The 55362-nt window shown below is 72.1% G+C and carries 53 protein-coding genes and 6 pseudogenes (1 of these 59 cut by a window edge); 33 read left to right on the plus strand and 26 right to left on the minus strand.

All coding sequences use genetic code 11. The features are described from left to right. The first annotated feature begins 280 nt into the window (after positions 1-280). Positions 281-1795, plus strand: a complete 1515-nt coding sequence (locus WBG99_RS30755) for a glutamate--cysteine ligase (RefSeq protein ID WP_338899445.1) — start codon at positions 281-283, stop codon at positions 1793-1795. A 109-nt stretch (positions 1796-1904) separates the two neighbouring features. Next, positions 1905-2705 (plus strand): type II CAAX endopeptidase family protein, encoded by an 801-nt coding sequence (locus tag WBG99_RS30760; RefSeq protein ID WP_338899446.1) that lies wholly within the window; start codon positions 1905-1907, stop codon positions 2703-2705. On the opposite strand, the gene WBG99_RS30765 is transcribed toward WBG99_RS30760, so the two are convergent. Beyond that, a complete protein-coding gene (locus WBG99_RS30765) occupies positions 2695-3507 on the minus strand; it encodes a PhzF family phenazine biosynthesis protein (protein WP_338899447.1) in 813 nt (270 codons plus the stop codon). The two genes, WBG99_RS30760 and WBG99_RS30765, sit on opposite strands and share 11 nt — an antisense overlap. Positions 3508-3604: 97 nt before the next feature. Further along, a complete protein-coding gene (locus WBG99_RS30770) occupies positions 3605-4384 on the minus strand; it encodes an SDR family oxidoreductase (RefSeq protein WP_338899448.1) in 780 nt (259 codons plus the stop codon). Between the two features lie 413 nt (positions 4385-4797). Between WBG99_RS30770 and WBG99_RS30775 the strand changes: the two genes are divergently transcribed. After that, a complete protein-coding gene (locus tag WBG99_RS30775; protein ID WP_338899449.1) occupies positions 4798-5358 on the plus strand; it encodes a Clp protease N-terminal domain-containing protein in 561 nt (186 codons plus the stop codon). A gap of 75 nt (positions 5359-5433) precedes the next feature. After that, a complete protein-coding gene (locus tag WBG99_RS30780) occupies positions 5434-6441 on the plus strand; it encodes an EamA family transporter (protein WP_338899450.1) in 1008 nt (335 codons plus the stop codon). 103 nt (positions 6442-6544) lie between these two features. On the opposite strand, the gene WBG99_RS30785 is transcribed toward WBG99_RS30780, so the two are convergent. Beyond that, the gene (locus tag WBG99_RS30785) at positions 6545-7231 is read right to left on the minus strand and encodes a pyridoxamine 5'-phosphate oxidase family protein (protein ID WP_338899452.1); all 687 of its coding nucleotides are present in this window, start codon (positions 7229-7231) and stop codon (positions 6545-6547) included. 36 nt (positions 7232-7267) lie between these two features. Between WBG99_RS30785 and WBG99_RS30790 the strand changes: the two genes are divergently transcribed. Then, the gene (locus WBG99_RS30790; RefSeq protein ID WP_338899453.1) at positions 7268-8599 is read left to right on the plus strand and encodes an aminotransferase class I/II-fold pyridoxal phosphate-dependent enzyme; all 1332 of its coding nucleotides are present in this window, start codon (positions 7268-7270) and stop codon (positions 8597-8599) included. Positions 8600-8671: 72 nt separating this feature from the next. On the opposite strand, the gene WBG99_RS30795 is transcribed toward WBG99_RS30790, so the two are convergent. Continuing rightward, a complete protein-coding gene (locus WBG99_RS30795; RefSeq protein ID WP_338899454.1) occupies positions 8672-9601 on the minus strand; it encodes a DMT family transporter in 930 nt (309 codons plus the stop codon). A 75-nt stretch (positions 9602-9676) separates the two neighbouring features. Here WBG99_RS30795 and WBG99_RS30800 point away from each other — a divergent pair, with 75 nt between their 5' ends. Then, a complete protein-coding gene (locus WBG99_RS30800) occupies positions 9677-10588 on the plus strand; it encodes a LysR family transcriptional regulator (RefSeq protein WP_338899455.1) in 912 nt (303 codons plus the stop codon). Positions 10589-10590: 2 nt separating this feature from the next. Here the strand turns inward: WBG99_RS30800 and WBG99_RS30805 are convergent, their stop codons facing one another. Then, positions 10591-11055: a pyridoxamine 5'-phosphate oxidase family protein gene (locus WBG99_RS30805; RefSeq protein WP_338899456.1), complete on the minus strand. Its 465-nt coding sequence runs from the start codon at positions 11053-11055 to the stop codon at positions 10591-10593. 108 nt (positions 11056-11163) lie between these two features. On the opposite strand from WBG99_RS30805, the gene WBG99_RS30810 reads away from it, so the two are divergent. Next, the gene (locus WBG99_RS30810; RefSeq protein ID WP_338899457.1) at positions 11164-11817 is read left to right on the plus strand and encodes a cysteine hydrolase; all 654 of its coding nucleotides are present in this window, start codon (positions 11164-11166) and stop codon (positions 11815-11817) included. A gap of 74 nt (positions 11818-11891) precedes the next feature. Here WBG99_RS30810 and WBG99_RS30815 read toward each other — a convergent pair whose 3' ends face one another. Then, positions 11892-12371 (minus strand): Rieske (2Fe-2S) protein, encoded by a 480-nt coding sequence (locus WBG99_RS30815; RefSeq protein WP_338899458.1) that lies wholly within the window; start codon positions 12369-12371, stop codon positions 11892-11894. 157 nt (positions 12372-12528) lie between these two features. Here WBG99_RS30815 and WBG99_RS30820 point away from each other — a divergent pair, with 157 nt between their 5' ends. From WBG99_RS30820 to WBG99_RS30850, 7 genes are all read left to right on the plus strand, one after another. After that, complete coding sequence (locus WBG99_RS30820; RefSeq protein WP_338899459.1) at positions 12529-13284, plus strand: HipA family kinase; 756 nt, start codon at positions 12529-12531, stop codon at positions 13282-13284. After that, on the plus strand, positions 13281-13691 hold the full coding sequence (locus WBG99_RS30825; protein WP_338899460.1) for a DUF3037 domain-containing protein: 411 nt from the start codon (positions 13281-13283) through the stop codon (positions 13689-13691). The genes WBG99_RS30820 and WBG99_RS30825 overlap by 4 nt, the downstream gene beginning before the upstream one ends. Positions 13692-13881: 190 nt before the next feature. After that, complete coding sequence (gene fabG, locus WBG99_RS30830) at positions 13882-14643, plus strand: 3-oxoacyl-ACP reductase FabG (RefSeq protein WP_338899462.1); 762 nt, start codon at positions 13882-13884, stop codon at positions 14641-14643. A gap of 10 nt (positions 14644-14653) precedes the next feature. After that, the gene (locus WBG99_RS30835) at positions 14654-15421 is read left to right on the plus strand and encodes an SDR family oxidoreductase (protein ID WP_338899463.1); all 768 of its coding nucleotides are present in this window, start codon (positions 14654-14656) and stop codon (positions 15419-15421) included. A 187-nt stretch (positions 15422-15608) separates the two neighbouring features. Beyond that, the gene (locus WBG99_RS30840) at positions 15609-17189 is read left to right on the plus strand and encodes an ABC transporter substrate-binding protein (RefSeq protein ID WP_338899464.1); all 1581 of its coding nucleotides are present in this window, start codon (positions 15609-15611) and stop codon (positions 17187-17189) included. Positions 17190-17321: 132 nt separating this feature from the next. After that, positions 17322-18005, plus strand: coding sequence for a uracil-DNA glycosylase (locus tag WBG99_RS30845; RefSeq protein ID WP_338899465.1), 684 nt, complete (start codon positions 17322-17324; stop codon positions 18003-18005). 176 nt (positions 18006-18181) lie between these two features. Beyond that, positions 18182-18703: a hypothetical protein gene (locus WBG99_RS30850; protein ID WP_338899466.1), complete on the plus strand. Its 522-nt coding sequence runs from the start codon at positions 18182-18184 to the stop codon at positions 18701-18703. Between the two features lie 201 nt (positions 18704-18904). Here WBG99_RS30850 and WBG99_RS30855 read toward each other — a convergent pair whose 3' ends face one another. Together WBG99_RS30855 and WBG99_RS30860 are read right to left on the minus strand one after the other, a co-directional pair. Beyond that, positions 18905-19396, minus strand: coding sequence for a hypothetical protein (locus WBG99_RS30855; protein ID WP_338899467.1), 492 nt, complete (start codon positions 19394-19396; stop codon positions 18905-18907). Between the two features lie 150 nt (positions 19397-19546). Next, a complete protein-coding gene (locus WBG99_RS30860) occupies positions 19547-20047 on the minus strand; it encodes a DinB family protein (protein WP_338899468.1) in 501 nt (166 codons plus the stop codon). Between the two features lie 73 nt (positions 20048-20120). Between WBG99_RS30860 and WBG99_RS30865 the strand changes: the two genes are divergently transcribed. Beyond that, positions 20121-21026: a Gfo/Idh/MocA family oxidoreductase gene (locus WBG99_RS30865; protein WP_338899469.1), complete on the plus strand. Its 906-nt coding sequence runs from the start codon at positions 20121-20123 to the stop codon at positions 21024-21026. Here the strand turns inward: WBG99_RS30865 and lnt are convergent. Continuing rightward, positions 20950-22512, minus strand: a complete 1563-nt coding sequence (lnt, locus tag WBG99_RS30870; protein WP_338899470.1) for an apolipoprotein N-acyltransferase — start codon at positions 22510-22512, stop codon at positions 20950-20952. The genes WBG99_RS30865 and lnt overlap by 77 nt on opposite strands. Positions 22513-22658: 146 nt before the next feature. Further along, the gene (locus WBG99_RS30875) at positions 22659-23153 is read right to left on the minus strand and encodes a nuclear transport factor 2 family protein (RefSeq protein WP_338899471.1); all 495 of its coding nucleotides are present in this window, start codon (positions 23151-23153) and stop codon (positions 22659-22661) included. 182 nt (positions 23154-23335) lie between these two features. On the opposite strand from WBG99_RS30875, the gene WBG99_RS30880 reads away from it, so the two are divergent. Continuing rightward, a complete protein-coding gene (locus WBG99_RS30880; RefSeq protein WP_338900536.1) occupies positions 23336-23917 on the plus strand; it encodes a DUF4291 domain-containing protein in 582 nt (193 codons plus the stop codon). Between the two features lie 193 nt (positions 23918-24110). Here WBG99_RS30880 and WBG99_RS30885 read toward each other — a convergent pair whose 3' ends face one another. From WBG99_RS30885 to WBG99_RS30900, 4 genes and pseudogenes are all read right to left on the minus strand, one after another. Then, positions 24111-25073 (minus strand): expansin EXLX1 family cellulose-binding protein, encoded by a 963-nt coding sequence (locus tag WBG99_RS30885; protein WP_338899473.1) that lies wholly within the window; start codon positions 25071-25073, stop codon positions 24111-24113. Positions 25074-25282: 209 nt separating this feature from the next. Continuing rightward, a pseudogene (locus WBG99_RS30890) lies at positions 25283-25617 on the minus strand (AAA family ATPase); the annotation flags it as partial. Next, a complete protein-coding gene (locus WBG99_RS30895; protein WP_338899474.1) occupies positions 25614-25793 on the minus strand; it encodes a hypothetical protein in 180 nt (59 codons plus the stop codon). The gene WBG99_RS30895 and the pseudogene WBG99_RS30890, both read right to left, overlap by 4 nt. 143 nt (positions 25794-25936) lie before the next feature. Further along, positions 25937-26812, minus strand: coding sequence for an undecaprenyl-diphosphate phosphatase (locus WBG99_RS30900; protein ID WP_338899475.1), 876 nt, complete (start codon positions 26810-26812; stop codon positions 25937-25939). A gap of 349 nt (positions 26813-27161) precedes the next feature. Here WBG99_RS30900 and WBG99_RS30905 point away from each other — a divergent pair, with 349 nt between their 5' ends. The 3 genes and pseudogenes from WBG99_RS30905 to WBG99_RS30915 form a co-directional block, all read left to right on the plus strand. Continuing rightward, positions 27162-28379 carry a Gfo/Idh/MocA family oxidoreductase gene (locus WBG99_RS30905; RefSeq protein ID WP_338899476.1) on the plus strand — a complete coding sequence of 406 codons (1218 nt, stop codon included), beginning with the start codon at positions 27162-27164 and terminating at the stop codon, positions 28377-28379. Beyond that, a pseudogene (locus tag WBG99_RS30910) lies at positions 28376-29310 on the plus strand (PmoA family protein). Before WBG99_RS30905 ends, WBG99_RS30910 begins: the two are co-directional and overlap by 4 nt. Next, positions 29304-29524 (plus strand): annotated as a pseudogene (locus WBG99_RS30915) (cupin); the annotation flags it as partial. The pseudogenes WBG99_RS30910 and WBG99_RS30915, both read left to right, overlap by 7 nt. Here WBG99_RS30915 and WBG99_RS30920 read toward each other — a convergent pair. Continuing rightward, the gene (locus WBG99_RS30920) at positions 29517-30017 is read right to left on the minus strand and encodes a helix-turn-helix domain-containing protein (RefSeq protein WP_338899477.1); all 501 of its coding nucleotides are present in this window, start codon (positions 30015-30017) and stop codon (positions 29517-29519) included. The pseudogene WBG99_RS30915 and the gene WBG99_RS30920 overlap by 8 nt on opposite strands. Positions 30018-30109: 92 nt before the next feature. Here WBG99_RS30920 and WBG99_RS30925 point away from each other — a divergent pair, with 92 nt between their 5' ends. Then, positions 30110-31279 (plus strand): thiolase family protein, encoded by a 1170-nt coding sequence (locus WBG99_RS30925; RefSeq protein WP_338899478.1) that lies wholly within the window; start codon positions 30110-30112, stop codon positions 31277-31279. 106 nt (positions 31280-31385) lie between these two features. Here WBG99_RS30925 and WBG99_RS30930 read toward each other — a convergent pair whose 3' ends face one another. Next, positions 31386-32168, minus strand: coding sequence for a VTT domain-containing protein (locus WBG99_RS30930; protein WP_338899479.1), 783 nt, complete (start codon positions 32166-32168; stop codon positions 31386-31388). Positions 32169-32679: 511 nt separating this feature from the next. Here WBG99_RS30930 and tuf point away from each other — a divergent pair. Both tuf and WBG99_RS30940 read left to right on the plus strand, forming a co-directional pair. Beyond that, on the plus strand, positions 32680-33849 hold the full coding sequence (tuf, locus tag WBG99_RS30935; protein WP_338899481.1) for an elongation factor Tu: 1170 nt from the start codon (positions 32680-32682) through the stop codon (positions 33847-33849). A gap of 120 nt (positions 33850-33969) precedes the next feature. Continuing rightward, positions 33970-34815 carry a fused MFS/spermidine synthase gene (locus tag WBG99_RS30940; RefSeq protein WP_338899482.1) on the plus strand — a complete coding sequence of 282 codons (846 nt, stop codon included), beginning with the start codon at positions 33970-33972 and terminating at the stop codon, positions 34813-34815. A gap of 184 nt (positions 34816-34999) precedes the next feature. On the opposite strand, the pseudogene WBG99_RS30945 reads toward WBG99_RS30940, so the two are convergent. Both WBG99_RS30945 and WBG99_RS30950 read right to left on the minus strand, forming a co-directional pair. Beyond that, positions 35000-35254, minus strand: a pseudogene (locus WBG99_RS30945) (MFS transporter); the annotation flags it as partial. A gap of 154 nt (positions 35255-35408) precedes the next feature. Continuing rightward, entirely contained in the window at positions 35409-36458 is a 1050-nt protein-coding gene (locus WBG99_RS30950; protein WP_338899483.1) for a hypothetical protein, read from the minus strand. Between the two features lie 450 nt (positions 36459-36908). On the opposite strand from WBG99_RS30950, the gene WBG99_RS30955 reads away from it, so the two are divergent. Further along, positions 36909-37346, plus strand: a complete 438-nt coding sequence (locus WBG99_RS30955) for a DUF4442 domain-containing protein (protein ID WP_338900537.1) — start codon at positions 36909-36911, stop codon at positions 37344-37346. A 116-nt stretch (positions 37347-37462) separates the two neighbouring features. On the opposite strand, the gene WBG99_RS30960 is transcribed toward WBG99_RS30955, so the two are convergent. Then, positions 37463-38005 carry a gamma carbonic anhydrase family protein gene (locus WBG99_RS30960; RefSeq protein WP_338899484.1) on the minus strand — a complete coding sequence of 181 codons (543 nt, stop codon included), beginning with the start codon at positions 38003-38005 and terminating at the stop codon, positions 37463-37465. 100 nt (positions 38006-38105) lie between these two features. Between WBG99_RS30960 and WBG99_RS30965 the strand changes: the two genes are divergently transcribed. Together WBG99_RS30965 and WBG99_RS30970 are read left to right on the plus strand one after the other, a co-directional pair. Next, positions 38106-38885: an acyltransferase gene (locus WBG99_RS30965; RefSeq protein WP_338899486.1), complete on the plus strand. Its 780-nt coding sequence runs from the start codon at positions 38106-38108 to the stop codon at positions 38883-38885. A gap of 130 nt (positions 38886-39015) precedes the next feature. Further along, positions 39016-39588 carry an XRE family transcriptional regulator gene (locus WBG99_RS30970; RefSeq protein ID WP_338899487.1) on the plus strand — a complete coding sequence of 191 codons (573 nt, stop codon included), beginning with the start codon at positions 39016-39018 and terminating at the stop codon, positions 39586-39588. A 232-nt stretch (positions 39589-39820) separates the two neighbouring features. Here WBG99_RS30970 and WBG99_RS30975 read toward each other — a convergent pair whose 3' ends face one another. Then, the gene (locus WBG99_RS30975) at positions 39821-40228 is read right to left on the minus strand and encodes a CoA-binding protein (protein ID WP_338899489.1); all 408 of its coding nucleotides are present in this window, start codon (positions 40226-40228) and stop codon (positions 39821-39823) included. A 181-nt stretch (positions 40229-40409) separates the two neighbouring features. Between WBG99_RS30975 and WBG99_RS30980 the strand changes: the two genes are divergently transcribed. The 5 genes from WBG99_RS30980 to WBG99_RS31000 all read left to right on the plus strand — a co-directional run bounded on the left by WBG99_RS30980 (position 40410) and on the right by WBG99_RS31000 (position 46747). After that, positions 40410-41108: a hypothetical protein gene (locus WBG99_RS30980; protein WP_338899491.1), complete on the plus strand. Its 699-nt coding sequence runs from the start codon at positions 40410-40412 to the stop codon at positions 41106-41108. Further along, complete coding sequence (locus WBG99_RS30985) at positions 41105-41650, plus strand: histidine phosphatase family protein (protein WP_338899493.1); 546 nt, start codon at positions 41105-41107, stop codon at positions 41648-41650. Before WBG99_RS30980 ends, WBG99_RS30985 begins: the two co-directional genes overlap by 4 nt. 58 nt (positions 41651-41708) lie before the next feature. Next, the gene (locus tag WBG99_RS30990; RefSeq protein ID WP_338899495.1) at positions 41709-42335 is read left to right on the plus strand and encodes a YigZ family protein; all 627 of its coding nucleotides are present in this window, start codon (positions 41709-41711) and stop codon (positions 42333-42335) included. A 214-nt stretch (positions 42336-42549) separates the two neighbouring features. Further along, on the plus strand, positions 42550-43713 hold the full coding sequence (locus tag WBG99_RS30995) for an exonuclease SbcCD subunit D (RefSeq protein ID WP_338899496.1): 1164 nt from the start codon (positions 42550-42552) through the stop codon (positions 43711-43713). Between the two features lie 43 nt (positions 43714-43756). Continuing rightward, positions 43757-46747: an SMC family ATPase gene (locus WBG99_RS31000; RefSeq protein WP_338899497.1), complete on the plus strand. Its 2991-nt coding sequence runs from the start codon at positions 43757-43759 to the stop codon at positions 46745-46747. Here the strand turns inward: WBG99_RS31000 and WBG99_RS31005 are convergent. Then, positions 46741-46848 (minus strand): annotated as a pseudogene (locus WBG99_RS31005) (Lrp/AsnC family transcriptional regulator); the annotation flags it as partial. The gene WBG99_RS31000 and the pseudogene WBG99_RS31005 sit on opposite strands and share 7 nt — an antisense overlap. A 126-nt stretch (positions 46849-46974) precedes the next feature. Between WBG99_RS31005 and WBG99_RS31010 the strand changes: the two are divergent. Beyond that, positions 46975-47499: an Imm21 family immunity protein gene (locus WBG99_RS31010; RefSeq protein ID WP_338899499.1), complete on the plus strand. Its 525-nt coding sequence runs from the start codon at positions 46975-46977 to the stop codon at positions 47497-47499. A gap of 57 nt (positions 47500-47556) precedes the next feature. On the opposite strand, the gene WBG99_RS31015 is transcribed toward WBG99_RS31010, so the two are convergent. Then, positions 47557-49254, minus strand: coding sequence for a DUF885 domain-containing protein (locus tag WBG99_RS31015; RefSeq protein WP_338899501.1), 1698 nt, complete (start codon positions 49252-49254; stop codon positions 47557-47559). Positions 49255-49370: 116 nt separating this feature from the next. Then, positions 49371-49871, minus strand: coding sequence for an Lrp/AsnC family transcriptional regulator (locus WBG99_RS31020; RefSeq protein WP_338899503.1), 501 nt, complete (start codon positions 49869-49871; stop codon positions 49371-49373). A gap of 60 nt (positions 49872-49931) precedes the next feature. Here WBG99_RS31020 and WBG99_RS31025 point away from each other — a divergent pair, with 60 nt between their 5' ends. Then, entirely contained in the window at positions 49932-51134 is a 1203-nt protein-coding gene (locus WBG99_RS31025; protein WP_338899505.1) for a PLP-dependent transferase, read from the plus strand. 88 nt (positions 51135-51222) lie between these two features. Here WBG99_RS31025 and WBG99_RS31030 read toward each other — a convergent pair whose 3' ends face one another. Next, positions 51223-52518, minus strand: a complete 1296-nt coding sequence (locus WBG99_RS31030; RefSeq protein WP_338899506.1) for a GNAT family N-acetyltransferase — start codon at positions 52516-52518, stop codon at positions 51223-51225. A gap of 371 nt (positions 52519-52889) precedes the next feature. Further along, positions 52890-54329 (minus strand): PLP-dependent aminotransferase family protein, encoded by a 1440-nt coding sequence (locus WBG99_RS31035; RefSeq protein WP_338899507.1) that lies wholly within the window; start codon positions 54327-54329, stop codon positions 52890-52892. A gap of 47 nt (positions 54330-54376) precedes the next feature. On the opposite strand from WBG99_RS31035, the pseudogene WBG99_RS31040 reads away from it, so the two are divergent. Continuing rightward, positions 54377-55225 (plus strand): annotated as a pseudogene (locus WBG99_RS31040) (EamA family transporter); the annotation flags it as partial. A gap of 33 nt (positions 55226-55258) precedes the next feature. On the opposite strand, the gene WBG99_RS31045 reads toward WBG99_RS31040, so the two are convergent. After that, on the minus strand, positions 55259-55362 hold the 3' end of the coding sequence (locus WBG99_RS31045; RefSeq protein WP_338899509.1) for an alpha/beta fold hydrolase. It continues 730 nt past the right edge of the window; the window shows 104 of its 834 coding nt (coding positions 731-834); the start codon falls outside the window, past its right edge; its stop codon occupies positions 55259-55261.

Below are 55362 nucleotides of genomic sequence, written 5' to 3' on the forward strand. Positions count from 1 at the left end.
GGTGCGCCGGTGACCTCGGATTACCGTGCCGTAGCGGACGGCCGGTTCTCGTCGGCGCTTTTCACGAAAGCTTCGGGACGGAAAGCGCGTGCTCATTCTTGCCTGCTGAATGTGCCAGAAGCACGCGGAGTGCATATGGTCGGAGGTGACCGCGCTCAGCCTAGCGTGCGCAGGTCGCGCGCGGGACGTTATCGGCGGCGCTGCCTGGGCATCATCATCCGTGGACCCGAGACAGCAGTGGCCGGTTCGTCGGCCTGCCCATCCGAGGAGGGACACTTCGATGGGGGAGAAGGTCGTGGCGGGACCGTTCGGCCTGTCAGATCGTCAGCACTACCGCGACAAGTTGCGGCAGTGCCTGACGGGACTGGCGCGGCTACTGGAGGAGAAGCGGTTCGACCGCCCCAAGAACCTGATGGGTGTGGAGATCGAGCTGAACCTCGTCGGGGCCGACGGTCTGCCGAGAATGATGAATGCGCAAGTACTGGAGCGGATTGCGAGCCGAGATTTCCAAACAGAACTCGCCATGTTCAATCTGGAAGTCAACATAGCTCCACACCGGCTGGGCGGCAGGGTATTCGACCAGCTTTCCGAGGAGCTGCGCACCTCGCTCGCGTACGCCGACCGGAAAGCGGGCGAGCTGGATGCGGGAATCGTGATGATCGGCATTCTGCCCACGCTCGACCGTGATGATCTGGTCTCCTCGAACCTCTCCGCCGACGATCGCTACGCCATGCTCAACGATCAGATCGTCGCCGCCCGCGGTGAGGATTTCACCCTCGACATCGACGGGGTGGAGCGGCTCGTCTGCACCTCCAAGTCGATCGCGCCCGAAGCCGCCTGCACCTCCGTGCAGTTGCACCTCCAGGTCACCCCGGGCCGCTTCGCCGATGTGTGGAACGCGGCCCAGGCGGTCGCCGCGGCACAGGTCGCCATCGGCGCCAACTCGCCGTTCCTGTTCGGGCACGAACTGTGGCGGGAGTCCCGGCCGCCGCTGTTCCAGCAGTCCACGGACACCCGGCCGCCCGAACTCCAGGCCCAGGGCGTACGGCCGCGTACCTGGTTCGGGGAGCGGTGGGTCTCCTCGGCGTACGACCTCTTCGAGGAGAACCTGCGCTTCTTCCCCGCGCTGCTGCCCATCTGCGACGACGAGGATCCGATCGGTGTCCTCGACGCGGGCGGCGTCCCCCAGCTCGCCGAACTCACCCTGCACAACGGCACGGTGTACCGCTGGAACCGGCCCGTCTACGGCATCGCCGACGGGGTCCCGCACCTGCGCGTCGAGAACCGCGTGCTGCCCGCCGGGCCGACCGTCACGGACGTGATCGCCAACGCGGCCTTCTACTACGGGGTCGTACGCGCCCTCGCCGAGGAGTCGCGGCCCGTCTGGACGCGGCTGCCGTTCGAGGCCGCCGCCGCCAACTTCGACGAGGCGTGCCGGCACGGCATCGAAGCGCGGTTGCAGTGGCCGCGCGGGCGCTACGGCGCAGTGGGGCCGGTGGACGCGGTGACCCTCGTGCGGGACGAGCTCCTGCCACTCGCGGAGGCGGGCCTCGACGCGTGGGGTGTCGAGCCGGTCGACCGGGACTTCTACCTCGGGGTGATCGAGGAGCGCTGTCGGCGCCGGGTCAACGGGGCGTCCTGGCAGGTCGAAACGTTTCACCGGGCGTTGGCCAAGGGCCTCGGCCGGGACGCGGCGCTGGCCGCCACAACACGACGGTACTGCGAGCTGATGCACTCCGGGGACCCGGTGCACAGCTGGCCGGTCGGACTGCCGGAGCCGGTCCCGATGGGCTGAGGGGCCGCCCCCTCGGGACCGAGGAAGAGATTCTGGAAGCCGCCGGAAGGCTCCGGACCGCCGCGGGTGATGATGGACCCTCGGCGGGGCCGGACTACGGGAGGCGCGGGTGCAGGGGCAGGCGGAGTCGGTGGAGGACGCGTTGCCGCGCGAGCGGCCGAGCCGACGGATTCTGAGGGACGAGGCACTGCTGGTGCTCGCGCTCTCGCTCGGCGCGAGCGGCGTGTCCGCGCTGATCAGCTTCATCGGATCGGTCACCAAGCCGGGCGGGCTGAAGGACCAGGCGGCCACCATGAACGCCTCGGCCGCGCCGGGCCGGCCCTGGCTCGACCTCGCGTGGCAGCTCTTCGGGATCACCACCTCGCTGGTGCCCGTGGTGCTGGTCGCGCACTTCCTGCTGCGCGAGGGCGCGGGGCTTCGTACGCTCGGCTTCGACCGTACGAAGCCGTGGCCCGACCTCGGCCGGGGTGCGGTCGTCGCCGCGGTGATCGGCAGCACCGGCATCGCCTTCTACCTGGCGGCCCGGGGCCTCGGCTTCAACCTCACGGTGGTGCCGGAGGCGCTGCCCTCGGTGTGGTGGAAGTACCCCGTGCTGATTCTCTCCGCGATCCAGAACTCGGTCCTCGAAGAGGTCATCGTGGTCGGGTATCTGCTGCGCCGGCTTCAGCAGTTGGGCTGGTCACCGGGCAGCGCGCTGGCCGCCAGCTCGCTGCTGCGCGGCTCGTACCACCTCTACCAGGGCATCGGCGGGTTCATCGGGAACATGGTGATGGGCGTGGTCTTCGTCTACCTGTACCGGCGGTGGGGGCGCGTCGGCCCGCTGGTCGTGGCGCACTCGCTGCTCGACATCGGGGCGTTCGTCGGGTACGCGCTGCTGGCGGGGAAGGTGGGGTGGCTGCCTACGGCGTGAGCAGTTCGCCGTCGATGACCGTGACCGCGCGGCCGGTCAGCAGGGTGCGGTCGCCGCGGAGTTCGGTGCGGACGAGGCCTGAGCGGGGGGAGGCCTGGAGGCCGGTGAGGGTGGGGCTGCCGAGGCGTTCGGACCAGAAGGGGGCGAGAGCGGTGTGGGCGCTGCCCGTGACCGGGTCCTCGTCGATGCCGATGTTCGGGAAGAAGCAGCGCGAGACGAAGTCGTGGCCGGCGGCGGGGTCCGAGGCGCGCGCGGTGGTGATGATGCCGCGCAAGGAGTAGCGGCCGAGGGCTCGCAGGTCTGGGGCGAGGCCGAGGACCGTCTTCTCGTCGGCGAGCTCGATCAGCAGGTCGCCCACGCCGGGGCCGGTGTCGAAGGCGCCGAGCGGCTCGGCGCCCAGGGCCCCGGCGGTGCCGTCCGGGACGGGGACCGGGGTGAGGGGTGCGGTCGGGAAGTCCAGGGTGAGGGAGCCGTCCGGTCGGGGTGTGGCGATGAGGACACCGCTGCGGGTGGCGAACCGTACCGGGCCCTCGTGGGCGTTCGTGCTGGTCAGGACGTGCGCGGTGGCCAGTGTGGCGTGGCCGCACATGGCCACCTCGGCGACGGGCGTGAACCAGCGCAGTGCCCAGTCGGCCTTGCCGCCCTCGGGGAGGGGGTGGGCGAACGCGGTCTCGGCGTGGTTGACCTCCCGGGCCACGTTCTGCAGCCAGGCGTCGTCCGGGAAGGCGTCGAGGAGGAGGACTCCGGCCGGGTTCCCGGAGAAGGGGCGGTCGGTGAAGGCGTCGACGATACGAATGCGCATGGCATGACGCTAGGCGGTCGGCGGAGTGGCGGGCCAAGGCCAATCGTGGTGTGGTGGACCGGTTTTCGCAGGCCGACGCGGGCGCCGCCCGGTCAGGCTAGTGGACCGAGAATCCGCCGTCGACGAAGATCGCCTGGCCGGTGATGTAGCCGGCGGAGCGGCCGGCCAGGAACACCGCCGCTCCGGCGAAGTCGTCGACCAGGCCGTTGCGGCCGGTCAGGGTGCGTGCGGCGAGTGCCGCCACCTTCTCCGGGTCGGACGACAACCGTGTGTTGAGCGGGGTCGGGACGAAGCCGGGGACCAGGGTGTTGCAGGTGACGCCGTGGGGCGACCACTCTTCGGCCTGCGAGCGGGCCAGTGACTCCAGCGCCCCCTTGGAGACCCCGTACGCGCCGCTCCGGACGAACGCCCGGTGCGCCTGCTGGGAGGTGATGTGGATGATCCGTCCGTAGCCCCGCTCGGCCATGCCGGGCCCGAACCGCTGGCCCAGCAGGAAGGGGGCCTCCAGGTTCACGGCCATCGTGGCGTCCCACACCTCCTCACCCAGCTCGTTCATCGGCGGACGCAGATTGATCCCGGCGCTGTTGACGAGGATGTCGGGTTCGCCGAACACCTCGGCAGCCTGCTCCGCCGCCGCGCGCACGCCGGCGCGGGTGCCCAGGTCGGCACTCACCCAGGTGGCCCGGCAACCGTCCGCCGTCAGCTCGCCGACCGTGGCGGTCAGCTCCGCTTCCTTGCGCGCGACGATCACCACGCCCGCCCCCGCCCGTGCGAGCGCCCCGGCGACGGCCTTGCCGATGCCGGAGCTGCCGCCTGTCACGACGGCGACGCGGCCGTTCAGCGAGAACAGTTCGGAGAGGTAGCTGTCGGAGATCATTCCCGCACCCTAGACCTGGACTTCGCCGGTCTCCGAAAGGGGTTCTCCGCAGCGGCCTGACGGCGTCCGATCTCGACCGGGCCGGAGCAGGGCGGCTGTCGCCGCTGCGGTTCCGACCGGCGAGCGATCAGCTACGACCGCTTGATCTTCACGATCGGGTGACCTGCGAAGCACGGGCCCAGACCTGGACTCGGCCGTCAGCCAGCACCTGCCCTCCATGCGTGAGGGACGAGCGCCGGTGCGTTGCGGTTGCGTGCAGGGCGTACGGCGAGGCGGCGCGCGCCCCTTGGGTGCGCTGGGAGATCTCATCCGCAGGGAGGAGGCGGGCGTCGTCCATACGCAACCTGTGTGGGACGCGAAGATGGTTCCTGTCGTGGACGACGCGGGTCGGCGGAACTGATGGGGTGGAGGACGTGCGACCCCGTATCCCCCGGCAGCCGGCCGTAGACCATGGTCCCAACCACGTGGACATCGAGGGCAGACTCACCGATGAGCTGGCCTCGGTGGTCGCCGGCGCGCGCAGACGTGCGCTGCGTGACGGGGACCGGCAGATCGACACGGCCCATCTGCTGCACACGCTCCTGGAGTCCGACCCCCAGGTCCGTGCCGTCTTCGACGGCCCGCAGGTCGCCCGGCTGCTCGGCTATCTGGTGCAGCGCAGCATCGGCTACGGGCTGCGCTGGCGGATCGGTGTCGAGGACGCCGGTGCCGTACCGGGAGCGCCGGGCACGCCCGGCTGGTCGCCGGCGGCGGCCCGGTCGATGACCCAGGCGTACGACCGTGCCGTGCGGCGCGGCGAGCGGCTGGCCCACGGCGTCGATCTGCTCGCGGTGCTTGTCGGGGCCGCCGGATCGCGGGCCGTGGAGGTGCTGGGGAACGTGGGCGTCGACGCGGGGGTGGTTGCGCGACGGATCGCCAGGGCGGGCGAGGAGCGGACCGAGGCCTACGTGGTGGGCGGGGAAACGGGCGGTTGATCCGCGCCCGCCCGAGGTCCGACCGGTGAGACAGGTGTCATTCGACATGACGCTCCTGTCGTCTGCTGTCATCATGTGCCGGTGCATACGTCTCAGGGGAGTCAGGGGCAACGCGGGCGGGGTGTCGGTCTGGGGCTCGCTCTCGGGTCCGCGGTCGCCTTCGGCGGATCGGGCACCGCGGCCAAGCCGCTGATCGAGGCGGGGCTCGACCCGCTGCACGTCGTCTGGCTGCGGGTCGCCGGTGCCGCGCTGGTGATGCTGCCGCTGGCCGTGCGCCACCGGGATCTGGTGCGCCGCCGGCCCGCGCTGCTCGCCGGCTTCGGGCTGCTGGCCGTGGCCGGGGTGCAGGCCTTCTACTTCGCCTCGATCTCCCGGATCCCTGTCGGGGTCGCCCTCCTCGTCGAGTATCTGGGGCCGGCGCTCGTCCTCGGCTGGGTGCGGTTCGTACAGCGGCGGCCGGTGACGCGCGCCGCCGCCGTCGGGGTCGTCCTCGCTGTCGGCGGCCTCGCCTGCGTCGTGGAGGTCTGGGCGGGGCTCGGCTTCGACGTGGTGGGGTTGCTCCTGGCGCTCGGGGCGGCCTGTTGTCAGGTGGGGTATTTCGTGCTGTCCGACCCGGGGAGCGAGGCGGGTGGCGAGGCGCCGGACCCGCTCGGGGTCATCGCGTACGGGTTGCTCGTCGGTGCGGTGGTGCTCACGGTGGTGGCCCGCCCGTGGGGGATGGACTGGTCCGTGCTCAGGGGCACGGCACGGATGGACGGGACGCCGGTCCCCGCGTGGTTGCTGCTCGGGTGGGTGGTGCTGATCGCCACGGTGCTCGCCTACATCACCGGGGTGATGGCTGTGCGGCGGCTGTCCCCGCCGGTGGCGGGCGTTGTGGCGTGTCTTGAGGCGGTCGTCGCGACGGTGTTGGCGTGGGTGTTGTTGGGGGAGAGTCTGTCCGCGCCGCAGATGATGGGGGGACTGGCCGTGCTGGTGGGGGCGTTCGTCGCGCAGTGGTCCGCGCCGGCGAAGGGTTCGGCCGGGGCGGACGTGCCCGGTGGGGATGAGGCACAGCGGGAGTGGTCGGCGTCGAGCGGCCGGTGAAGAGCCGGCGGGGTTCTGTCCGCCGCGGGCCTGCGGGACTTGCGGGTTCGCGGGCCGTGCGTGGCTGATCGCGCGGTTCGCCGCGCCCCTTCGTGCGCTGAAGTCACAGGGTCTTGAGGTAGTCGGGGAGTTCGGTGCCGGGGGCCAGGAGCGGGTCGGGGATCGGGGCCTCGTAGCCCTTGCGGAGGGGGAGGACACCGGCCCAGTGAGGGAGGACGAGGTCCTCCGGTTCGTCGTTGACACCGCCGGTACGGGTCTTGGCGGAGACCTCGTTCAGGTCGAGGCGGATCACGGCGGTGGCGGCGGACTCCTTGTTGTCGGCCGGCCGGGAGTCCCGTGAACGGCCGGGGACGACCTGGTCCACGAGGGCGTCCAGGGCGATCCGGCGCTCTTCCGGGTCGGTGACCTGGTGGGCGGTGCCGTGCACCACCACCGAGCGGTAGTTGATCGAGTGGTGGAATCCGGACCGGGCCAGGATCAGGGCGTCCACGTGCGTGACCGTCAGGCAGACCGGGAGGCCGGCATCGGACTGGCCCGTCATCCGCAGCGGGCGCGAGCCCGTCGAACCGTGTACGTAGAGCGTTTCGCCGACCCGCCCGTACAGCGTGGGCAGTACCACCGGGGCGCCCTCGCGGACGAAGCCCAGATGGCAGACGTACCCCTCGTCGAGTATCGCGTGCACCGACTCCTTGTCGTACGAGGCCCGTTGCGGGGAACGGGTGGGGACGGTGCGGTCGGTGGGGGTGTAGGCGGCGGGCTGTGGTGTGGTCGACTGCGGAGTCCCCGCCATTTGCGCTCTCCATTGCACTAGTGCATAATCTTCTTTGTGCTAGGAGAATACATGATCACTGGGCGGCGTGCAGCGGAGATCGCGGCGAGCGTCGAGCGCGCGGTGGGGGCCGGGGAGCTTGAACCTGGGCAACTGCTGCCTCCCATGCGGGCGTTGGCGGTGCGACTCGACGTCAATCCGAACACCGTGGCAGCTGCCTACCGCACGCTGCGCGAGCGCGGGGTCATCGAAACCTCCGGGCGACGGGGGAGCCGGGTGCGGTCCCGGCCGGCGACCACCGGGCGCGAGTGCATCCGGGTGGATGTGCCGGAGGGGGTGCGTGACCTCGCCGAAGGCAACCCCGACACGACGTTGCTGCCGCGCCTCGGGGAGGTGTTCGCCGCCGCCGCCGAGCAGGGCGACCGCGAGCCCGTGCTGTACGGATCGAGGGCTGTGGAGCCCGAGTTGGCGCGGATCACGCGGGCCGAACTGGACGCCGACGGGGTGCCTGACGGGCCGGTCGCCGTCACTTCCGGGTCCCTCGACGCCATCGAGCGGGTGCTGGCCGTCCATCTCAAGCCAGGGGACGCCGTGGCCGTCGAGGACCCCGGGTGGGGCAGCATGCTCGACCTCGTCCCGGCGCTCGGACTGCGGGTCATCCCGGTCGGCGTGGACGACGAAGGGCCGCTCGCCGACGACGTGCGCGCGGCTCTGGAGGCCGGGGCGCGGGCCCTGATCGTCACCGACCGGGCGCAGAACCCGACCGGCGCGGCCGTGAGCGCCGCACGCGCGGACGCCCTGCGGTCCGTGCTGGGGGAACACCCGGAGACCCTGCTCGTCGAGGACGACCACGGCTACCGCATCGTCGAGCAGCCGCTCCATCCGCTGGCCGGGGTCACGCACAGTTGGGCGTTCGTCCGGTCGGTCGCCAAGGCGTACGGCCCCGACCTGCGGCTGGCCGTGCTCACCGGGGATGCCGCCACCGTCGACCGGGTACGGGGACGGCAGCGGCTGGGCCCGGGTTGGGTGAGCCGGCTGGTGCAGCGTGCCGTCGTACGGCTGTGGTCCGGCGGCGCGGTGGACGCGTCGGCCGTGGCGGCGGCGTACGGGCGGCGGCGGGACGCGCTGGTCGGCGCGCTCGCGGAGCGTGGTGTCGAGGCGCACGGCGTGAGCGGGATGAATGTATGGATCCGGGTCCCGGACGAGACCGGCGCGGTCTCCCGGCTGCTGCACGCCGGCTGGGCCGTGGCGCCCGGCGCCCGCTTCCGGATGAGCGCCCCGCCGGGCGTCCGGATCACCGTCTCCACCCTCACAAAGGAGGAGATCGGGCGGGTGGCGGACGCGGTGGCCTCGGCGATCGGGCCGGCGGCGGGCGGCGGGTACGTGTGACGTCGGCGGTGATGTGCGACGTCGGTGGTCATGTGCGACATCAGTGGTCGCATACGCCAACGGGACGTCGGCTCATGTGCGCGGCCTGACCTGCGTCAGGGCCGCGCCCGTCAGGACGATCGCCGCGCCGACCGGTGTCGACCAGGTGAGGGACTCGCCGAGGAGGGCGACACCCGCGGCGGTGGCGATGACCGGGATGAAGTAGGTGACCATCTGGGCGGTCGTCGGGCCGACCTCGGAGACGAGACCGTACTGGAGGAGCATGGCGACACCCGTGCCGAGGGCGCCCAGTGCGACGACCGCCAGCAGGGGCAGCACCGGGAAATGGGTCGGCGCAGTAGTGAACAGCGGGGTGACAAAGCCCAGTTGGGCGGTGGCCAGCAGAAGTTGGGCGCCGGTGAGGGAGAGGTGCGAGTGGGTGGTGCCGGCCAGCGTGCGGCGGACGTAGATCCAGCCGACCGGGTAGCTGAGGGAGGCCACCAGGGCCATCGCGGTGCCTTCGGCGTCCAGGCCGCTGAAGCCCTGCCAGGCGCCGAGCACGGTGAGGACGCCGAGGAAACCGAGGCCGAGACCCGCGACCCGCACCCGCGTCGGGCGGTCCTCCGAGAGCGCGACCAGGGAGAGGGCCATGCCCCACAGCGGTGAGGTCGCGTTGCAGATGCCGGCCAGCGTGGACGGGATCGTCAGCTCCGCGTAGGCGAAGAGCGAGAACGGCAGCGCGTTGAGGAGGAAGGCCGCCACCGTGAGATGGCCCCAGGTGCGGGCGCCGCGCGGCAGTCGCTGTCGCTTCACCGCCATCGCCGCCGCGAGGACCAGTGTGCCGAACAGCAGCCGACCGCAAGTGACGTGGAACGGCGCGTAGGCCTCCGTGCCCACCTTGATCAGAAGAAAACTGAAGCCCCAGACGAGGGAGAGGAAGGCGAAGCGCAGCCGCCAGTCGACGCCGGCGCGGCGGCCTTCGGGGACGCGGACAGGGGCCCGGGTGGAAGCGGCGGTGGTCATACGGGCAACGATGCAGCCGATCAATCTCTTAGTACAAATGAGATTTGGTGAGCCGAATTGCGTAGTATCACTTATATGTTGAACCTGGAGCGCCTGCGCACCCTCGACGCCCTCGCCCGGCACGGCTCGGTCAGCGGGGCCGCCGAAGGGCTGCACGTGACGACCTCGGCCGTCTCACAGCAGATGGCCAAGCTGGAGCGGGAGGTGGGGCAGCGGCTCCTCGCCAAGAACGGGCGCGGTGTGCGGCTCACCGACGCCGGGCGGCTGCTCGCCGACCATGCCGCGCGCATCCTGTCGCAGGTCGAGCTGGCGCAGTCGGACCTGGAGGCGCAACGGGGACAGGTCGTCGGCGAGCTGCGGCTGGCCGCGTTCCCCACCGCCGTCCGGGGGCTGTTTCCCACCGTCTTCCGCGCGCTGCGGGACGGCCATCCGGCGCTGCGCGTCCGCTCACGCGAGCTGGAACCCGAGCGCGCGATCAACGCGGTGGTCCGGGGCGATGTCGACCTCGCCGTCGTCCTCGACTGGTACAACAAGCCGCTGCCGGTGCCAGAAGGGCTCGCCAGGGCCGCGATCCTCGACGATCCGGTGGAGGTGGCGCTGCCCGAGGAGCACCCGCTCGCCGGCCGGGACGACATCGACCTGCGGGAGCTGGCCGACGAGCCGTGGGTCGTCTGGCCCGAGGGCGAGTTCTGCCACGAGTGGCTGCTCTACACGCTGCGCGCCCAGGGCATTGAGCCCCACATCGCCCACCGAGCCGGCGAGCACCACACCCAACTCGCCCTCGTCGCCGCCGGATTGGGCGTGTGCATCGCGCCCCGGCTCGGCCGCGACCCGATGCCGACCGGTGTGCGGACCGTGCCGGTGCGTCACCGGGTCCACCGCAGCGTCTACGCGGTGTGGCGCGCGGACGCCGACCGGCGGCCGTCGATCAGGGCCGCCGTGGAGGCGCTCAGGGCGGCGGGGGCCGCGTGCGGGACGTCGAGCTGACCCTACGACCCCAGCTTGCGGAAGTCCCAGGACGCGATCGCCTCCGGCGTCAGCCGCAGCCAGGCGTGCCTGCCGTCGTGCGGCATCTCGTCGATCCCGAAGTTCTTGCGGGCGAACAGCCGTTCCACCTCGACGAGTTCGGGGCGCGGCTCGCCCGTGCGCGGCGCCTCGCCGATGAACTCGACGCTCCCGGACAGCTCGACGCCGCGCAGTTCGCCGTACTCCCCGCCCGCGTCGACCACGACGGCGACGCGCGGATCGCGGCGCAGCGCGGACCAGCGTTTGCTGCGGGTGATCGAGTACAGCCAGAGCGAGGTGCCGTCCCAGAGGAACCAGAGCGGGCTGACGTGCGGCGCCCCGCCGGCCGAGACCGTCGCCACCCGGCAGGTCCGCTGAGCGCTCAGGAAGGCGTCCCGTTCGGCGGGCTCCATCATGATCTTCCGGCCCCGGCGCTGAGTGACGGTCATGGCGATCCCCTCCGCTGACGTGGCGTCAGAAGAGCATCGGGCGTCTTCCGTCCATGTGCAAGGGGCGATACGCTCGCGCGCCCCAGCGCCGACGCCGAGGGGGCCGTCATGCCGTCGTACGCGAGTGATTCGAAGAGGCACCGGGAGCTGGGCCGACTTCTCGATCCCGCCACCACCGTCCTGCTCACCGTCGAGTGCCAACGGGGCGTCGTCGGACCGGACGGCGCGTTGCCCGAACTCGCCCGGGAGGCCCGCTCCTCCGGGGCGCTGGCCCAAGTGGCCCGGCTGGTCGACGCGGCTCATGTGCATGGCGTACAGGTGCTGCACGCCATCGCCGAGCGGCGTCCCGACGGGCGGGGAGCCAACCGCAACGCCCGCCTGTTCCGCGCGGCGGAGCGGCTGCCCGTACGGCAGTTGACCGGCAGCGCGGCCGTATGTGTCGCGCCGCCCATCGAGGTCGCCGAGGAAGACCTGATCGTGCGGCGGCTGCACGGACTGTCCCCGCTGGCGGGCACCGACGTGGACGCGCTGCTGCGCAACCTGGGGTGCCGCACGCTGATCGTCACCGGCGTCTCGGCCAACGTGGCCGTCCCGAACGCCGTGTTCGACGCGGTGAACCTCGGCTACACGGTCGTCGTGCCCGGGGACGCCATCGCGGGGGTGCCTGCCGACTACACCCCCGCGATGACCCGCCACACCCTCGCGTTGGTCGCCACGGTCGTGACCACGGACGAGGTGCTGGCCTGTTTCGAACAGGGCTAGTGGTGGGAGGAGGGCGCCTGGCAAGCGTCGGGTCCGAACAAGCGTCGGTCCAACCCCATGCGCCCCGACCGACGTCAGGCCAGCATGATCGACTCTCCTGAGACGCTGACCTCCTTGGCGGGCAGCGCCTTCGTCGCCGGGCCGCTCTGCACGCTGCCGTCGGTGATCGAGAAGTTGCTGTTGTGGCAGGGGCAGTTGATCACGCCGTCGGCGATCGACTTCACCGCACACCCCTGGTGGGTGCACACCGAGGAGAAGGCCTTGTAGGTGCCCGCCTCCGGCTGGGTGACGACGACGCCCTCACTCTCGAAGATCTTGCCGCCTCCCTCGGGGATGTCCGAGGTCTTGGCGATCTCCTTGCCGGCCGCGTCGCCGCCGCTCGCGCTGCCGCTGCTCGCGTCGTCGCCCGCGTCGGAACCGGACGAGACCGAGCTCGACGAGTCGTCGTCCGACCCGCACGCGGTCAGCGCGACGGCGAGCCCCGCCACGCCGGCCGCGGTCATGACGGTGCGACGGGCCGGCTCGTGTGCGGGTTTGATCGTTTCGCTGGTCATGCTGACGATTCCTTCCGGTGATGCGTTCGCACTTTCGCCCATGAATACGAGGCGGCCGTGCTTGAACGTTCAGACAGGTTCCATATCTTGACGCGTCCCGGATCACAGCGGCGTCAAGAGGAGCTGTCGGTCTGCTGTCGGCCAGTAGCCTGGGGCAATGCTCAAGGAAGTCAGCGCGACCCGGTACATCGCGCCGTTGCGTGAGGGCGGCTCGTTGCCGGGGCTCGTCGAGGCCGACGACCGCGGGACGTACGTCCTGAAGTTCAGCGGCGCGGGTCAGGGCCGCAAGACGCTCGTCGCGGAGGTTGTCTGCGGTGAGCTGGCCCGGCGGCTCGGTCTGCGGGTGCCCGGTCTTGTGACCGTCGACCTCGACCCCGTCCTGGGTCTTGGCGAGCCGGACGAACGGGTGCAGGAGTTGATCAAGTCCAGTGGCGGCACCAACCTCGGGATGGACTTCCTGACCCGGGCGATCGGCTTCGACCCGCTCGCGTTCGAGGTGAGCCCCGAGGAGGCCGGGCGGATCCTCTGGTTCGACGCGCTGATCAACAACGTCGACCGCTCCTGGCGCAACCCCAACCTGTTGATGTGGCACGGTGAGCTGTGGCTCATCGACCACGGCGCCACCCTGATCTGGCACCACCACTGGCCCGGCGCCCGCACCTCCGCCGCCAAGCCCTACGACGCCTGCGACCACGCCCTCGCGCGCTTCGGCCCCGATGTCGCGGCGGCTGCCGCCGGGCTCGCGCCCCTGGTCACCGGGGAACTGCTCGCCGAGGTGACCGCCGAGATCCCGGACGTGTGGCTGAGGGACGAGCCCGGCTTCGAGACGCCGGACGCGCTGCGGCGGGCGTACGCGGAGCCCCTGCTCGCGCGGGCCGCCGGCATTCACGAACGTATCGAGGGGATCTGGTGAGCGACCGCTTCCTGGGCACCGGGGCGACCGGACAGGACGTCTACGAGTACGCGCTGCTGCGGGTCGTGCCCCGGATCGAGCGCGGCGAGTGCGTCAACGCGGGCGTCCTCGTGTACAGCCGCTCCCGGGCCCTCGTGGCCGCCCGCACCCACCTGGACGAGGCCAAGCTGCTCGCCCTGGACCCCGGGGCGGACGTGGTCGGCGTACGCGCCGCGCTGCGCGCCGTGGAGGGCGTGTGCGTCGGGGGAGAGGCGGCGGGTCAGGCCGCCCGCGACGACGCAGGGCGGCGGTTCCGGTGGCTCGTCGCACCCCGTTCGACGGTCGTCCAGGCGGGGCCCGTGCACACGGGGCTCACGGCGGATCCGGCGGCGGAGGCCGAGCGGCTGCTGGCTCTGCTGGTGAAGTGACGGACCGGTGAACACCCGACACGGACCTGTTCGAACGGTCGCCGGAGGGCCGGCGTCAGGGATCACACCTGGTGGAGCGTTGACACCGGGTGCCAGGACTTCTAGCGTCACGTGTGCTGAAGGTACTAAGCGGTCGCTCACCCAGTGGGGCGCCGCAGGAGCCGCATCCCAAGGGCGAGGAGAACCAGCAATGTCCACCACTGAGCAGCGTGTGGCCGTGGTCACCGGTGGCGCGCGCGGCATCGGCGCCGCGACCGCCGTACGACTGGCCGCCGAGGGGCGTGCCGTCGCGGTGATCGACCTCGACGAGGCCGCGTGCAAGGACGCCGTGGAGAAGATCACCGCCGCCGGCGGCAAGGCGCTCGCGGTCGGCTGCGACGTCTCCGACGAGGCCCAGGTCGAGGCCGCCGTCGCCCGGATCGCCGAGGAGCTGGGCGCCCCCACGATCCTGGTGAACAACGCCGGCGTGCTCCGCGACAACCTGTTGTTCAAGATGAGCGCGTCCGACTGGGACACGGTCATGAACGTGCATCTGCGCGGCGCCTTCCTGATGGCCAAGGCAGTCCAGAAGTACATGGTCGAGGCCAAGTTCGGCCGGATCGTGAACCTGTCCTCGTCGTCCGCGCTGGGCAACCGCGGTCAGGCCAACTACTCCGCCGCCAAGGCCGGTCTGCAGGGCTTCACCAAGACCCTCGCCATCGAGCTCGGCAAGTTCGGCGTCACCGTCAACGCCGTCGCGCCCGGTTTCATCGTCACCGACATGACCGCGGCCACCGCGGCCCGGGTCGGCATGGGCTTCGAGGACTTCCAGGCCGCGGCGGCCACGCAGATCCCCGTGCAGCGCGTCGGCAGGCCGGAGGACATCGCGGGTGCCATCGCGTACTTCACGGGCGAGGAGGCCGGATTCGTCTCCGGCCAGGTGCTGTACGTCGCCGGCGGACCGCTCAACTAGGGGATCGAACATGACTTCGGTGGAACTCCCCGAGCTTTCGGGCAAGGTCGCCCTCATCACCGGCGCCAGCCGCGGCATCGGTCACGGCATCGCCGAGGCCCTCGTCGCGCGCGGCGACCGGGTGTGCGTCACGGGCCGCAACGAGGACGCCCTCAAGGAGGCCGTCGAGAAGCTCGGCGCCGACCGCGTCATCGGCGTCGCCGGCAAGGCCCACGACGAGGCCCACCAGGCGCAGGCCGTCGAGCGCACCATGGAGGCATTCGGGCGCGTCGACTTCCTGGTCAACAACGCCGGTACGAACCCGGTGTTCGGCCCCATCGCCGACCTCGACCTGAACGTGGCGCGCAAGGTGTTCGAGACCAACGTCGTCTCCGCCCTCGGCTTCGCGCAGAAGACCTGGCACGCCTGGCAGAAGGACAACGGCGGCGCGATCGTCAACATCGCCTCCGTCGCCGGTGTCTCCGCGTCGCCGTTCATCGGCGCGTACGGCATCAGTAAGGCCGCCATGATCAACCTGACCCTGCAGCTGGCGCACGAGTACGCGCCGAGGGTGCGGGCCAACGCGATCGCGCCCGCCGTGGTGAAGACGAAGTTCGCGCAGGCCCTGTACGAGGGCCGGGAGGCGGAGGCCGCGGCGTCCTACCCGCTCGGCCGGCTGGGCGTGCCCTCCGACATCGGCGGCGCCGCCGCGTTCCTCACTTCCGAGCAGTCCGACTGGATCACCGGACAGACCCTCGTGGTCGACGGCGGCATCTTCCTCAACGCCGGGGTCGGCTGACCCGCTGCGGTGGGCGCCGGTGCATGGTTCACCACAGGCCTCCGGCGCCCGCCCGCGATCCTCACAGCGACTCGACACAGCCGTCACAGGCGGACCGGTCAGAGGCTCTGCCAGCCGGGCGGGAGTGGCGCGGGGGCCTGCGGTATCGTTCGGCCACTCTTGGTACGGCATTTCGAGGAGCATCCACGTGTTCAACCGGAACCGATACTTGCCGCCACTCGCGGTGATCGCGTCCATATCCATGGTGACCGGGTGTGGTGTGTTCTCCTCGGACGCCGCCGGAGACGCGGACCCCATCGTCGTGGGGACCACCAGTACGCCGAGCACCCTGGACCCGGCCGCCGCCTGGGACAGCTCCTGGGAACTGATGCGCAACGTGTTCCAGCCCCTGCTGAACTACAGCCCCGGCGGTGCCGAGCCCGAGCCGGACGCCGCCGAGAAGTGCGAGTTCACGGACAGCTCCAGCACGATGTACAGCTGCACGCTGCGCGAGGGACTGAAGTTCTCCAACGGGCACGCGCTGGACGCCAGGGCCGTCAAGCACTCGTTCGACCGGATCATGAAGATCAACGTCAACGGCGGACCCGCCGGTCTGCTGGGCACCCTCTCCCGGGTGCAGACGAAGGGCGACCGTGAGGTCGTCTTCCACCTCAGCCAGCCCGACGCGACCTTCCCCCTCGTGCTCACCACGCCCGCCATGTCGATCGTGGACCCCGCGGACTACCCGGCGGACAAGCTCCGCGAGGACGGGAAGATCACCGGGTCGGGGCCGTACAACCTCGCCTCCTACACCGAGGGCGAGAAGGCCGAGCTGGTGAGCAACGGGAACTACAAGGGCCTCGCGGAGCGCAAGAACTCCGGCGTCACGATCCGGTACTTCCCTCAGTCGGACGAGATGGTCAAGGCTCTCAAGAGCAAGGACATCTCGGTCGTCTATCGTGGTCTCGGTGCTGAGGACATCGTGGACATCCAGGCCAACCACGACGAGGAGGGGCTCCAGATCGTGGAGAACCCCACCACCGAGATCAGCTATTTGGTGTTCAACCCGAAGGACACCTGGGCCAAGAACCCCGCGGTCCGCAAGGCCGTCGCCCAGGTCCTCGACCGCCCGGCGCTCGCCCACAACGTCTACAAGGACACCGTCGAGCCGCTGTACTCCATGATCCCCCGGGGTCTGGTGGGTCACACGACGGGCTTCTTCGACGACTACGGCAACCCCAGCGCGACCAAGGCGAAGGCCATCCTCACCGAGGCGGGCATCACCGAAACGGTTCCTCTCACCCTCTGGTACACCTCCGACCGCTACGGTTCCCAGACCAAGCCGGCCTTCGAGGAACTAAAGCGGCAGCTGGAGGCGTCCGGTCTGTTCGAGGTCACGCTGAAGAGCCGCCCCTGGAAGACGTACTCGGAGGGCTACCAGAAGGGCGAGTACCCGGTCTTCGGGCGTGGCTGGAACCCGGACTTCAACGACGCCGACAACTTCATCGCGCCCTTCGTGGGCGAGCAGAACGCGCTCGGCACGCCGTACGACGCCCCCGAGATCACCGACGAACTGATCCCGGCGTCGCGCGCCGAGAGCGACCGCGGGGCCGTCGCCGAGGAGTTCGAGGAGGCCCAGCAGATCCTCGTGGACGACGCCCGGCTGATCCCGCTGTGGCAGGGCAAGGCGTACACGGCCGCGAACGAGGAGATCGCCGGTCTGGACCATGTCATCGACCCCGCGACGATGATGCTGATGTGGCAGCTGTCCTGGAAGACCAGCTGGTAGTTCCGGGGGAGGGGCCCGATTGTCAGTGGGCGCCGGTAGGTTCTGTGCTCTGACGACGGCCGCGTCCTACGCGGCCCTCCACGGCCGTATGTTCCGCGGCCGTGAAGTGAGCGCACACCGGAGGACGTTGACGTGACCGACATCGCCATGCTGCCCGAGTCCTGGCGCGGGGTCCTGGGGGACGAGCTGCAGCAGCCCTACTTCAAGGAACTCGCCGGGTTCGTCGAGGAGGAGCGTGCCAAGGGTCCCGTCCACCCTCCGCGCGAGGAGGTCTTCGCCGCACTCGACGCAACGCCGTACGAGAACGTGAAGGTGCTGATCCTCGGCCAGGACCCGTACCACGGTGAGGGCCAGGGCCACGGTCTGTGCTTCTCGGTGCGGCCTGGCGTGAAGACCCCGCCCTCGCTGCGGAACATCTACAAGGAGATGCAGGCCGAGCTGGGCACCCCGATCCCGGACAACGGCTATCTGATGCCCTGGGCCGAGCAGGGTGTGCTGCTGCTCAACGCGGTCCTCACGGTCCGTTCCGGTGAGGCCAACTCGCACAAGGGCAAGGGCTGGGAGAAGTTCACCGACGCCGTGATCCGCGCGGTGGCCGACCGCCCCGCCCCGGCGGTCTTCGTGCTGTGGGGCAATTACGCGCAGAAGAAGCTGCCGCTGATCGACGAGGAGCGGCACGTGGTGGTGAAGGGCGCGCACCCCTCGCCGCTGTCCGCCAAGAAGTTCTTCGGCTCGCAGCCGTTCACACAGATCAACGAGGCCGTCGCGAGGCAGGGGCACGAGCCGATCGACTGGACGATCCCGAACCTCGGCTGATTTGCCTCCGACCCACTCTCACCCGTCTGCCCGTGGGTACGGCTACGGGCTTGCCCGCTGTACGGCTGCCGGGGCGCCCCGGCAGCCGTACGGAGCCGCCTGACCGGGATCGGTGGTGCCTGCCGTTAGCGTCGGGACGGACAGGTGGGACAGGGGCGAGGAGTGCGGAGGACGCGGTGGTGGAGCGACAGGAGCAGGTGGCGCCGGACGCGATCACGACCCGGATCGGGCAGGCGGTCATGCTGCACCACGCGGGTGACCGCGAGGAGGCCCGGGACCGTCTCCTGAAGCTGTGGGCGGAGATCGGAGAGGACGGCGCCCCGTTCCACCGCTGCACGCTGGCCCACTACATGGCCGACACCCAGGACGACCCGGACGCCGAACTGGCCTGGGACCTCAGGGCGTTGTCGGCCGCCGGTGAGCTGACCGACGGCCGGGCGGCGGGGCACCGCGACGAACTCGCGGTGCGTGCCTTCTACCCCTCGCTGCACCTGAACCTCGCCGCCGACTACGCCAGACTCGCCCGCCACGACGCCGCCCGCAGCCACCTGCGCCTGGCACGCGCCGCGCTCGGCACACTGGGGGACGGCAGCCACGGCGACGGCGTCCGGACCGCCCTGGCGCGACTGGAGGCCCGGCTCGACGGGGCGGACCCGGCCGGGGGAGACACGCCGGGGCCGCCGGGACAGCGGTCCTAGTGCCGCCACCGGCAATGTTCGTCCCGTCGCGACGCCCGGCACGCCCTCTCGCCGCACCGGCCGAAAGCCCGAGTACGCCCAGTACGAGGACGCCCGGCCGGCACACCGAGAGCACGCACCGGACGCCGCTCCTTCACGGGGGAACATCGCCTGCCGCGGCACTGGCGCCGGGCCAGGCCCCGTGCCAAGGCGCGGGGCGTCTCAACGGCCGTACACGTCCTTGCAGACGGCCGCCTGCGGGGTGTCCTTGCCCCAGCCGCCGTACTTGTGGCCGAGCGCGCACACATCGGAGTTCTTCGGCGGTTCCGTCGGGACGGTCCTGGGGAGGGGTGGGACCTCGACGTGGGGCCGGGACCTGGGCGGCGGAGCCGGCCGCTCGGGCGGAGCCGGCCGCACGTCCGGGGGCGGGGGCGCGCTGGGCGTGGGTGTGGCGGCGGGAGCCGACGCGGCGGCCCCGGGCGTCATGGACGCGCTCGGCGTGGGGTCCCGGGGCGGGCCGATCAGTTCCAGTGCCTCCCGCGCCGGAGCCTGCACGATCTGTGTCTCGGTGGTGCCGTCCGGGCGGGGCTCGGACGGCGGGGACGGGGTGGGCGACGCCCCCGGCGGGGGCGGGTGTTGCGTGGTCACACAGCCGGCGAGGGCCGAGACGGCCACGGTGACCAGGAGCGTTGCGGTGGTGGTCGGTCGATGCACACGCGCAACTCTGCTGTGTCCGGGCCGCTTTGGGGAGGGGGTGGGCGGAGGATGCCCCCACACGGGTGACGTCGGGGCCCGACTGCGAACGCCGTGCGCCCCACGCGAGGGCCCCGGTGATCGCCTCCGTACGCCGGGATCCGCCTGCGCTCAGTACCCGGTGGCGCCGTCGATCCGCTCCCGGATCAGGTCGGCATGCCCGTTGTGCCGCGCGTACTCCTCGATCATGTGCGTGTAGATCCACCGCAGGCTCGGCGCCTCGCCCGCAAGCCTGTGCACGGCCTTGCCGACGTCGTCCAGGGCGAAGCCGTCCGCGTTGCGCCGGGCGATCACGATCTCCGCCTGCCAGGCGCCGTACGCCTTCTCCCAGGTGTCCCGCTCCGTCAGATGGAACTCCCCGTCCGGGTCCGCCTCGCTGAAGTGGATCGGCCCCTGGTCGTCGTCCACCAGCACCTTGCGGAACCAGATGCGCTCGACCTCCGCCATATGCCGGACGAGGCCCAGCAGGGACAGTACCGAGGCGGTTCTCAGCCGGGCGTCGTCCAGACCCTCGCACTTGATCGCGAGGGTCTCGCGGTGATGGTCGAGCCAGCCTTCGAGCATCGTCCGCTCGTCGGCGGTGACGGACGGTTGGGTGCGCTGGATCGTCATGCCGGCCGTCCTCGCAGCCCCCGTATGCTGCCGACGAGGCATTCTGACGGCACACCGCGGACGGGAGACCCCTGTGAAGGTCGGCTGCATCGGACTCGGCGACATCGCGCGGAAGGCGTATCTGCCGGTGCTCGGCACCCTGCCGGGGCTCGAACTCCATCTGCAGACGCGGACGCCGGCCACCCTCGCCACGGTCGCCGACGGTCTCCGTCTCCCACCGGGACAGCGGCACGCGGACCTCGACGCGCTGCTCGCCCAGGACCTCGACGCGGCCTTCGTGCACGCCTCCACCGCGGCCCACCCCGAGATCGTCGCGCGACTGCTGGAGGCGGGCGTACCGACGTACGTCGACAAGCCGCTCGCGTACGAACTCGCCGACTCCGAACGGCTCGTACGGCTCGCGGAGGAGCGGAACGCCGGTCTCGCCGTGGGCTTCAACCGGCGGTACGCGCCCGGGTACGCGCAGTGCGCCGACCATCCGCGCGAGCTGATCCTCATGCAGAAGAACCGCATCGGCCTGCCCGAGGTGCCGCGCACCATGATCCTGGACGACTTCGTCCATGTCGTCGACACCCTGCGGTTCCTGGTGCCGGGAGACGTGGAGGACGTGACCGTGCGGGGCCGGACCGAGAGGGGGCTGCTGCACCACGTCGTCCTGCAGCTCTCCGGGGCGGGCTTCACCGCGCTCGGTGTGATGAACCGGCTCAGCGGTTCGGCGGAGGAGATCCTGGAGGTCTCCGGACAGGACACCAAGCGCCAGGTCGTGAACCTCGCGGAGATCATCGACCACAAGGGGCAGCCGTCCATGAGGCGGCGCGGCGACTGGGTTCCGGTGGCCCGGCAGCGCGGCGTCGAGCAGGCGGTCCTCGCCTTCCTCGACGCCGTGCGCGCGGGCAAGGTGCTCAGCGCGCGGGACGCGCTGGCGACCCATGAGCTGTGCGAGCGGGTGGTGCGGGCGCTGGAGGATCCGCCCGCCTGAGCCGCACCGCCCGTACGCCGTCAAAGGCGCCCCACGCGAGAAGCACCAGCAGCGCCGTGTGCACCGGCCAGTCTCCGAAGCGGACGTACGGCGTCGTGCCGCTCGCCAGCGGCACTTCGTACACCGCCGTCGTGCTCTCGTCCGTGCCCAGCCAGGAGCCGACGCGCTCGCCGTCCGGGCCGTGGACGGCCGAGACGCCGGTGAGCGTCGCGTGCGCCATCGGGCGGCCCGTCTCGGCGGCCCGCAGCGCGGCCAGGGATGCGTGCTGCTCCGGTGCCCAGCTCTGCTGGAACGTCGAGGTCGCCGACTGTGCGAGCAGCAACTCGGCGCCCTCCTGGGCGAGATGACGGCTCATGTCCGGGAACGCGGACTCGAAGCAGACCATCGGGCCGATCCGCAGCCCGTTCCCGGAGTCGAACACGACCTGCTCAGTACCGCGCCTGCGGTCCTCGCCGGCCGCCTCACCGACCGAGGTGGCCCAGCCGAGGAGTGAGCGCGCGGGGATGTACTCGCCGAAGGGGACCAGACGCATCTTGTCGTAGCGGTCGCCGGTCGGGCCGTCGGGGCCGACGAGCACCGAACTCTTGTAGATGCCGGGGCGGTCGGAGCGGCGGGCGTCGACGTTCACGAGGATGTTCGTGTCCGTCTGCCGGGCCAGCGCGGCGATCCGGTCGGCGAGGTCGGACCGGTCGGCCAGGTCGAAGCCGACGCTGCTCTCGCCCCACACGATCAGGTCCAGGTTGTGCCCCGCGAGCCGTCGGGTGAGCGCCTCCTCGCGGGCGAACCGGTTGTCGGGGCCGTCGGTGACACCGGGCTGTACGACGGCGATCCGCACCTCGTCGCGGATGCCAGGGCGTGGCGACCACAGCCACACGGCCGAGGTCGCGAGGGCCGCCGCGACGAGACCGGAGAGCGCGGGCGCCCGGGACCGCCGTACCGACACCAGCACGGTGACCGCGGCGTTGACGGCCACCACCAGGAAGCTGATCAGCCAGACCCCGCCGACCGAGGCCAGCCGCAGCGCGGGCTCCACCTGCCACTGGCTCGACCCCAGCAGGCCCCACGGCCCGCCGAGCCCCTGCCAGGAGCGGACGAGTTCGATCGCCAGCCAGCCCGAGGGCACGACCAGCAGCGCGGCGGCGACCCGCCCGGGCGAGGGCGCACCGGCCAGGAACCGGCGCACCAGCCACGCCCAGGGCGCCCACAGCGCGCCCAGCAGGCCGGCCAGCACGAAGGTGAAGACATGCAGGTTCGGCAGCAGCCAGTGGTGCATGGCCAGCATGAAGCCGAAGCCGCCGAGCCAGCCGTCGCACACCGCCCGTCGGCCCGTCGGGGCCGTGCGGACCAGCAGCATCCACGGCACCAGCGCCACATACGCGAGCCACCACAGGCCGGGCGCCGGGAACGCCAGCACGGGCAGCGCACCGGCCATGGCGGCAGCCACCCGCCGCCGCCATGGGGAAGCGAGCCAGTCGGCCGTCCTCATACGGCGCCTCCCTCCCCGCTGGTGCGTCTCTCCAGTGTGCGCGCCGGAGACGATCTCCGACAGGGGGCGTGGGAGCGGCGGGGGTGGTGCGCTGGTCCGGACAGCGGTGCCGCGGTCCGGTCGGCGGCGGCCGGAGCGGAGAGCGGTCAGGCCGGGGAAGGGTGGTGGTCGGGCGTGAGGCCTTCCGGGGCGCGGCGCCATTTTTCCCGGACGACCACCTCGTGGACGCGCCAGCCGTCGGGTGTGCGGACCAGCGCGAAGGCGTAGCGACCGCCGCAGACGAAGTCGGGGGCCGTGGAGGCGCCGTCGTGTCCGGCGAAGCGCATCGGGTTGACGTAGTCCGCCTGGACCCGGGCGGTGTCGCCGGTGTCCTGCTCCAGGGACCCGAACCGCACGCGCCGGTTGACGATCAGATGCTGGCGCATCGGGAAGCGTTCCATACTCCGCGCCAGCCACTCGGCGACCTGGACGGCGTCGCCTTCGATGCCGCCGGCCGAGCGGTAGTCCGCGCGGCCGTCCGGCGCGAACAGTTCTCGGTACGCCGTCCAGTCGCCGTCGTCCACTGCCACCGCGTACTCGGTGATCAGGCCGTCGACGGCGAGTCGGTCCATCACGGTCGCGAGCTCCACGCGCTGCGTCATCGGCTCAGTGTTGGGGCAGGAGACGCGCCACGCCAAGGGGTGTGCGGGCAGATGGGGGATATGTCATGGGTCAGTCGGCCGATCACGGCACCGGGCTGTCGATATTCGGTGGCTCCCTGACACGGTGATGATCGAATCTGGTTGCCGTGAGTGAAACCGAACGTCAGCCGGCGACCGAGCCCATGTTCCGTGTCCGTGCCCGCCACACCGACGACACGGTGACCGTCTACCAGGCCTACCACCCGGGGATCGGCGGCCCCGCCGCGCGCGACGGCCGCTTCCCGGCGGCGTGGAAGCGGGACCGGATGACCTGGATCAAGCCGTCCTTCCTGTGGATGATGTACCGCTGCGGCTGGGGCCTGAAGGAGGGGCAGGGGACGGTCCTGGCCGTCGAGATCAGCCGCGACGGCTTCGCGTGGGCGCTGCGCAACTCCTGCCTCTCGCACTACGTGCCGAAGCTGCACGAGAGCCAGGCCGCCTGGAGGCGGGAGCTGCGCCGGTCGCCCGCGCGGGTGCAGTGGGACCCCGAGCGAGACCTGCGGCTCGGCCCGCTGCCGTACCGCTCGCTCCAACTGGGGCTGGCGGGGGAGGCGGCGGCCCGGTACGCGGACGAGTGGATCGTCGGCATCGAGGACGTGACGCCGCTCGCCAGGGAGGTCCACGGTCTCGTACGGGCGGGTGAGTCGGCCGCGGCGACCGCGCTGCTGCCCGAGGAGCGGCCGTATCCCGTCGCGGACGAGGTGCTGGCCCGTCTGCGTCGCTGACGGGGGAGATCGGTGAACACGCTCAGCGGCGGTGCCGGCGGTGCCGGCGGAGCGGCGAGCGGGCCTCGTTCTCCTCGTTCTCCTCGGTCGTGCGGAGCTTCGCCAGGCCGTGGCGGAGGATGCCGAGTCCCGCCGCAGGGCACCCTCAGCATGGGTCGGGACCACACGGTCACGCGCTCGGGAGCCTGTGCCGTCAGCGCGCGGCGAACTGGACTTGGGTCGACTGCACGACGTCCGGCCGTACCGCGATCCCCTTGACGGTCAGCTGCTCTCCGTAGATGTCGGTGATCCTGATCGTCCCGCCGCACGCGGTGCCCTGCTCGGAGAGGAAGTAGTTGTATTCGGTACGGGGGAGCCGCGTCCAGTCGCTGCCGTCACCGACTTCCAGCCGGGCGACCGGGTTGCGGTGGCCGATCACCTGGACGCCGCACCAGTACTGGCTGGACCCGGTCTTGTACCGGATGGAGAGCGTGTCGGCCGCGTCGGGGCTCAGCAGGTTCCAGGTGATCGGTATCTGACCGCGTGAAGGGTCGGCGAGCTTGGCGAAGGCCTGTGCGCTGAGGTCGAGTTGTCCGGGCTTGCAGGGCGACGGACACTCGTTGGTGATACGGACCGTGACGGAGGCGCCGCCCGCCGCACGGACCCTCACATACGCCCCGCAGGCCTGGGAGACCTCGTAGTCGGTGGTGTTCATCGCCGCGGTCATGACGTCGTCGCTCGGGCCGAACGAGCAGGCGCCGCTCTCGCCCGTCCCGGCGTCGTAGAAGGTGGCGACGCCTTCGTAGTCGACCCCGGGGCGGATACGTCCCGCCAGCGGAGCCGAGGCGGGTCCGGGCTGCCGGGTGCTCGCGGGCGTCGGTCGCGCGGACTCGGTGGTCGCGGCTGCCTCCGGGGTGGTCGGGAAGACCGACGGGGTCGGGGACTTCGAGGGCGTTGACGTCGGCTTCCGCTCCGGGGGCGTGGGCGGTGCGGTGGCCTTGGTGGTGGCGACGGGCTTGGTGCCCGCCTTCCCGGTGGCCTCGGCGTCGGGTCCGGCCTCGGGGTTGAACGCCATGACGAGGGACGCGGTCAGCCCGACGGCTGCCACGGCGGCGACGGAGACGACGGTGGTGCGCCGCTCGGGGCGGTGGGTGGAGCGGTGGGAACGGGGTGCCACGGTTGAGCCCTTCGAGTCCTGGCGTGGTGCGGGCGAGCGTGCCCGAGTACATGTGTGGTTCGTGTGGGGCCCGGGTGAAAGGAGCTTCCCACTCCTTGGTCGCCACCGGGTCCGCAAATGGTTGCCTTCGACGGCAGCGGGGCGGCGACAGAAGAAGTGTCGTGTCCGGTCACGGTGGTCACCGGTGGGAGCCGGGAGCCGGGGGTTCGCACGAAGAGGTCGAGACAGTCCCGCATCCGCCATTCCTTGCTCAGGACGTGTCCATGACGGCGTTGTTGCCCGCGGCGGCCATACCGGCGATCGCGCGGTGGTAGCCCCGCCAGGTGCGGTGGAGCAGGGTGGCGAGCCGTTCTGGCGGTATCTCCTGGCGCGTACGCATGGCGTGGAAAGCGTCGACCGGCATGTGGAAGTACGGCTCGTCCAGGACGCGCAGCAGCTCTGTCGCGATGCTCGATTTCCCCGAACTGGAGGTGCCGTTCAGGAAGATGATCAGGCCGCCGGGGGCGCGATGCTGCGCGTTTGTGCGGCGGCCCGCCGACGTCACGCGGCCTCGACGACGTCTCCGCGTATCGCCGCGGCCCACTCCACGACCAAGAGCTCGTACTCCGCCCGCTCCTGCGCCGACAGCGATCCGCCCGAACGCCGCCACAGCGCTCTGATCTGGTCGTTCAAGTCGGCGGCAGACCGCACGGAACCACAGACGATGGAATCGGGGGACATGCGGACAAGAGTAGGCGCCCGGACTGACAGCGCGCTACTGCTCGGCTACGGATGCCGTATGTGGTTGGTCACTGACGGGAGTTGGGAAGGAACGCGCCGTCCCTGCCGGAGGCGCGTGCCGCGCCCCGGGCGGTCGCTCCCGCTCAGCCCGCCGACTCGCCCGCGTGGGGGCTCAGTACACCCATGGACACCAGGACGACGATGACGATGCCCAGGACGATGCGGTACCAGACGAACGGCATGAAGCTCCTGGTGGAAATGAACTTCATGAACCAGGCGATGACCGCGTAGCCGACGACGAAGGCGATGACCGTGGCGAAGATGGTCGGGCCCCAGGAGACGTGGCCGCCCTCCATCGCGTCCATCAGTTCGTAGCCGCCGGAGGCGAGGACCGCGGGGATGGCGAGGAGGAAGGAGTAACGGGCTGCGGCCTCGCGCTTGTAGCCCATGAGGAGGCCACCGCTGATGGTGGCGCCGGAGCGGGAGACGCCCGGGACGAGGGCCATGGCCTGGCAGAGGCCGAAGATGAGGCCGTCCTTGACGCTGAGCTGTTCGAGGCCCTTGCGCTCCTTGATCGCGCGGTGCTTGCCGCCGGTCTCGTCGCGGGCGGCCAGACGGTCCGCGACGCCCAGGACGATGCCCATGACGATCAGCATCGTCGCCGTGATGCGCAGATCACGGAAGGGGCCCACGATCTGGTCCTTGAGAGTCAGGCCGAGGACACCGATCGGGATGGAGCCGACGATGACCAGCCAGCCCATCTGCGCGTCGTGATCACCGCGCAGCTCCTTGTCGAACAGGGAGCGGGACCACGCCGAGATGATGTTGACGATGTCCTTGCGGAAGTAGATCAGCACCGCGGCCTCGGTACCGATCTGGGTGATCGCGGTGAAGGCCGCGCCCGGGTCCTCCCAGCCGGAGAAGGCCGCCGTCAGGCGCAGGTGCGCGCTGGAGGAGATGGGGAGGAATTCGGTCAGCCCCTGGACGAGTCCGAGGATGAGTGATTCAAACCAAGACATGAAGTTACGTGGTCCAAGCGCTGATCGTGGTGGGCCGACGGAGGACGTGCCGCGCCGCGGGGCGGGTGATCACAGGTGCTGTGGGGCAGCCTAGCGCCCCTTGGGTACGGGGCCGTCACAGGGGTTTCCCGGGGGCTGGGCGGGGGCCGGGCCGGTGAGGTGCGGGCCGAGCGTTGCGAGGGGTGGAACGGCGGGATCCGTGGTGTTGACCAGTCACGATGTCCGCACATACGTTGCTGACGAGGGAAAGCGCTTGCCGTAGCGAGGGGTCGCCGTTCCGCCGGAGCCCGTGCCACCAGGCGTTCGTCAACGTCCCGACGTCACGTTCGATGGAGTGCTGATCACGTCCATGCCCACACCCAGCAACGACCCGAGCCCGGCTCCGGACCACCTGCCGAACCGCCCCCCGGTCCCCCTGACCGGCCGCCGCATCCGCGCCGCGGTCATCGGCATCGGCGCCATCGGCGGCGGCGCCCATCTGCCCGCGCTCGCACGTCTCGCCGAGGAGGGCGAGACCGAGGTCGTCGCCGCGGTGGACACCGACGCCGACGCGGTCGAGCTGTTCCGCAGGGAGAACGGCATCCCGCACGGGTACACGGACCTGGACCGCATGCTGGCGGAGCAGCGCCCCGACCTGGTCTCGATCTGCACCCCGCCGACCCTCCACCGCGACCAGACCGTCGCCGCGCTGCGGGCCGGTGCCTGGGTGTGGTGCGAGAAGCCGCCGGTGCCGACGCTCGCCGACTTCGACGCCGTCACGGCGGAGGAGGGGACGAAGGGGGGCGGACCGTACGCCTCGATCGTCTTCCAGCACCGCTTCGGTTCGGGTTCACGGCATGTACGGAAGCTGATCGCCGAGCAGGCCGTCGGGCGACCGCTCGTGGCCCACTGCCAGACCACCTGGTACCGGGACACCGCCTACTACGCCGTGCCCTGGCGCGGGCGCTGGCAGACCGAGGGCGGCGGGCCGGCCATGGGCCACGGCATCCACCAGATGGATCTGCTGCTCGATCTGCTCGGCCCGTGGAGCGAGGTCCGGGCGATGGCCGGGCGGCTGGTCCACGACGTGGAGACCGAGGACGTCTCGACTGCCCTCGTGCGTTTCGAGAACGGCGCCATGGCCACCGTCGTCAACAGCGTCCTCAGCCCCGACGAGGTCAGCCGCATCCGCATCGACTGCGAGCGCGCCACCGTCGAACTGACCCATCTGTACGGCCACGGCAACGCCGACTGGTCCATCACCCCCGCCCCGGGCACCCCGGACGCGGACGCGGCGGCCTGGCGCGACTTCGGTGCGGACGTGCCCAGCTCGCACCTGGCGCAGCTGCGTGAACTGGTCGCCAGCATGCGCGCGGGTGACCGGCCACGCAGCAGCGGCGCCGACGGGCGTACGAGCCTGGAGCTGATTGCCGCGCTGTACAAGTCGGCGTTCACCGACGCGACCGTACGGCGTGGGGAGATCGGGCCCGGCGACCCGTATTACACGGCCATGCACGGAGGTGCCCCCGGTTGGGCGCCCGTACCCGCCCGGGTGTCCGCCGACGTGACCGAGGAGATCCCCGCATGACGTTCCACGACGGGCTGCGCGTCGTCCACGCCCACGGCGACCGGATCACGGTCGCCGAACCCGCCACCGGCGTCGAGCTGCTGAGCTACGTCTACCGGCCGGAGGCGGACTGGGAGGCGCCGAAGCCGTATCTGCACCCGATCCGGACCCTCGCCGGCGACGTCGTCACGGACTTCCGGCCCAACGACCACCGCTGGCACAAGGGTTTGCAGCTGACGGCCTCGCACCTGTCGGGGCAGAACCTGTGGGGCGGCAACTCGTACGTGCACGGCGAGGGCTACCTCTCGCTTCCGGAGCGGATCGGCTCGATGGCGCACGTCGGCTTCGACGAGGTCGGTTCCCACGGAGACCGGGTAGTGATCGCCGAGCGGCTTACCTGGCACCCGTACGGGGGGAGCTGTGGGCCGACGAGGAGCGCCGGATCGAGGTGCACGACGTCGACACACAGACGGGTTCCTGGGCGCTGACCTGGACGAGCGCGATCACCAACCGCCGGGACGAGCCGCTGCTGTTCGGCAGTCCGACCACCGCCGGGCGTGAGATGGCGGGCTACACGGGCCTGTTCTGGCGCGGTCCCCGCGCCTTCCGGGAGGGGCGCATCATCGGGCCCGACTCCGAGGGCCCGGAGCTGATGGGCGAGCAGGCGCCCTGGCTGGCTTACCGGGGCGAGCACGACGGCACCGACGGACACGCCACGCTCGTCTTCGCGCACGCGCCCGAGAACGACCACATCGGAGCCCGGGGAGCCCATCCCGCCCACTGGTTCGTCCGCAACGATCCCTTCGCCGCCGTCGCCCCCTCCTGGGCGTTCTTCGAGGAGCTTCGGCTGGCTCCCGGGGACACGCTCACCCGCCGCTACCGGGTCGTCGTGGCGGACGGGGCCTGGGAGCGGGAGGAGATCGCCAAGTACCTGGAGGCGCACCCGTGGTGAGCTACGAAGGGCTGCCCGACGGGGGCGTCGTCTCGCACCTTCCGTCCACGACCGGCCCGCGACGGACGGGGTCCGCGTCGGAACCTCCCCTATACACCTGACCTGTTCGGAGGTGTACGTCGTCACCGGCGGGCGCGGCGCGGTGCAGACGCTGACGACCTCCGGGTGCGAGGTCACGCCGCCGGCGCCCGGGACGGTCGCCCAATTCACCCCCCGGCACCATCCAAAGGGGACCGTGCAGCGGCCGTCGGGCCCGTCACCGACCAGCCGGGGGCCTGTGGGTGTGCCATGAGGTCCTCGTGGCACACCTCGCCGCCGCAGGCCGTGCAGGTGACCGTCGGGACCAGTTCGTTGCCGCAGATGTGCTCGATCACCATGGGGCGATCGTCGTCTTTCCGGAGATGGCGGTCGCCCCACGCCATGAGCGTCATCAGGACCGGCTCCAGTTCGAGACCCGCCTGTGTCGGCCGGTACTCGAAGCGTCGCGGGCGCTCGCTGTAGACGTGTTTCCTCAGGACGCCCGCGTCCACCAGTCGTTTGAGACGGGCGGCCAGCACGTCGCGCGGGGCCCCGATGTTGCGGACCAGTCGGTCGAAGCGGCCGTTGCCGAGGCACACCTCGCGCAGGACCAGCAGGGAGTACTTCTCGCCGACGATCGCCAGGGCGTCGGCGATGGAACAGGGACGTGGATCTCCGGAGGCGGGCATGCGCCCAGTCTAGGTGAGGGTTTGTTTTTCCAACTCGCCGAGCTATGGTGAGTTTGAATGTCCTACTCGCCGGTAGTCGTGGAGGCCCGACCATGCGTGACGCAGTAGTCGTCGAAGCCGTACGCACCCCCGTGGGCAAGGGCAAGCCGAACGGCGCCCTCGCCCACGTCCACCCCGTGGAACTCCTCGCCCACACCCTGCGCACCCTCGTCGACCGCTCGGGCATCGACCCCGCCCTCGTCGACGACGTCATCGGCGGCACCGTCGACCAGGTCGGCGAGCAGGCCATGAACACCACCCGCTACGCCGTCCTCTCGGCGGGCTTCCCGGAGACGGTGCCCGCGACCACGGTGGACCGGCAGTGTGGTTCCTCCCAGCAGGCCGTGCACTTCGCGGCCCAGGGCGTCATGTCGGGGGCGTACGACATGGTCGTCGCCTGCGGGGTGGAGTCGATGAGCCGGGTGCCGATGTGGTCCAACGTGCCGGCGGGCAAGGACCCCTTCGGCCCCGGTGTCGCCGCGCGCTTCCCCGAGGGGCTCGTCCCGCAGGGCATCAGCGCCGAGCTGATCGCCGCGAAGTGGTCGCTCTCGCGCGAGCGGATGGACGCCTTCGCGGTGTCCTCCCATCACAAGGCCGCGGCGGCCTGGGAGAGCGGCCTCTTCGACGCGGAGGTCGCGCCCCTGGACGGTGCCACCCGCGACGAGTGCGTACGGCCCGGCAGCACCCCCGAGATCCTCGCCGGCCTCGGGCCCGCCTACCACGACCCCGGCTTCGCCGAGCGCTTCCCGCAGATCGAGTGGAACGTCACCGCGGGCAACGCCAGCCCCGTCAACGACGGCGCTTCGGCCGTCCTCATCACGTCCGGCGAGACCGCCGCCCGGCTCGGCCTGCGCCCGCTCGCCCGGCTGCACAGCTTCGCCGTCACCGGCTCCGACCCTCTGCTCATGCTCACCGGCGTCATCCCGGCCACCGAGAAGGTCCTCCGCAGGGCGGGTCTGGCCCTGGACGACATCGACCTGTTCGAGGTCAACGAGGCCTTCGCCAGCGTCGTCCTCGCCTGGCGGCAGGAGACGGGTGCCGACCTGTCCAAGGTCAACGTCCACGGGGGTGCAATCGCCCTCGGCCACCCGCTCGGCGCGAGCGGCACCCGGCTGACGACGACGCTGGTGCACGCCATGCGGGCGCGGGGCGCCCGGTATGCGCTGCAGACGATGTGTGAGGCGGGTGGGCTGGCCAACGCCATGGTGCTCGAAGCCGTGTGAGTCCGGTCGGAGAGGCTGTGGGCCGGGTGCGGGTGGGCGCTGGGGCCGGTCGTGCCCACGCGGCGGAGCCACAGACCGACACAGCGCCCCGCGCCTGGAGGCGGCGTCAGCGGACTCGCAGGTGGTGGCGCTTGCGCCAGGCCACCGTCGCGCCGATCAGGGCCGGGACCGCGATGCACGCCATGGCGATCAGGAAGGCCGGCGAGGTCGGTGTCGAGGCGCGGGCGCCGGCCACGGCGTAGGCGGCGGTGTTCGGGACGGAGCCGAGCGCGGTGGCCAGAAGGAAGGGCAGGTAGCCCATGCGCGAGACGGACGCGCAGTAGTTCGCGGCCCAGAACGGCACCCCGGGGAACAGCCGGGCCGCCAGCATCGAGCGGAAGCCGTGGCGGCTGAGCTGGCCGTCCGCGGACTTCAGCCAGCGGTGGCGCAGGAGGGGGCGCAGCGCGTCCTGCCCGAGCACGCGGCCCAGGCCGAAGGCGAGGCCGGCCCCGAGGACCGTGCCCGAGAGCGCCGAGGCCAGACCCAGCTGGGCACCGAAGAGGGCGCCCGCCGCGAGGTTGAGGATCGGCCGGGGGACGAAGGCGACCGTGCACAGCCCGTACGCCACCGCGAACACCACGGCCGCCGCGGCGCCGCTCAGCTGGGGCGGCCAGCCGTCGGCCAGCAGCCGCTGCGGCTCGAACAGCAGCACCGTCGACACGGCGCCCGTGAGCAGCGCCACGAGCAGCGAGAAGCGAGCCCACGGCGAGAGAAGCACTCTGCCCCAGCGGGCGGCACGCCCCAGCGGCACGGCCGGAACGGTGACAGGTGCGGCGACGGCGAGGTCCGTGGCGGCGGTCCGGGGAAGGACCGTGGCGGTGCCCCCAGAGCGGGTGGCGGCATCGAGCATTCGTCGACGGTAACCGACCCATGCATGCGTACGCCGTACGGAACGTCTCACCGGGGCCACAGCAAGCGGAACAGCCGGCTCGTCGAGCCCGGCGCGGGCAGGGTCCGACGAGCACCGCGTGCCGCGCTGCCTGCGCCTTCCGGAACACGGACACGGCCGCCGCACCGTTCACCCCGCGCACCCCCTTGTGAAGCATCTCTCCTCGGCTCCACCTCGGAACTCGGCCGTACCGAAAACCATTCGACGCGGGCCGACGTGTCGACGATGATCGACGTCATGTTCCGGCACGCCTTCGTTCTCGCCGCATCCGCGACAGTCGCGGATGCCCCGAAGGCTGCCCTTCTGATCGTCGTGGCCGCCGCGGACGGCGCCCGAAGCTGACCCTTCCCGGACACTCCGGCGGACCCCGCAAGGGGAGGGTCGGCAACACCTCGGGGTCCCGTCCCGGCCGCGCCCGTAGACGCGCCGGGACCATCACTCAGTACCGCTGAAGAGACTTCGAGGTACCGCTGTGTCCAAGACGGCTTACGTCCGCACGAAACCGCATCTCAACATCGGCACGATGGGCCATGTCGACCACGGCAAGACCACCCTGACCGCCGCCATCACCAAGGTCCTCGCCGTGCGCGGGACGGGCACCTTCGTGCCGTTCGACCGCATCGACCGCGCCCCGGAGGAGGCGGCGCGCGGCATCACCATCAACGTCGCGCACGTCGAGTACGAGACCGACACCCGGCACTACGCGCACGTCGACATGCCCGGCCACGCCGACTACGTCAAGAACATGGTCACCGGGGCCGCGCAGCTCGACGGGGCGATCCTCGTCGTCTCCGCGCTCGACGGGATCATGCCGCAGACCGCCGAGCACGTGCTGCTCGCCCGGCAGGTGGGCGTGAACCACATCGTGGTCGCCCTCAACAAGGCCGACGCGGGTGACGAGGAGCTCACCGACCTCGTCGAGCTGGAGGTCCGCGAACTGCTCACCGCGCACGGCTACGGCGGCGACTCCGTACCCGTCGTACGGGTCTCCGGTCTCAAGGCCCTCGAAGGGGACTCGCGGTGGACGGCGTCGATCGACGCGCTGCTGGACGCGGTGGACACCTACGTGCCGATGCCGGAGCGGTACCTGGACGCGCCGTTCCTGATGTCGGTCGAGAACGTCCTGACCATCACCGGGCGGGGGACCGTCGTCACCGGAGCCGTCGAGCGGGGCACGATCCAGGTGGGTGACCGTGTCGAGGTGCTCGGCGCCGAGGTGGAGACCGTGGTCACCGGCCTGGAGACCTTCGGCAAGCCGATGAGCGAGGCGCAGGCCGGGGACAACGTGGCGCTGCTGCTGCGCGGGGTGCCGCGCGACTCCGTCCGGCGCGGGCATGTCGTGGCCGCGCCCGGCAGCGTCGTGCCCAGGCGGCACTTCACCGCGCAGGTGTATGTGCTGTCGGCGCGCGAGGGGGGTCGTACGACTCCGGTGTCCACCGGGTACCGGCCGCAGTTCTACATCCGTACGGCGGACGTGGTGGGTGACGTCGACCTCGGGGAGCTCGCCGTCGCACGGCCCGGTGAACGGGTCACGATGAGTGTGGAGCTGGGCCGCGAGGTTCCGCTGGAGCCGGGGCTCGGGTTCGCGATCCGTGAAGGCGGTCGGACCGTGGGGGCGGGGACCGTGACGGCCGTTCGGTAGGCGGCTGGTGGGCGTGGGGGACCGCGGGCCGGTGGTGGCCGGCCGCGCGGTCTCCCCGTGCCCCTCGCGGGCGCGGCACCGCCCCTAGGGCCAGGCGGTTCACCCGGCAGAATGGGGGTCGTGAACGACGCCCTCCCCGTGTCCCGCACCGTCGATCAGGGAACCGCCAAGCTCATGCCCGACGTCGACCGGGACCGGGCTTGGCTGCTCACCGTCGACGGGGCGCCGCAGTCGTACGTCGATCTGGACGTGCCCACGCACCTGGAGTTCGAGTACGCGCGGCGGCTCGGGCATGTGCTGGACACCGTGGCGGAGCCGGGGCGGGCGCTGGACGTGCTGCATCTCGGCGGGGGCGCGCTCACGCTGCCCCGGTATGCGGCCGCCACCCGGCCCGGGTCCCGGCAGGACGTCGTCGAGTACGACCGGGGCCTGCTGGACCTCGTCGTCGAGCATCTGCCGCTTCCCCGCGACGCGGGGATCGCGCTGCACGGCGCGGACGCCGGGGAATGGCTGGAAGCGGCCCCCGCCGACGTGGCCGACGTGATCGTCGCGGACGTGTTCGGCGGCTCGCGGGTCCCGGCGCATCTGACGACCGTGGCGTACGCGCGGGCCGCCGAGCGGGTGCTGCGCGCGGACGGGGTGTACCTCGCGAACCTGGCCGACGCGGCGCCATTCGCGTTCCTGCGGTCCCAACTGGCCACGCTCGCCACGGTGTTCGAGGAGTTGGTGCTGATCGCCGAGCCGGGGGTGCTGCGCGGTCGGCGGTTCGGCAACGCCGTGCTGGTCGCCGCCCATCAGCCGCTCGACGTCGCCGTCCTGGCCCGGCGGACCGCCGCCGACGCCTTCCCGGCGCGGGTCCGACACGGCCCGGCGCTGCGTGACTTCATCGGCGCCGCCACCCCCGTGCGCGAGGAGGACGCCGTACCGTCACCCGAGCCGCCCGACGGGGCCTTCGGCATCGGCTGAGCCGGGCTCGGCGCCCGGCTTGGCCAGGGCCACCGGCTTGCTGCGCCGGGTCGGGTTCCGTACGTCGCGTACGCACTGGACCGCCGCCGCTGTCGCCGCCACGCACAGCGCGGCGCGGCCCCACAGGGCGGTCGCAGCACGCCCGAAGGCGCTCTCGGCGGGGCCCGCCAGGGCGGTGGCGAACGTTCGCCGCGACCATCACCCGGTGCCGGGGCAGCCGGTCCCCGACCGCACCGCCGATCAGCGGGAACAGCACCAGCGGCAGGGTCCGCGGCGCCGCGACGAGACCGACGTCCCCGCCCGCCTCCAGGACCGCGAACGCGGCGGCGATCAGGACGCCGTGGCTGCCCAGGTTGGTGACGACCGCGGCCGTCGTCGGCAGGGTGCAGTCGCGGCCGGCCCAGGCGGGGCGGCGGCGGAAGGCGGCGGGAGTCGTCACCCGCCGACCATCGCGGCCTCGACGACTCCCGCCCAACCGCCTCCGCATGGCCTACGACAAGATCGGGCCAGTGGGCGACGCTCTCCCGGGCACCGGGCACCGAAGCCGTCGGCCGTAGAGCTCGCGCCCGCCTGCCCCGGCACCCGGTGCCGGCTCAGCCGCCCGTCGGGTCGCCGTACAGCCGTACCGTGCTGAGGATCTTCTCCACCGTCGCGTCCGGGACCTCGTCCTTCACGCCCTTCGCCCCGTGGAAGGTCCAGGAGACGTAGTCACCGGCCGAGTTCTTGAAGGCGAACGTGGTCGCCTTGCCATCCCTGTCGCACTTGTCCTTCTTGGCCACGCCCTTCGAGTACGTGGTCGCGAGGCTGCCCTCGACGCCCGACGCCGTGGTGTACGGCGCGGGCTTGCCGATGGTCATCAGCTTCTTGGAGGCGTCCTTCTGGTCGGTGTAACCGCCGAAGACCCACCACGCCGAGTCGTTGCGGGCGATGTCCTCGGTGTCCTTGGCGCCCTGCTGGCCCTTGGTGCCCGCGGCGGCGAGGGAAGTCGACTCCTCGTTGCCGTCCTTGTCGTCGTCGGACGTGCACCACTTCTCCTTGAGGACGGCGGGTGCCGTCATGCCGATGAGGGCCGAACCGTCGTCCTTCTCGGCGTCCTCGAAGCCGATGAAGCTGCCGGGCGACCGGACGTCCCATTCGGCGGGCACGTCGAAGGCCGTCCCCCACTTGGGGTTCACGACGACCTTCCAGCCGTCGACGGTGGGTTGTGCCCCGGCGTCCTCGCCGCGGGGGTTGTCCTCGGTGCTCTCGGACGCGGTCGGCGACGGGGAGACCGAAGGCGAGGACCGCGCGGTCGTCTTCTTCGTGTCACCGTTGTCGCCGAGGACCAGGAAGCCCGTCACTCCGGCGGCCACGACGACGGCCGTGGCCGCGACGATCGCGACCACCTTCGTCCGGTTGCCGCCGCCTCCGCCCGGCGGAACCGGCGTGCCCACGGGGGCCGGCGTGCCCCACTGCGGTTGCTGCCCGTACTGCGGCTGCTGCCCCGTCGACTGATATCCGGGCTGCTGATAGGGATTGGGTTGCTGGTACCCCGGTTGCTGGTATCCCGACTGTCCCGACTGGTCGTACCCCGGCTGCTGGTACGGGTTCGGCTGCTGCGGTTGGTGCTCGCCCCCGGGCGGCTGCTGCTGTCCTGGCCACATGGCTGGTAACCATAGATGTGGCGGGGGGCGGGGTGCCACGGGAGTCCGTGAAGGGCATGTGCGGTCGGGACGAACGGCTCCAAAACGCCCCGACCCGACGACTTTTGACCCGGTGGCCCGTCAGCCGACCGCCGGATCGCCGTGCGGCCGTACCGGCCTGAGGATCCTCTCGACGGCCGCCTCGGGGACTTCGTCGTCGTCCACGCCGGTACCGTCGTGCACGGCTGGGCCTCTTCGTCGGGGGCGAAGTTCTCGGGTCCGGCCGGCAGTAGCCGCTGTCGTACCAGGCCGCCTGGTGCGGAGACGAGTCAGGACGTGTCGGATCCTCATGGAGACGTACGGGTCCCCAGGGTCTTCCGCGCCGTCGCGTCCGGGACCTTCTCCGGGCGCGGGCGACCCTGGCCAGAATGGATACTCATCGGTAACATTCGGGTCATGAGCGCAGACCAGATGTCGATCGGCGAGATGCTCGCCGCCACGGTGCCGATGGCCAGGACTTTGAACCTGGAGTTCCTGGAGGCCACGCCGGAGAAGGCCGTGGTGGCGCTGCCGGACCAGGATGAGTTCCACAACCACGTCGGCGGGCCGCACGCCGGAGCGATGTTCACGCTGGGCGAGTCGGCGAGCGGTGCGATCGTGCTCGCCGCGTTCGGGGACCAGCTCTCCCGTGCCGTACCGCTCGCGGTCAGCGCCGAGATCGCCTACAGGAAACTCGCGATGGGGCCTGTCACGGCCACCGCCACGCTCGGCCGCCCCGCCGCCGAGGTCGTCGCCGAACTCGACGCCGGACAGCGCCCCGAGTTCCCCGTCGCCATCGCCATCCAGCGCGCCGACGGTGCCGTGACCGGCGAGATGACCGTCGTCTGGACCCTGCGCCCCAACGTCTGACCCCGGCGTTTCCACATCCTCGAGGGCGCCGACCAGGGCGAGGGCCCGCCTGCGGAATCTGCTGACCGCCGGGGAGCGGCGCCAGCCCCGCCAACCGCTGACGGTTTAGGCGTGGTTCAGGCGCCGTACTCCTGCTGCGCCTCCCGGTGCGCCTTCGCCAGATCCGTGTAATGCGTGCCGTTCGCGGTGACCAGCTCACGCTCCTCATCGGTGAGGGGCCGCTTCACCTTGGCCGGCACGCCCGCCACCAGCGAACCGGGCGGCACGCGCATCCCCTGTGGTACCAACGCCTGCGCGGCCACGAGCGACCCCGCGCCGATCACCGCGCCGTTCAGCACGGTCGCGCCCATCCCGATCAGGCAGTCGTCCTCGACGGTCGCCCCGTGCACCACCGCGTTGTGTCCGATCGAGACCCGCTCGCCGATCGAGATGGGGAAACCGATGTCGACGTGCAGGGTGCAGTTGTCCTGGACGTTGGCGTCCGCGCCGATGACGATCGGCTCGAACTCGGCCCGCAGCACCGCCCCGTACCAGACGCTCGCGCCGGGCCGCAGCGTCACGTCGCCGATCACCACCGACGTGGGGGAGACGAAGGCGGCCTCCTCCACGTCCGGCTTCCTGCCGCCGAATGTCGTGATCAGGGCCCGCTGCCGGTTCATCGCCGTCTCCTGGTGGTGGCCGTGGTGGATCAGTCCTCACCCGCACCGTAAGCCATGGGGTGGACATCGCGTGGGGCGAAGATCACAGCCGTACCACGCCATGCGTGTGCCGCCCGGTGAGTACGGTGAGCGGGTGCCGAAGAGCAGGAACACGTTCTCGTCCTGGCAGCGCCGCGTCGCGCAGCGCGCCGTCCACGCGGGCTGGGCGTGGCTGCAGCGCACGGGGTCGGTGACGGCTGAGCGGCCCGGCCGCTTCCGGTTCGGCGCGATGGGAACAGGTACCAGGCTGGCCTTCCCGCTCGGCACGGTCTTCGGTGAGCCGTGGATCCATCTCGGCGCCCACTGCATCATCGGCGAGCAGGTCACCCTGACCGCCGGGCTGATGCCCGATCTCGACCTCGGCGCCGAGCCGATCCTGCGCATCGGTGACGGCGTCGTCCTCGGCCGGGGCAGTCATGTCATCGCCGACAGCACGGTCACCATCGGCAGCGACTGCTACTTCGGGCCGTATGTGTACGTCACCTCCACGAACCACTCGTACGACGACCCGTACGAGCCCATCGGCAAGCAGTGGCCGCGAATGGACCCGGTGTCGATCGGGCACGGCTGCTGGATCGGCACGGGGGCGGTGATCCTGCCGGGGGCGCGGGTCGGGCGGAACGTGGTGGTGGCCGCTGGCGCGGTCGTACGCGGAGTGGTCCCGGACCACTCGGTGGTGGCCGGGGCGCCCGCGCGGGTCGTGCGGTCCTGGGACCCGGTCGACGGGTGGCAGCCGCCGATCCGGACGCCCGCGCCGGTGCCGATCCCCGACGGAATCACGCCGGAACAGTTGCTGGCGTTGGCCGAGTGGGATGTGGAGGGGTCGGGCGAGTCCGCCTGAGAGTTCGTGGCACGGCCCTCACCGGGGTGAGAAGGTGCGCTGGGCCTCGCAGTAAAGTTCGGTGAACGGAGGGTGTATCACATCGCAGTTCACCGTGTTGAACTCTGTCATCCAGAGTATTGGACGAAATGTGTCGGATCTCGACCTGCTGACCCAGTCCCTGGCGCGGAACGTCAAGCGCTGGCGCACCGAGCGGGGCTTCACCCTGGACACCCTCGCCGCCCGCGCAGGAGTCAGCCGCGGCATGCTCATCCAGATCGAGCAGGCCCGCACCAACCCCAGCCTCGGCACCGTCGTCAAGATCGGCGACGCTCTCGGCGTCAGCGTCACCACGCTGCTCGACTACGAGCAGGGCCCGAAGGTCCGGATCGTGCCGGCCGAGCAGGTGGTCCGGCTGTGGCACACGGACGCGGGCAGCTACAGCAGGCTCCTCGCCGGCACGGAGGCGCCCGGCCCGCTGGAGATGTGGGACTGGCGGCTGATGCCGGGGGAGAGCAGCCGCTCGGATCCGCACCCCGTGGGCACGGTCGAGATCGCCCACGTCATGGGGGGCGAGCTGACGCTCACCGTCGAGGGCGCGGAGTACCGTGTCCCGGCCGGCGCGAGCGTCACCTTCGAGGCCAACGCGCCGCACGCGTACGCGAACCAGGGCGACGTGCCGACGGAGATGGTGCTGACGGTGTCGGTCCCGCCCGTGCGCTGAGGCACCGGGCCGAGACGCCGCCCCGACCGTCCACAGGCCCTGTCACGGGGGCGCGCATGCGCGCCCCCGTCGGGAACTTCGACCACGCCACCCCTGCCCCCGACTGCCTCGACGACCGCGCCGGCATTCAGAGGCTGAGCCCCTGGAAGCCCCGGGGGTTGGGGGTCGTCTGCGGACGGGTGCGCCTCGTCCGTGGACCGTCGCGCGGTTCCTCCTCGCGCCCCTGAAGGCTTCAGCCCAGGCGTGGTATCTCGATCGCAGGGCAGTGGTCCATGACCATGTCGAGGCCGGACTCGCGGGTGCGGTGGTAGGCCTCCTCGTCGATGACACCCAACTGGAACCAGACCGCCTTGGCGCCGATGCGGATGGCCTCGTCGGCGACGGGGCCCGCCAGACCGCTGTTGACGAAGACGTCCACGACGTCGACGGGGAAGGGGATGTCGGCGAGGGAGGCGTAGCCCCGTTCGCCGTGCACGGTCTCGGCCTTGGGATGCACCGGGACGACGCGCTTGCCGTAGCGCTGGAGGACCGCGGCGACGCCGTACGCCGCGCGGTCGCGGTTGGTGGACAGGCCCACGACGGCCCAGGTGTCGCCGAGTTCCGACAGGATCTTGCGGATCGTGGCGGGGTCGCCGTACATGTGCCGTCTCCTCTGTTCGTGTAAGGGCACCCGGTGACGGGGCTGCCTGCGGCAACAGCGAGGGGTACCCCCGCGATTCCCGGGCCCGCGCTTTTCGGGTCCGCGATTCTTGGAGGGGAACGATGACCGGAATGCCGCCCTCCGTACTGCGCTCGGCCGTCCCCGCGCCTACGCTCACCCCGTGCTGCGTATCGCCGACGCCCGGACCGGCGAGCCCGCCGAGGTCCACAGGGCGCTCACCCGGGTCCACGCCCATGTGCCGGGGAACGACACCTCGGCCCTCCGCGTCCTGCTGGTCGCCGATGTCCTCGCCCGGGCCCTGGAACTGGGTGGAATGCCCGTCCTCCTGGTCGCCGATCCGTCCGCCGCACTACGTGAGCGCGCCGACGGCCTCGGTATCCGGTCCACCGATGCCACCGTGACGAGGGGAGGGCAGCGGGTGCTGGACGTCGTCGGCGCGGGAGGACCGGTGGGCGATGGTGCCGAGGCGGGGGTCAGGGTCGAGGTCGCCGCGGTGACCGGACCCGAGGAGCCGGCCGCGTCGGGGACCGCCCTTCGGCTCGCCCTCCTCGCCCGGCCCCGCCGGACCCCCGCGGCCCTCGACGCCGCCGCTCTGGAAGAGGCCGCCGGCCTGCTCGGCCACTGGCGCGAGGCGGTGGCGGCCTGGGCGACGCGGCCGTCGAAGCCGGTCCCCGAGCATGTACGGCAGGCGTTGCGCGCCGCGTGGGAGGACGACCTCGACATGCTCGCGGTGCTCGGCGTCCTGCGGGACGTGGAGCGGGCGCGGGACATGCCGGACGGGGCGCGGTTCGAGACGTTCGCCCACGCGGACCGGCTCCTCGGGCTGGAGCTCACCCGTGAGATCGGAACGCCGGCGTGATCGCGCGCGCCGGAGCGGGCCCGCTGCGCGAACTCGTCGTCCTGCGGCACGCCAAATCCGCCTGGCCCATCGGCGTACCCGACCACGAGCGGCCCCTGGCGCCGCGCGGCCGTCGCGACGCCCCCGCCGCCGGGCGGGCGCTCGCCGACGCGGACTGGCTGCCCGACCTCGCCCTGTGCTCCACGGCCGTACGGGCGCGCCGGACCTGGGAGTTGGCCTCCGCGCAGTGGGGGACGCCGCCGCCCGTGCGGCACGACCGGCGGCTGTACGCGGCCGGTGTGCCGGAACTGCTCGACGTGGTGCGCGAGGTCCCCGATCAGGTGAGGACGCTGCTGCTCGTCGGCCACAACCCCGCCCTGGAGGAACTGGTGCTGGACCTGGCCGGGGACGCCCTCGACGGCGCTCTGGACGACGTACGGGCCAAGTTCCCCACCTCGGCGATCGCGTTCCTCTCCTGGCACGGCGAGACCTGGGCCTCGCTCGCCCCCGGCACGGCCCTGCTGACGGACATGATCGTGGCCAGGGGCAAGAAGGAGGTGTGACCGGGTGCCGGACGGTGCTTCGCGCGGGCGCGCGCCGGCCTGCGCATAGGGTGGCCGGATGCAGGACGAGTACCGCACCGTCGCCCGCGCCGGCGTGCACGAGACCGAGGTCAACCGTTCCCGCTTCCTGTGCGCGCTCGCCCCGGCCGCCACCGAGCGGGAGGCCCAGGACTTCGTCGCCGCCGTCCGCAAGGAGCACGCCGCCGCCACGCACAACTGCTACGCGTACGTCATCGGCGCCGACGCGGCCGTCCAGAAGGCGAGCGACGACGGCGAGCCCGGCGGCACGGCCGGCGCCCCCATGCTGCAGATGCTGCTGCGCCGGGACATGCGGTACGTCGTCGCCGTCGTCACCCGGTACTACGGCGGCGTCAAGCTCGGCGCCGGCGGTCTCATCAGGGCGTACGGCGGTGCGGTGGGCGAGGCGCTGGACACCCTCGGCACCCGCACGCGCCGACGCTTCCGGCTGGCCACGGTGACCGTCGACCACCAGCGTGCCGGCAAGGTGGAGAACGACCTGCGGTCCACCGGACACGAGGTCCGTGACGTGCGCTACGGCGAGGCCGTGACCATCGAGATCGCACTGCCCGACGCCGGCGTGGACGCCTTCCGCGCCTGGCTCGCCGGCATCACCGCGGGCACGGCCGGGTTCGAACTCGGGGCGGAGGCGTACGGGGACGCGTAGGCGCGAAGCCCCGGCGCTCGCCCGCGCGACCGAACCTCCTGATTCCTCTCGCATCCGGTTGATTCCTCTCGCATCCGGCATGTGCGGCGATTCGTTGCCGATCGCCGCGACAGAACGGGGTTTGTGAGAGATCGGGTTCTCGCAGGCGTTAGCGTGGTCGGTGCCAGGATGGTGGAGGGGTCGTAGGGGGAGACGTGCGGGTCGGAGCGGTTTCTTGAGAGTGCTGCACACTTCCGACTGGCATCTCGGTCGGGCGTTCCACCGGGTGAACATGCTCGACGCGCAGGCCGGGTTCATCGGTCACCTCGTCACGACCGTGCGGGAGCGTGCCGTGGACGCGGTGGTCGTGTCCGGTGACGTCTACGACCGGGCGGTGCCGCCGCTGGCCGCCGTCGAGCTCTTCGACGACGCCCTCCACCGCCTGGCCGAGCTGGGCGTCCCCACGGTGATGATCTCCGGGAACCACGACTCGGCACGGCGGTTGGGCGTCGGCGCGGGCCTGATCGGCCGGGCGGGCATCCATCTGCGGACCGCGGCCTCCGCGGCCGGGACCCCGGTGACCTTGCCGGACGCCCACGGCGACGTCGCTTTCTACGGGCTGCCGTATCTTGAACCCGCCCTGGTGAAGGACGAGTTCGGGGTGGAGAAAGCGGGTCACGAGGCGGTGCTCGCCGCCGCCATGGACCGCGTCCGGGCGGACCTGGCCACGCGCGCGGCGGGCACCCGTTCCGTCGTCCTGGCCCATGCGTTCGTGACCGGTGGCGCGCCCAGCGACAGCGAGCGGGACATCTCCGTCGGCGGGGTCTCCTCCGTGCCCGCCGGGATCTTCGACGGCGTCGACTACGTGGCACTGGGCCATCTGCACGGCAGCCAGACCATCACCGACCGTGTGCGCTACTCGGGCTCCCCGCTGCCGTACTCCTTCTCGGAGACCGACCACCGCAAGACCATGTGGCTGGTGGACCTCGGAGCCGACGGCTCGGTCGACGCCGAGCGGATCGACTGCCCGGTACCGCGCGCGCTCGCCCGGATCCGCGGGCGGTTGGACGACCTGGTCGCCGACCCCGAGCTGGCGCGGCACGAGGAGGCATGGGTCGAGGCCACCCTCACCGACCCGGTGCGCCCCGCCGAGCCCATGGCCCGGCTTTGCGAACGCTTCCCGCACACGCTCAGCCTCGTCTTCGACCCCGAGCGCGTTCCCGGCGACCCGGACGTCTCCTACGCCCGGCGCCTCGCCGGCCGCGACGACCAGCAGATCGCGGAGGACTTCGTGGCCCACGTCCGCGGCGCCGGTCCCGACGCGCACGAACAGACCGTGCTCAGGGACGCGTTCGACGCCGTACGGGCCGACGAGACGGTCCGGGAGGTCGCCCGATGAGCCGCCCGCGCCGACTGCGCCGGACCGGTCCGGGAGGGACCCGATGAGACTGCACCGGCTCGACATCACGGCCTTCGGCCCCTTCGGCGGTGCCCAGTCCGTCGACTTCGACGACCTCTCCACCGCCGGTCTCTTCCTGCTGCACGGCCCGACCGGTGCCGGCAAGACCTCCGTCCTGGACGCGGTCTGCTACGCGCTGTACGGCTCGGTGCCGGGCGCCCGGCAGAGCGGTCAGGGCACGACCCTGCGCAGCGATCACGCGGACCCCGCGACGCGCACCGAGGTCCGCCTCGAACTGAGCGTCGCGGGACGCCGGCTGGAGGTCGCCCGGCAGCCGCCGTGGGAGCGTTCCAAAAAGCGTGGCACGGGCACCACGGTCGACAAGGCGCAGAGCCGGCTGCGCGAGTACGACGCGGGCACGGGCTCCTGGAAGGACCTCAGCCGCTCCCACCAGGAGATCGGCGAGGAGATCACCCAGGTCCTGGGGATGAGCCGCGAGCAGTTCTGCCAGGTCGTGCTGTTGCCGCAGGGCGACTTCGCGCGCTTCCTGCGCGCGGACGCCGAAGCACGGGGCCGGCTGCTCGGCCGGCTCTTCGACACCCACCGGTTCGCCGCCGTAGAGAAGCGGCTCGCCGACCGGCGCCGGGCCACCGAGGCCCAGGTGCGCGAGGGCGACGCGGAACTGCTCGCCGACGCCCACCGTATGCAGCAGGCGGCCGGGGAGGCGCCGGAACCGCCCGAGCCGGCGCCCGGCGACCCGGGGCTGGCCGAGGCCGTGCTGGAGTGGGCCGCCGTCGCCCGCAGCACCGCCCGCGAGCGGCAGACCATCGCGCACTGCGCCCGTGCGGCGGCGGAGTCGGCGCTGGCCGCGGCCGAGCGCGTGCTGGAGGACGTACGTGAAGTCGCGCGGCTGCAGGGGCGGTTCGCGCAGGCGCGGGAGCGGGCCGAGCGGCTGGAGGAGCGGGCGGAGGCCCACCGGGAGGACCGGGCGCGGATGGAGCGGGCCCGCAAGGCCGAGACCGTGGCTCCCGCGCTGGAGCTGAGGGACGCGGCCGAGGCCGAGCACCGGCGCGCCGGCGTGGAGGAGGTACGCGCGCGCGGCGAACTGCCGCAGACGTACGCCGACGCCGGTGCCGCCGGGCTCGCGACCGCCGCACGGAAGGCCGCCGAGGAACTGGGCGGGCTGGAGTCGGCCCGCCGTGCCGAGCGGCGGCTGGCCGAACTGGTCGCCGAACGCGCGGAGCTGGACGGCGAGGAACGGGCCGACGAGGACGTCCTCCAGGACACCGAAGGCTGGCTGGCCAAGTGGGAGACCACCCAGGCGGACCTGCGGTCCCGCATCGAGTCCGCCCAGGAGGCCGCAACCCGGGCCGAACAGCTCGCCGTGCGGCGGGAACCCGCCGAGCAGCGGCTCAGCGCCGCCCGTCAGCGTGACAGGTTCGCCCGGGACGCCGACGAGGCCCAGGCGCGTGTCCTGCGGCTGGCCGAGCGCGCGGTCGAGGCGCGCGCCCACTGGCTCGACCTCAAGGAACAGCGTCTGCTGGGCATCGCGGCGGAACTCGCCGCCGGGCTCGTCGACGGCCGGCCGTGCGCCGTCTGCGGCGGCACCGAACACCCCGAGCCCGCCCAGAAGGTCGCCGGACACGTGGACCGCGAGACGGAGGAGCGTGCGCTCGCCGCGTTCCAGCGGGCCGACGAGGAGCGGGCCGAGGCCGAGCGGCAACTCGCTCTCGTGCAGCGGGCGTTGGCCGCAGCCGGCGCCGAGGCCGGGGACGCGCCGACCGAACGCCTCGCCGCGCTGGTGAAGGAGCTGGAGGAGGAGTACGCGCGGGCGCGCCGGGGTGCCTCCCTGCTGCACCCTGCGCGCGAGGCCCTGCTGCACGCCGAACAGGAGCGCGACCGGCGGACCGCCGCGCAGCGGGAGGCGGCCGTCAGGGCCGCGTCCCGCACCACCCGGCGGGATGCGCTGGAGCGAGAACGGGTCGCGCTGGAGGGGGAGCTGGCGCAGGCGCGGGGTGACGCCGAAAGTGTGGCCGCGCGGGCCGCGCAACTGGAGCGGACGGCCGGACTCCTGACCGAGGCCGCCGAGGCCGCGCGGGCCGCAGGCGACAGCGCGCAGCGGCTCAAGGACGCCGACGCGCGGCTCGCCGACGCGGCCTTCCGCGCCGGGTTCGACACCCCGCAGGCCGCGGCCACCGCCCTCCTCGACGACGCCGCCCACCGGGACCTGCGACACCGTCTCGACGCCTGGCAGTCGGAGGAGGCGGCCGTGCGGGGCGTGCTCGCCGAGGCCGACACGGCAGCCGCCGCCCAGCAGCCGCCCGCCGACCTCGCGACGGCCGAGCGGGACGCCGCAGCCGCCGCCCGGCGGCTCCAGGACACCGTCTCCGCGTGGGACGCCGCCGAGCGGCGCCGCGCCGAACTCGACCGGCTGTCCGCGCGGGCCACCGTCTCCGTACGCCGACTGGCACCGCTGCGTGAGGAGTACGATCGCGTCGCCCGCATGGCCTCACTCGCGGCCGGCACCTCGGCGGACAACGAGCGCAGGATGCGCCTGGAGTCCTACGTGCTCGCCGCGCGCCTGGAACAGGTCGCCGCCGCCGCGACCGTACGGCTGAAGCGCATGTCCTCCGGCCGCTACACCCTCGTGCACTCCGACGACCGGGCCGGACGGGGCCGCAGCGGGCTCGGACTGCACGTCGTGGACGCGTGGACCGGCCGGGAGCGCGACACGGCCACGCTCTCCGGCGGCGAGACGTTCTTCGCCTCGCTCGCGCTCGCCCTCGGCCTCGCCGACGTGGTCACCGACGAGGCGGGCGGCGTACGTCTGGACACCCTCTTCATCGACGAGGGGTTCGGCAGCCTCGACGACCAGACCCTCGACGAGGTCCTCGACGTCCTCGACTCGCTCCGCGAACGCGACCGCAGCGTCGGCATCGTCAGCCACGTGGCCGACCTGCGGCGGCGCATCCACGCGCAACTGGAGATCGTCAAGGGGCGGACGGGGTCGGTGGTCCGGCAGCGCGGTCAGTGACCGAGGGGCCGTTCGGGGGAGCGGCGAGGAGAGTGGACGACACTCGTCGTCACCGACCACAGTGCGCCGATCGCGCCCGACACCTCCTCCGGTCGTCGCACCCGCTGGGTCACGGGACTCGCCGACGACCGCGCCGGTGGACGCCGAGCACGGCGGTTGCTGACGATCTGTCAAAAGGCTGAGGGGTGGTGAGCCAGGCCCCCATCCCGCACGTGTAGCTTCGGGGCATGGCTCGATACGTGAATGCGGTGGTTGCCGATGCGGTGCGGTGGGTGGGGTCGAGCGGCGGACCGCTCATCGCGATACCCGAAGCGGTACTGCCGTTCTGGGCGGGCGCCGACGGCGACGAGACGTCGTCCGACCACGACCGGGCCTGCGGCGTCGACGGACACCTCGGCCTCCTGCCGGTCGGCGACAGCCGCGCCCTGGTCCTCGGCCCCGAAGGCGCCCCCACCGCCTACCTGCCCGAGCACGGCACCTTCGTACGCCGGTACGCGGCCGGCCGCGAGACCGAACTCCTCGTGGACGTGCCGGCGGCACTCGACGCGGCGGTCTGGGGGCCGGAGACGCGGTGGAGGGTGCCGGGACCGGTCGTCCTGTTCGACGCGGCCCGGCCCGGGGGCGCCTTCCGGGACACGGACCATGTACGGGTGGAGCTGGACCCCGGGCGGTACGGGGTCCGCGCCGCGTCCGTCTCGACGGGGCCGGAGACCTGGCTCGGCCTCGTCCGGGTGAGACCTCTGACGGACTGAACCGACGCGGCGGCCGGGCCAGGCCGGCCGCGTCGCGGTGGGCCCGGCCGGCCCGGCTCACAGCCGGGACAGCTCGTCCACCAGATCGTCCAGGCCCAGGGACCCCTGGGACAGCGCGGCCATGTGCCAGGCCTTGGCGTCGAAGGCGTCGCCGTGGCGCCGCTTCGCGTTCTCACGGCCGAGGAGCCAGGCGCGCTCACCGAGCTTGTAGCCGATGGCCTGGCCCGGCATCGTCAGATAGCGCGTCAGCTCGCTCTCGACGTAGTCCGCGGGGCGGCTGCTGTGGGAGCCGAAGAACTCCTGCGCCAGATCGACGGTCCAGCGCTCGCCCGGGTGGAAGGGGGAGTCCGCCGGGATGTCCAGCTCCAGGTGCATGCCGATGTCGACGATGACCCGGGCCGCGCGCATCATCTGCGCGTCCAGGTAGCCGAGCCGCTCCTCCGCGTCCTTGAGGAAGCCCAACTCGTCCATGAGCCGCTCCGCGTACAGGGCCCAGCCCTCCGCGTTGGCGCTCACACCGCCGATGGTGGCCTGGTAGCGGGAGAGGTGGTCCTTCACGTAGACCCACTGCGCGAGCTGCAGGTGATGCCCGGGGACGCCCTCGTGGTACCAGGTGGATACCAGGTCGTACACCGGGAAGCGGGTCGCGCCCATCGTCGGCAGCCAGGTGCGGCCGGGACGGGAGAAGTCCTCGGTCGGTGCCGAGTAGTACGGGGCCGCGGCGCCGCCCGGCGGGGCGATGCACGACTCGACCCTGCGCACCGGCTCCGCGAGGTCGAAGTGCGTGCCGTCCAGCGCCTTGATCGCCTCGTCCATCAGGGACTGCAGCCAGTCGCGGACCTCGTCGACGCCCTCGATGTGCCGGCCGTGCTCGTCCAGATGCGCGAGCGCCACCCAGGGTGTCTCGGCGCCGGGCAGGATCTTCGCGGCCTCCCGTTCCATCTCGCCGAGCAGCCGGTGGAACTCGGTCCAGCCGTACGCGTACGCCTCGTCGAGGTCCGGGTCCGCCCCCGTGAAGTGGCGGACCAGCGTGGCGTAGCGCTCCCGGCCGACCGTGTTCGGCGCGCCCTCGACCGCCGGGGCGTACACGTCACGCATCCAGTCGTGCAGCTCGATCACCGCCCGCGTCGCCGCGCGGGCGGCCTCGTCGAGCTCGCCGCGCAGCGAGTCGGGGCCCGCCGCCGCGAAGTCCTCGAACCAGCCGCGTCCCGAGCCGTCGGTGTCCGCCCACTCGGCGAGCTGGCAGATGAACGTCGCGGTCGGGCGCGGGCCCGCGTACAGCCTGCGCTCCAGACCGAGCGCGAGGGACTCGCGGTAACCGGCGTACGCCGTCGGCACCGCCCGCAGCCGCTTCGCGATCGCCGCCCAGTCCTCCTCGGTCTCGGCCGGCGTGATGGTGAAGACCTCGCGGACCTCGTGCGGCGGCGTCACCATGTTGCCGACCGCGCGCAGGCCCTCGTCGGCCTCGTGCACGGCCAGCTCCGCCGACAGCCGCTCGCGCAGCAGGCGTGCGCACCGGCGCTCGATGTCACTGTCCGCGCCGGGCTGCCGCTCCGCCTCGTCGAGCCGCGCGAGCGTCGTCCGGATCAGCTCCGCACGGGCCTCCCCGCCTGCCGGTGAGGTGTCCGGCAACCTGCTGGAACTCTCCTTCACGCCCAGATACGTACCGGTCACGGGGTCGAGGGCGATGAGGTCGTCGACGTACGCGTCGGCGACCTCGCGGGGCAGGGGGTTGGGACTCCTGGTGTCAGACATGCCGACAATCCTGGTACGGCGACCGGGGCGGTGTCAGCTGCTTGACGGGCACTTGGGCCTTACGTCGGCCGGATTCCGCTCAGGGCGTGATCGGACTCATCGGGGCGTGACCGGCCTCAGGGCGCGCCCGGCGCGCTCCGGTCGGTGTCCGGCGGCAGCAGCGGTCCGCAGTCCCACTGCTGGAAGATCAACCGGGTCTCCACCCGCGCCACCTCCCGCCGCGAGGTGAACTCGTCGAGGACCAGCCGCTGCAGATCCGCCATGTCCGCGACCGCGACATGCACGAGATAGTCGTCCGGCCCGGTGAGGTGGTAGACGGTCCGGGACTCCGGCAGCGCCCTGATCCGCTCCACGAACGGCCCCACCAGCTCCCGCCGATGCGGCCTGACCTGCACCGACAGCAGCGCCTCCAGCCCCCGCCCCAGTTTGGCCGGATCGAGCCGCAGCTGATGGCCGAGGATCACGCCCGCGCGCCGCAGCCGCGTCACCCGGTCCAGACAGGTCGACGGCGCGACCCCGACCTGCGCGGCGAGATCCCGGTACGTCGTCCGGGCGTCGTTCTGCAACAGCCGCAGAAGATGGAGATCCACCGGATCGAGTACGACGGAATCGGACATTGCCCGAACGTATCACGGTGTTCGATCCCCAGAACCCGGTCGATGTTCACTCTGGTGTCCATGGACTCAGCGAGCACGCACGCGTACGACCACGCACGTACCACGCCGAGAGCACTGGCCACCGAGGCCGTGCACGCCGGCCGCGACGACCTCGCGCGCCAGGGCCTGCACGCCCCGCCGATCGACCTGTCGACCACCTACCCCTCGTACGACAGCCGGGGCGAGGCCGCCCGCATCGACGCCTTCGCCACCGACGGCGCCGAACCGGACGGGCCGCCGATCTACGGACGGCTCGGCAACCCCACCGTCGCCCGTTTCGAGACCGCCCTCGCCCGCCTCGAAGGCACCGAGAGCGCGGTCGCCTTCGCCAGCGGCATGGCCGCGCTGAGCGCCGTCCTCCTCGTCCGCGCCTCGATGGGCCTGCGCCACGTCGTCGCCGTACGGCCCCTGTACGGGTGTAGCGACCATCTCCTCACCGCCGGGCTGCTCGGCACCGAGGTCACCTGGGTCGACCCGGCCGGTGTCGCGGACGCGCTGCGCCCCGACACCGGTCTCGTGCTGGTGGAGTCCCCGGCCAACCCGACCCTGGCCGAAATCGATCTGCGGGGCCTCGCCCATGCCTGTGGCTCGGTCCCGCTCCTCGCGGACAACACCTTCGCCACACCGGTCCTGCAACGCCCGGTCGAACAGGGCGCCCGGCTCGTCCTGCACAGCGCCACCAAGTACCTCGGCGGCCACGGGGACGTCATGGCCGGGGTCGTGGCCTGCGACGAGGAGTTCGCCGGGCGGCTGCGCCAGGTCCGCTTCGCCACCGGCGGCGTGCTCCACCCGCTCGCCGGCTACCTGCTGCTGCGCGGCCTGTCCACCCTTCCCGTACGGGTCCGCGCGGCCTCCGGGGCCGCCGCGGAACTCGTACGCCGCCTCGCCGCCGACCCACGCGTCGCCCGCGTCCACTATCCGCGCATCGGCGGCGCCATGATCGCCTTCGAGGTCCACGGCGACCCCCACGACGTCATCGCCGCCGTCCGCCTGATCACACCCGCCGTCAGCCTCGGCAGCGTCGACACCCTCATCCAGCACCCGGCCTCCATCAGCCACCGCATCGTCGAGGAGACGGACCGGCGATGCGCCGGGGTGAGTGACCGGCTGCTGCGGATGTCGGTGGGTCTGGAGGACGTCGAGGATCTGTGGGCGGACCTGGACGGGGCGTTGGGAGCCGGTGCCTGCGGTGAGCGCACTTCCTTGTCGACGAGCTCGGTCTGAGTCACGGAGAGCTGCCCGCGCCCCGTCAGGGGCGTGGGGAACCGCGCCGCCCGGCCGCCACGCATCCGCATCCGCATCCGACGAGCCGTCACCCAGCAGGGCGCGCCTGAGCCGCCTCAACAGTCCGCACCACATCCAGCCGCGCCGTGATCACCAGCGTGCCCTCCGCGACCTGGTACTCGAGCGGCAGCTCAAGCCCCCGCATCGCCGCGACCATCCCCGTGTTGGACGACTGGGTCACCACGTACACGTTCTCGCAGCCCGTCTCGGCCGCCATGCCCACCAGTCGGCGGAGCAGCTCACCGCCGATACCGCGCCGCTGCCACTCGTCCTCGACGATCAGCGCGATCTCCGTCTCGTCGCCGTCCCACAGCAGATGACCGAGCCCGACGAGGCGCCCGGAGGCTGTCCGCGCGGCGAGCGTCCGGCCGAAACCGGGGCTGAGCAGATGCTTGAGATACCGGTCGGCGTCGCCCACGGGGCCGTGATACCGCAGGCTCAGCGTGCGCGTGGAGCACCGCTCGTGCATCGCCCTGGCCGCACGCAGGTCCCTGGTGTCGGCGCGACGCACCGTGATGTCGTCTCCCTCCGGCAGCGTCAGCACGTCCCGGCCGCGCGGGATCCGGGGACCCAGCCGCGTGTCCAGCTCCACCAGGGCCCGTGCCCGCGCGAACTCCGTCGGCGTGAACGGCAGATACGGCCGCTCCACCGTGATCACCCCGCCCTCCGGCGCCCGCAGCCGCATCACCGTCTCCTCCAGGGCCCCCTCGACCGGGGCGCGCTCCTCGGCCCGGCCGGAGCCGGGAGCGTTGGCGGGCAGCGAGCGGATGGTGCAGCGGCCCAGCAACTGCCGCAGGGCGAGCGGGAGTTCCGACGCGTCCAGCGCCGTACGCATGGCCAGACCGAGAATCCGGGTCGGCGTGTCCGCCAGGTCGTGGGTGTCACCGCACTCGATCCAGGTCCCGGTGCCGCCCGCGTCCGACACGGCACGGCCGATCTCGGCGGTCGTCAGCCCCTCGGGAGCCCGGAGCAGGAACTCGTCCACCGTGCCCTCGGCCAACGGATGCGTCTGCAGGCTCAGGATGTCGACCCTGTGCTCGGCCAGCGCCGTGCACAGCGCGGCCAGCGAGCCCGGTTCGTCCCGCACGGTCGTCCGCATCCGCCACAGCGGGGTGACCCCGGTGGCCACCGCGTCGTCCGCGTCGGACGGCCCGGCCTGCCGTCCTTCGGTGAGCGGCGGCCGGGTGCCGGTATCACTCGTCGGCGGCGCGTGACCGTGGCGCCTTGCCCGCCAACCGCGGAACCCGGCCGCGGCCGACAGCAGCCAGTGGGGTACCTCGCGAGTGTTCCTCGCCCTCGTCGCATCAGACATGTCATGAGTCATGCGACCACTGTGGACGAACGGTGTTGCGTGATCACGAACGCTTTGTGACTGCCCGGTAAATGCAGTGTTCTGCACCATTTGTTGCTTTCTGTGTGACCGAGGCTGTCAGGAACGAGGCGATCGGTGACCGCGGCGGTCGGACAGCCACCTCCCGCCGGCGCCGTACGCGGTCGTCGGGCCTGGGCCACCGACGGGCTGGTCGCTGCCCGACGAGGCCCGGCTGGAGCACCTTCGTGTACAGCACGGCCCCGTCCTGCTCCCGCAGCCGTACCGTCAGTTCCCCATCGCCGGTACCTGCGCGTTGAACCGCTTCAGGGGCGCAGCCCCGGGGACGGGGCAGGCAGGGGCCGTGGCGCGGGAAACCGCGTGGGTCAGCCGACCGCCGCCGCCAGTACCTCCACTCCCTCCCGAATCCGCGCGGGCGACAGATGCGCGTACCCCAGCACCAGCCGCACCCCGTCGTCCGGCACCCGCCCGTACCGCGCGACCCCGCGCACCTCGACCCCAGCCACCGCCGCCCGATCCAGGAACCGGTCGAGGGGCCCGTACCGGCCCGGCAGCGCGGCGATGACGTGCAGCCCCGCCGCGATACCGGACACCTCCGCACCGGGGAAGTGCTCGGCGAGGGCGCGGACCAGGGCGTCGCGCCGCTCCCGATACGCCCGCTGGCACCGCCGCAGCTGGCGGTCGTAGTCACCCCGCTCCACGAACCGGGCGAAGAGTGCCTGGTCGATGGTGGGATGACCGAGATCCATGGTCCGCTTCCGCTCGACGACCTCCTCCGCCAGGGACGTCGGCACGAGGAGCCAGCCGAGCCGCAGTCCGGGCGCGAGCGACTTGCTGACGGACCCGGTGTACGCGACCCGCTCGGGATCGAGCCCCTGGAGCGAGCCCACGGGCGCGCGGTCGTAGCGGAAGTCACCGTCGTAGTCGTCCTCGACGACCAGCCCGTCCACCGACCGTGCCCAGTCCAGGAGTTCGACCCGCCGCCTCGCGGAGTACGCGATCCCCGACGGGAACTGATGCGCCGGCGTCGTCACCACCGCCCGCACCCCCGAGTCACGCAACGGCCCGACGGCCAGCCCCTCCTCGTCCAGCGGCAGCGCCACGGTGCCGAGCCCGGCGGCGGCGTACAGCGTCCCGTGCTCGGGGCTGCCCGGATCCTCCACGCCGACGGTGCGCGCCCCACGCGCGCGGAGCACGCATCCGAGGAGGGTCGTCGCCTGGGCCACCCCGGAGACGACGACGATCCGCTCGGGGTCGGCGACCACCCCCCGGCGCCGGGCGAGCAGTTCGGCGAGCGCGGTACGCAGCCGGGGCAGCCCCCGCGGGTCGGGGTAGCCCAGCGCCTGGTGCGGGAGTTCCGCGAGCACCCCGCGCTGGGCCGCCGCCCACGCGGCACGCGGGAACAGCGACAGGTCCGGTGTCCCGGGCACGAAGTCGGCGCGGGCACCGGGAGAGCGCGGCGCGAGATCACGCGCGCGGGGAAGGGCGGCCCGGACGTCGGCGCCCACCCAGGTCCCGGCGCCCCGGCCGCTGCGCAGATATCCCTCCGCGGTCAACTGCTCGTACGCCTCCGTAACCAGCCCGCGCGACACCCCGAGGTCGGCGGCGAGCTCCCGGCTCGACGGCAGCCGCGTCCCACACGCGAGCCGCCCCGTCCGCACGGCCTCCCGCAGCGCCGCCTGCAACGTACGCCCACGCGCGCGTGCGGGCGCGTCGGTGACGGGCGACAGCAACTCCCAGGCGGCGGCCCAGGGAGCGGACCCCGTGGAGCCACCGTCCCCCGGACTGGTCCTCGATGACGTCATGAAAGTGGACCTTAAACCGGGCCGCCCGCCTCCCTAACGTCACAGCCATGACAGCCACGGCGTCGAACGCCACCACCCGCGGAGCCCTCCTCGCCGCCCTCGCCTGCGTCCTCGTCGGAGGCTCCTTCACCGCCAACAGCCTCCTGGGCGACTACCCGTACGCGGGCGGGCAGTTCCTCCGCTACGGCCTCGCCTGCCTCCTGCTGCTCCCGTTCCTCGGCCGGGACGGCACCGCGCCCCTGCGCGGCCTCACCGCCCGGCAGTGGGCGCGGCTGGCGCTGCTCGCGGCCGTCGGCATGGTCGGCTTCAACGTCGCCGTGATCGCGGCCGAGCGCACCGCGGAACCGGCGGTGCCGGGGGTCTTCGTGGGCTGCGCCCCGGTGGTCGTGGCCGTCCTCGTACCGCTGCTGGAGAGCCGGCGTCCGCAACTGTTCGTCCTGTACGGGGCGTCGCTCGTCGCGGTCGGCGCGTTCACCGTCCAGGGGTGGGGCCGTACGGACGGTGCCGGCATCGTCTTCTCGGTGTGCGCGCTGGTGGGTGAGGTCGGCTTCGCGGTGCTGGCGGTGCCGGTGCTGCGCCCACTGGGACCGCGGCTGCTTTCGGCGACCGTGTGCGGTGTCGCGGCGGTCGAGTCGGCGGTCGTCGGCCTGGTCGTCGACGGCGGCGGGTGGCTGCGCCGCCCGGACGGCACGGAGACCGCCGCGCTGATGTGGCAGGCGGCGGTCGTGACGGTCATCGGGTTCGTGTGCTGGTACAAGGGCGTGCAGCGCATCGGCGCCGAACGCGCCACGCTCTTCTCCGGCCTCATCCCGGTGGCCGCCGCCTGCACGGCGCCCCTCGTCGGCACCGGCTCCTACGGTCCCGTACAGGCCGTCGGCAGTGCGCTCGTGGGTGCCGGAGTGGCCCTGGGGTCGTCGGCCCGACGGCGGTCAGCGGCTGCCGTCGAGGATGACACGGGCGACCAGCGCGGGGTCGTCGTTCATGGGGCAGTGGCCGCAGCCGGGCAGCCGCACCAGCCGGGCCCCGGGGATGA

This window comes from Streptomyces sp. TG1A-60 (genome assembly GCF_037201975.1).
GTDB lineage: Bacteria > Actinomycetota > Actinomycetes > Streptomycetales > Streptomycetaceae > Streptomyces.

Bases quoted from the DNA above. Each gene is read 5' to 3' on its own strand.
- WBG99_RS30755 (WP_338899445.1), top strand. From the start codon at position 281: ATGGGGGAGAAGGTCGTGGCGGGACCGTTCGGCCTGTCAGATCGTCAG.
- WBG99_RS30765 (WP_338899447.1), bottom strand. From the start codon at position 3,507: ATGCGCATTCGTATCGTCGACGCCTTCACCGACCGCCCCTTCTCCGGG.
- WBG99_RS30770 (WP_338899448.1), bottom strand. From the start codon at position 4,384: ATGATCTCCGACAGCTACCTCTCCGAACTGTTCTCGCTGAACGGCCGC.
- WBG99_RS30785 (WP_338899452.1), bottom strand. From the start codon at position 7,231: ATGGCGGGGACTCCGCAGTCGACCACACCACAGCCCGCCGCCTACACC.
- WBG99_RS30795 (WP_338899454.1), bottom strand. From the start codon at position 9,601: ATGACCACCGCCGCTTCCACCCGGGCCCCTGTCCGCGTCCCCGAAGGC.
- WBG99_RS30800 (WP_338899455.1), top strand. From the start codon at position 9,677: ATGTTGAACCTGGAGCGCCTGCGCACCCTCGACGCCCTCGCCCGGCAC.
- WBG99_RS30805 (WP_338899456.1), bottom strand. From the start codon at position 11,055: ATGACCGTCACTCAGCGCCGGGGCCGGAAGATCATGATGGAGCCCGCC.
- WBG99_RS30810 (WP_338899457.1), top strand. From the start codon at position 11,164: ATGCCGTCGTACGCGAGTGATTCGAAGAGGCACCGGGAGCTGGGCCGA.
- WBG99_RS30815 (WP_338899458.1), bottom strand. From the start codon at position 12,371: ATGACCAGCGAAACGATCAAACCCGCACACGAGCCGGCCCGTCGCACC.
- WBG99_RS30820 (WP_338899459.1), top strand. From the start codon at position 12,529: ATGCTCAAGGAAGTCAGCGCGACCCGGTACATCGCGCCGTTGCGTGAG.
- fabG (WP_338899462.1), top strand. From the start codon at position 13,882: ATGTCCACCACTGAGCAGCGTGTGGCCGTGGTCACCGGTGGCGCGCGC.
- WBG99_RS30835 (WP_338899463.1), top strand. From the start codon at position 14,654: ATGACTTCGGTGGAACTCCCCGAGCTTTCGGGCAAGGTCGCCCTCATC.
- WBG99_RS30860 (WP_338899468.1), bottom strand. From the start codon at position 20,047: ATGACGATCCAGCGCACCCAACCGTCCGTCACCGCCGACGAGCGGACG.
- lnt (WP_338899470.1), bottom strand. From the start codon at position 22,512: ATGAGGACGGCCGACTGGCTCGCTTCCCCATGGCGGCGGCGGGTGGCT.
- WBG99_RS30875 (WP_338899471.1), bottom strand. From the start codon at position 23,153: ATGACGCAGCGCGTGGAGCTCGCGACCGTGATGGACCGACTCGCCGTC.
- WBG99_RS30880 (WP_338900536.1), top strand. From the start codon at position 23,336: ATGTTCCGTGTCCGTGCCCGCCACACCGACGACACGGTGACCGTCTAC.
- WBG99_RS30895 (WP_338899474.1), bottom strand. From the start codon at position 25,793: ATGTCCCCCGATTCCATCGTCTGTGGTTCCGTGCGGTCTGCCGCCGAC.
- WBG99_RS30900 (WP_338899475.1), bottom strand. From the start codon at position 26,812: ATGTCTTGGTTTGAATCACTCATCCTCGGACTCGTCCAGGGGCTGACC.
- WBG99_RS30905 (WP_338899476.1), top strand. From the start codon at position 27,162: ATGCCCACACCCAGCAACGACCCGAGCCCGGCTCCGGACCACCTGCCG.
- WBG99_RS30920 (WP_338899477.1), bottom strand. From the start codon at position 30,017: ATGCCCGCCTCCGGAGATCCACGTCCCTGTTCCATCGCCGACGCCCTG.
- WBG99_RS30925 (WP_338899478.1), top strand. From the start codon at position 30,110: ATGCGTGACGCAGTAGTCGTCGAAGCCGTACGCACCCCCGTGGGCAAG.
- WBG99_RS30930 (WP_338899479.1), bottom strand. From the start codon at position 32,168: ATGCTCGATGCCGCCACCCGCTCTGGGGGCACCGCCACGGTCCTTCCC.
- WBG99_RS30950 (WP_338899483.1), bottom strand. From the start codon at position 36,458: ATGTGGCCAGGACAGCAGCAGCCGCCCGGGGGCGAGCACCAACCGCAG.
- WBG99_RS30955 (WP_338900537.1), top strand. From the start codon at position 36,909: ATGTCGATCGGCGAGATGCTCGCCGCCACGGTGCCGATGGCCAGGACT.
- WBG99_RS30960 (WP_338899484.1), bottom strand. From the start codon at position 38,005: ATGAACCGGCAGCGGGCCCTGATCACGACATTCGGCGGCAGGAAGCCG.
- WBG99_RS30965 (WP_338899486.1), top strand. From the start codon at position 38,106: ATGCGTGTGCCGCCCGGTGAGTACGGTGAGCGGGTGCCGAAGAGCAGG.
- WBG99_RS30975 (WP_338899489.1), bottom strand. From the start codon at position 40,228: ATGTACGGCGACCCCGCCACGATCCGCAAGATCCTGTCGGAACTCGGC.
- WBG99_RS30990 (WP_338899495.1), top strand. From the start codon at position 41,709: ATGCAGGACGAGTACCGCACCGTCGCCCGCGCCGGCGTGCACGAGACC.
- WBG99_RS31000 (WP_338899497.1), top strand. From the start codon at position 43,757: ATGAGACTGCACCGGCTCGACATCACGGCCTTCGGCCCCTTCGGCGGT.
- WBG99_RS31010 (WP_338899499.1), top strand. From the start codon at position 46,975: ATGGCTCGATACGTGAATGCGGTGGTTGCCGATGCGGTGCGGTGGGTG.
- WBG99_RS31015 (WP_338899501.1), bottom strand. From the start codon at position 49,254: ATGTCTGACACCAGGAGTCCCAACCCCCTGCCCCGCGAGGTCGCCGAC.
- WBG99_RS31020 (WP_338899503.1), bottom strand. From the start codon at position 49,871: ATGTCCGATTCCGTCGTACTCGATCCGGTGGATCTCCATCTTCTGCGG.
- WBG99_RS31025 (WP_338899505.1), top strand. From the start codon at position 49,932: ATGGACTCAGCGAGCACGCACGCGTACGACCACGCACGTACCACGCCG.
- WBG99_RS31030 (WP_338899506.1), bottom strand. From the start codon at position 52,518: ATGACTCATGACATGTCTGATGCGACGAGGGCGAGGAACACTCGCGAG.
- WBG99_RS31035 (WP_338899507.1), bottom strand. From the start codon at position 54,329: ATGACGTCATCGAGGACCAGTCCGGGGGACGGTGGCTCCACGGGGTCC.